Consider the following 55,164-nt stretch of genomic DNA (forward strand, 5'->3'; position numbering starts at 1 on the left):
CGGCACTCTGCAGCGCGTGTCGGTGGTTCCGCGCGTGATGGACCCGATCCCGGCCTTCAGCGTGGACGCGTCGCGACCCGGCGTGGTCGTCCTCCGCGTCGAAGGGTTCGAGTCCGGTCTGGGTCGCTGGCTGGGCCAGCAACTCGCGGACATTTCGCCCGAGACGGACGTCGTCATCGACCTGCGCGGCAACCCGGGCGGCCTGTTGCTGGAGGCGGATGCGACCCTGTCCTGCTTCCTGCCGGAGCGACAGGAATGGGCGACGCGGGTGTCGCGCAACGGTCGGCCCATGACCCTGTCGATCATGCCTGGCTGCGGAAACCTGACCGGCCCCGTGGCCAACGACGTCGCCCTGCTGGTCGATGGATCAAGCCGCAGCGCCGCTGAACTGACCCCCGCCGCGCTCCAGGAATCCGGCCGCGCCCTTGTCGTCGGCGAACACACCGCCGGGGCCGTGCTGATCTCCCAGGACAGCCCCTTGCCGGATGGCGGTCGCCTGACCCTCAGCCGCGCCGACTACATCACTGCCGGCGGCGTGCGGCTGGAGAAGCGCGGCGTTGAGCCCGACATCGTCGTGGTCCGCACGGCCGAGGAACGCCGCGCCGGATTGGACCCCGCACTGGACGCGGCGATCGCCGTCCTCGCCCTTCATCCCGAGGAACAGCGCGCCCGGGCAGCGGGGCGGATGCCTAGCTTCTGACGGGGCGCACGAGACTGGCGGCCAGGGTCGCACGCTCGCGCGCCTGATCCGTGGTCTCGCCCCGCGCCAGGGCCACGCCCATGCGTCGCCGCTCGAACGCCTCGGGCTTGCCGAACAGGCGCAGGTCGGCGGTCGGGACCGACAGGGCCTCGGCCACGCCCTCGTAGGCGATCCCGACCGCATCCATTCCGCCATAGATCACCGCGCTGGCGCCGATGTCGCGCTGGCTGACGTCGACCGGCAGACCGAGGATGGCCCTTGCATGCAGGGCGAACTCGCTCTGTGTCTGGGTCGCCAGTGTCACCAGCCCGGTGTCGTGCGGTCGTGGCGAAACCTCAGAGAACCAGACGTCGTCGCCCTTCACGAACAGCTCGACGCCGAAGACGCCGAGCCCGCCCAGAGCCTCCGTAACCTTGCTCGCGATGTCCTGCGCGGTCGCCAGAGAGGCCGCGCTCATGGCCTGGGGTTGCCAGCTCTCGACATAGTCGCCCTTGACCTGACGATGGCCGATGGGGGCGCAGAAGTCGGTGACCACGGTGCCGTCGCGCATCGAGCGAACGGTCAGCAGGGTGATCTCGAAATCGAACTCGATCCGTCCCTCGACGATGACCCGCGTCGTCTCGACCCGGCCTGACGACTGCGCATAGGCCCAGGCGTTGGCGGCGTCCTCATAGGCGTCGATGAAGGACTGGCCCTTGCCCGACGACGACATCACCGGCTTGACGAACACCGGCAGGCCGATGTCGTGCGCGGCCGCCGCCAGCTCCGCCGCCGAGCCTGCGAAGGCATAGGGGCTGGTCGGCAGGCCCAGTTCCTCGGCGGCCAGCCGACGGATGCCCTCGCGGTTCATGGTCAGCCGGGTCGCGCGCGCCGTCGGGATGACCCGCGCCAGTCCCGCCGCCTCGATGTCGGCCAGGACCTCGGTGGCGATGGCCTCGATCTCCGGCACGATGATGTGCGGGGCCTCGGCCATGATGACGCCGTTCAGCACCTGCGGGTCCGTCATCGGGATGACGTGGCCGCGATGCGCCACCTGCATGGCCGGGGCGTTGGCGTAGCGATCGACGACGATCACCTCGCAGCCCAGCCGCTGCAGCTCGATCGCGACCTCCTTGCCGAGTTCGCCGCCGCCGAGCAGCATGACGCGGACGGCGGTGTCGGAAAGAGGGGTGCCGAGGCGCATGGGAGGTCCAGTCAGTTCGAGGGGCGGGCGTACAGACGTCTGAAGGCGTCGAGCGCCGCTCCATGATAGATGGTCGCGTGGGTCTGGTCGGGACGCGGCGTAAAGTCCCAGGTCATACCCGGCATGGCGTGATCGCGAAGATTGCCGATCAGGACATCCATCGGAGCCTGCATCGCGGGCCCTTCGTCGCCCAGCGTCAGGATCAGCCGGCGCGGTTCGTTGGAGTGATCTCGCAAGTGGGCACCCGCTTGCCGGGCCAGCCGGCCGTCATCCCACCACAGGCTGGGGCTGACCGCGACATAGGCGTCGAAGGCCTGCGGTTCCTTCAGGAATATCTCGACCACGAATAGTCCGGCCAGGGATTCGCCCATCAGCGCGGTCTCGCCGCTGGTTCGAAACCGGTTCTCGACGAATGGCTGGACCTCTTCCATCAGGAACCGCCGGAATCGGTCGGAATGCCCCTGGGTCGGATAGCGGGAGATCAACTCCGGGTTCTCGGTCGGAAGAGCCAGTTCGTTGCGACGATCGACCGAGGCTACGCCGACCACGATCACGTCGCGGGTCGTGCCGACGATGGTCCCTAGCTGGGCCAGACCCGAGATGTGGTGGAAGTCCTGCGCCTGACCGCCGTCCAGCACATAGAGGACAGGGTAGGAGGCCGCGCCCTCCGCATAGCCGGGCGGGAGCCAGACGTTGATCTCGCGCGCGCCACCCATGATCGTCGAGGGCAGGGCGTAGGACTGGCCGATCACGATCGGCGTCGGCTCCTGCGCAAAAGCCGGCGACGACGCGAGCAGACAGGCGATGGTGGCCAGCAGCGGGAGCGACCTCATTGCGTTTGAGCGTCCGGCTCTTCCTTGGGCGCCCAGTTGCCGGCGGTCTTGCCGGCGGCGAGCGCGTCGATCAGCGCCGCAGGCGCGCCTGCCTCCCGCATCTCGTCAACGGTCAGATAGACGGTTCCGCCACAGGCCTGAACCACGTGCGCATAGTCGGCGTCGATGGCCACGCCGCCGTGCTCGGCATCGGCCCAGACGCGGAAGCCCTGACCCAACTCGTCACCCGCCTTGGGCGCCCAGACGTCCCGGCACTGTTCCCGCCATTCGGCGTCCGTCGCCTCTGCGAGCATCTTGCGCTCGTACAGCGTCTCCAGCCGGGGCGACCGGACGCTGTAGACGTAATCCGTCGGCATCCCTTCCTCGGCCTGGTCCTGAACCAGACCCAGGCCCGGCAGCAGGGCGACCCAGTTCACGCGCTCGCCGGTCGACAGGTCCCAGGTGATCGGGGTCTGCGAGGTCGAGGGATAGGGGCCGCCGCAAAAGATTTCGAGATGCTCGCGCAGGGTCAGATAGGCCGGACCCGTCATCGGTCGCGTGACGGTTCGGGTCCAGCCGTCGCCCTCCTGGCTGTCGGCCATCTGCCCGCATTCGCCCGCATCCGCCACGGCTGTGGCGTCCAGCCGGTCCAGTTCGGCATTGATGCGCACGATGGCCGGGCTGTCGCCGGACAGCCGGGGCATGGCCTCGATGTCGGCGGACAGCCTCGGCTTCTCGACCAGCATCAGGTCGCCTGCCGCACCGGCGACGCCCTCCGCCCGGGAGGCCGTACCCTGACCGCATGCGGCCAGCCCCAGCATCAGGGCGACCATCGCCGCGCTCGTGATCGTCTTCATGTCAGCCGCCCCTCATTCTGCCGGTTCGATCAGATCCCAGGCGTTGCCGTAAAGATCCTCGAAGACCACCACCTTGCCATAGGATTCGGACCTTGGGGCCTCACGGAAGATGACCCCGGCGGCCAGCCAGGCGGCGTGGTCGCGCATCAGGTCGTCGGTCTCCAGGAACAGCCAGACCCGGCCGCCCGCCTGATCGCCGATCCGGGCCGACTGAGCCTCCGTCGTCGCGCGGGCCAACAGCAGGGATGTCTCGCCGCCTTTCGGCGTGACCCGCACCCAGCGCTTGCCGCCGCCCATATCGGTATCCTCGCAGAGGTCGAACCCCAGCGTGCCGACATAGAAGGCGATGGCCTCGTCATAGTCGCGGACCAGCAGGCTGACCGCGCCGATGCGACTCATCAGAGGCGGGCCTTCACCGCTGCGACGATGGCGTCCGTCGTGATGCCGAACTCGCGGTACAGGACCTCCGCCGGAGCCGAGGCGCCGAAGCCGGTCATGCCGATGAAGGCGCCGTCCTCCCCGATGAACCGCTCCCAGCCCTGTTTGATCGCGGCCTCACAGGCGACCCGCACCGTACCCCGGCCGATGACAGAGGCCTGATAGGCGGCGTCCTGCTGTTCGAACAGTTCGAAACAGGGGACGGATACGACCCGCGTCGGCGTGCCTTCGCCTTCCAGCGTTTCGGCCGCCTTCAGCGCCAGCGGCATCTCGGTGCCGGTGGCGAACAGGGTAACCCGGGCCTCGCCGTTCGCGGGTCTCAACTCATAGGCCCCCCTGGCCGACAGGTTTTCGTCCGAAGCGGTCACGCGGACCGCCGCCGTCTTCTGGCGCGACAGGGCCATGGCCGATGGCGTGGCCTTGTGTTGCAGGGCCAGCTGCCAGCATTCGAACGCCTCGACCGTGTCGGCGGGGCGGAAGACCAGCAGGTTCGGGATCGCCCGAAGCGCCGCCAGATGCTCGACCGGCTGGTGCGTCGGGCCGTCCTCCCCCAGGCCGATCGAGTCGTGGGTCAGGACGTGGATCACGCGGATCCCCATCAGGGCCGCCATGCGGATGGCCGAACGCGAATAGTCCGAGAACACCATGAAGGTGCCGCCGTAGGGGATGACCCCGCCGTGCAGGGCCATCCCGGTCATGGCCGCCGCCATGCCGAACTCGCGAATGCCCCAGTTGACGTAGCGACCCTCATAGGTCGGCGCGTCCAGGATCGGCGTGCCCTTGACGAAGGTGTTGTTCGATCCCGTCAGGTCGGCCGAACCGCCGATCATCTCCGGCACGGCGCCGAACAGGGTCTCCAGCGCGGCCCCTGAGGCCTGGCGCGTCGCCTGGGCCGGCTTGTCCTCGATCAGGCGGGCGATGCCGGCGTTCAGGGCGTCGAACGCCGCTTCCGGCAGGTCGCCCTTTATGGCGCGGGTGAAGTCGGCGGCCTGGGACGAGGCGGCCAGACGGGCCTCCCAGGACTTGCGGTCCTTCGATCCGCGCTTGCCGACCTTCTTCCAGGCCTTGTCGATGTTTTCCGGAATGACGAACGGCTCGTGGTTCCAGGCCAGACCCAGACGGGTCGCGGCGATCTCGGCCGCGCCCAAGGCCGCGCCGTGGGTCTTGTGGCTGCCTTCCATGGTGGCGGCGCCCTTGCCGATCTTTGTTTTGCAGGCGATCAGAGTCGGCCTGTCCTGCCGCGTCGCCCACTGAAGCGCCGCCTTGATGGCCTTCACATCATGACCGTCGACGGCCTTCACGGCCCAGCCCGAGGCCTTGAAGCGGGCCTTCTGGTCCACGGTGTCCGACAGGCTGACCTTGCCGTCGATGGTGATCTCGTTGTCGTCCCAGAGGACGGTCAGCTTGTTCAGCCTGTAGCGACCGGCCAGGGCGATGGCCTCCTGCGACACGCCCTCCATCAGGCAGCCGTCGCCGGCGATGACCCAGGTGCGGTGGTCCACCAGGTCGTCGCCATACCGGGCGGCCAGATGGCGCTCGGCCATGGCGAAGCCGATGGAGTTGGCAAGGCCCTGACCCAGAGGACCGGTCGTGGTCTCGACGCCCGGCATGTGGCCGTACTCCGGGTGGCCCGCCGTCTTCGATCCCCACTGGCGGAAGTTCGACAGCTGTTCGGCCGTCGCGGCCTTGTAGCCGGTCAGGTGCAGCAGGGCGTAGATCAGCATCGAGCCGTGACCGGCCGACAGGATGAAGCGGTCGCGATCGGCCCAGTCCGGGCGGCTCGCATCGAACTTCAGGAATTTCGAGAACAGCACCGTCGCCACATCGGCCATGCCCATCGGCATGCCTGGGTGGCCGCTTTTGGCCTTCTCCACCGCATCCATGGCCAGGACGCGTATGGCGTCCGCCATCATCTTGGGGGTCGCTTTTTCGGGTGCGTCTGAGGGGCGGGCCACGAGTGGACCTTTCGTCTTGGTGCGGAAAAGGGAGGCGCGCCGCTTTACCCCGGCGTCACGGCGGGTTCTATACGAAATCTGGAGGAAACGATGGCCGACGCCTCGACAGCTGCGCGCGACAGGATCGACCGGGCCCTCGCCTTGCTGGAACGCAAGGTGCTGGAGCTGAAGGCGCGTCCCGCCATCGCGCCGCGCCTGGCCGACGACGATCTGTTCGCCATCCCTTTGCCCGCCGGGCCGGACGAGCATCGCCGCATCGCCGAACTCGAGGCCGCCGGGCGTGACGCCTCAGCCGCGCTCGCCGCCGCCGCCATGGCCGTGCGCGACATCCTTGCCCGGGACGACGCCTGATGGCGACGGTCACGGTCGAGATCAACGGACGCCCCTATGCCGTGGGCTGCGCCGACGGACAGGAGGAGCGGGTCCGCATCCTCGCCAAGCAATTCGACGTCCATGTGCGCCAGGTCGCCGGCGATGTCGGGCATGTCGGCGACATCCGCCTGTTCCTGATGGCCGCCCTGGTCCTGGCCGACGAACTGCACGAGGTGCGGATGGGCGGAGGGACGGGCGCTGCTGTCCCCGCCGGCTCGGCTTCGGCCCCGCTTTCGGACACCGGCGTGGCCGAGGCCCTCAACGCCGTCGCCGCCCGGATCGAGAAGATCGCCTCCCTCCTGTAAGGCGGCCATTGTTCCGCCCCCTGTGAAAGACTATCTTCCTCCACGGCGGGTCATGCTGTGGCTCTCGTCGAAGGCAACATATCCTCGCGGCCTTAATTCACTCGAAGGGATCTGCCCCTGTCTGACCTCGTGGGGTCGGGTACGCGGAGCCCACCTGGCTACCCAGGCTCGAGAGGATTTAAACCGTCCTTCACGGCTCTTACGGCGCCGCCAACTTCCCTGTTCCTGAGTGCGCCATCGCTCGCCCCCCGGTCCGATCTTGGATCGGCCGGAGGACAGGCTTTGCGGTCGCTCACTGCTTGAGCGCGCCGCGCCCCCGGCGTAGATAAGCTGGGGCAAGCGCCAGCTTGAGGAGTAGGCCATGAAACGCGTCTGGTTTGGTCCGAAGCTGGTCGGCTGGGGCGCATCCCCGGCGAGCTGGGAAGGCTGGGCCGTCACCGGCGTCTTCATTCTGGCGATCGTCATCACCGTTCATCTTTTTCGTGAAAGCGCCTGGGTCTGGGCACTGATGCTGGCCGAGATCGCAATCTTCTTTGTCGTGGTCATCCTGACCTGCGACAAGAACGCCCGGACGCACGTCTGACCTACCCGGACAAGCCAGATCTCCGCGCCGAGGCCCGCGCAGCACGACGCCGGCTGGCCGCGCTGGAGCCGTTCGCCGCCGACCGCGCAGCGTCTCACATCGCCGACCTGCCTTCAGCCGCCCTCGTCGCCGTCTATCGCGCCATCGGTTCCGAACTGGATCCCGAGCCGCTGGGCCGTGCCCTGATCGAGACCGGTCATGGTCTGTGCCTGCCCGTCGCGCTGGAGCGGGACGCACCGATGATCTTCCGTCGCTGGTCGCCCGGCGAACCGCTGGAGATGGACGCCGCCGGCTGTCCCGCGCCCCTGCCGTTGGCCGAGGTGGTCGACCCCGACCTGATCATCACACCCCTGCTGGCCTTCGACGACTTCGGCGGACGCCTGGGTCAGGGCGGCGGCTACTACGACCGGACCTTTGCGGCATGGCCCGACGCCATCCGCATTGGCCTTGCCTATGCCGGCCAGAACAGACCCAGGCTGCCAACCGAAGACCACGACGTCCGACTGCATGGCGTGCTGACCGAGGTCGGCTATCGCTCATGTATATCCCGTTGACATATACTTGCCGTCTCCCGATAGTGTCGGCATGAACGCGCCCTTCAAACCTCCGCACGGAAAAGCGACGATCTTCACGTCCAACCGATCCCAGGCCGTGCGCTTGCCGAAGGCGGTCGCCTTCCCTGACGGCGTGAAGGAGTTGCGCGCGATCCCGCAGGGCAAGGGTCTGTTGCTGGTTCCGGTGAACGCCTTGTGGGATGATTTCTTTGACCAGCCGGGCATTGATTTTCGCATCGCCGAGGACGTGATCGACGACACCGTGATCCAGTTCGACTAGGTGTATTTGCTCGATTCCGACATTTTCGTGCGCATTTTGCGCAATAGACCCCGCGAGTTGAACGTTCGACTTAATGAGCAGGCCGCCGACATTTTCACGTCTGTGGTTGTACGACATGAACTCATGCATGGTGCACTCAGGTCGTCCAGGCCGGTAGAGCAAAGAGCCTTGGTCGAGAGCTTGCTCGCACGGGTCACGGTGCTGGAATTCAATTCCGACGACGCTGACCACGCAGCCGATATCAAGGCCGATCTTCAACGCCGCGGTCAGATGATCGGCGCGAACGACCTTCTCATCGCCGGCCACGCCCGGAGTCGATCCCTTATCGCAGTGACCGGCAATCTGCGCGAATTCGGTCGCGTGGATGGTCTGCGCTGTGAAGACTGGCCGGCCGGCCCCCCTGGACCCTACCTGATATGAGACTTGCCTTCTTCGGCGACGTGATCGGCAAGTCCGGTCGCGACGGCCTGTCCGACCATCTGCCCGGCCTGAAGCGGGTGCTCAAGCTCGACTTCGTGGTGGTCAACGCCGAGAACGCCGCCGGCGGTTTCGGCATCACCGAGAATACGGCGAAAGAGCTGTTCATGGCCGGCGCCGACTGCCTGACGCTGGGTAACCATTCCTGGGACCAGCGCGAGGCCCTGACCTATATCGTGCGCGAGCCGCGCCTGATCCGTCCGGCCAACTATCCCCGGCTGATGGACGCGCCCGGTGCCGGCGCCAACCTGTTCGAGACCGACAGCGGCCGCACCGTCCTGGTGATGAACGTCCTGGGCCGCATCCATATGGACCCCAACGACGATCCGTTCAGCGCCGTGGATCGCGAATTGAATGCTGCCCCCCTGGGCCACGTCGCCGACGCCGTCATCGTCGACATGCACGCCGAGGCGACCTCGGAGAAGATGGCCATGGGCCATTTCTGTGACGGCCGCGCCAGCCTTGTCGTCGGCACCCACACCCATGTTCCGACTGCCGACTGCCAGATCCTGCCCGGCGGCACGGCTTACCAGACCGACGCCGGCGGTTGCTGCGACTATGACTCTGTCATCGGCAACGAGAAGGAGGAGCCCCTGCGGCGCTTCACTACCCGCATCTCGGGCGGTCGGTACAATCCGGCCAGCGGCCCGGCCACCATCTGCGGCGTCTATGTCGAGACCGACGACAAGACCGGCCTCGCCACCCGGGTCGAGCCCATCCGGGTCGGCGGCCGCCTCAGCCAGCACATCCCGAGCGCCGCCTGACGCCGCTGTTGACAGGAATGATTACGCGTGTAACCTTCTTGGTCTACAAACGTAGTCCAACGAGACAGCCATGTTTGCTTCGCGTTCGCTGCCGATCCTGTCCGCCGTCGCTCTCGTGACCGTTCCGGGCGTCGCCCTGGCGCAGGGCCTTACGCCGGTCACGATCTTCCTTGAAGCCGCGCCTTCGATGAAGGCGATCATCCTCGCCCTGATCATCGCCGCCATCGCCGCCGTCATCGTGACGGTGAAGAAGGTCACTTCGGGTCCGCATCTGTCGGGCGGCTCGACCTATCTCTCGGCGCTGCGACTTGGCGCGCCCCTGCTTGGTCTGCTTGGCGCCGCGTTCAACGGCCTGATGATGTTCGTCGGCCTCGCGAAGTTCGGATCCCAGCCTATCAACGTCCTGGCCCCCGGCCTGGCCGAGGCGACCTTCCTCGTGGTCATGGGCCTGATCGTCGGCGTGATCGCCGTGATCTGCCATTGGGCCGTTGAGGCCCGCGTCGATCGCGCCGTCCTCAGGGCCTGAGGTGGGGCGCATCGCCGTCACCGAGGCGGAGAGCGCCATCCTCTCCGCCCTGTGGCGTCACGGTCCGCTCTCCTTCGCCTCCCTGATCGAGACGGTGAAGGCCGACAACGCCTGGGGCGACGCCACCATCAAGACTCTGCTGGGCCGTCTGATGCGCAAGGGCGCGGTGCGCTCCGAACGCGACGACGGCCGCCAGCGGTACCACGCCGCGATCGAACGCCGGGACTATCTGAACGGTGAGATTCAGAGCCTGACCGACCGCCTGTTCTCCGGCGACCGCGAGGCCCTGATCCGACATCTGTCGGAAACTTAATTCCGCCCGTTGCATCCATAGGGCGCCGGCGACGCCTCTCAACAGAAACCCTGTCGGAGACACCCGTGCTGAAAATACTTGCTCTCGCCGCAGCCTTGCTGACGCCGACGATTGCCGCGGCACAGGTCCCGTCCGTCGAACCCGCGCCGATTCAGGTGATGATCGTGGGGACCTTCCACTTCGACAATCCGGGACAGGATCTGAACAACGCCACGATCGACCCTGTCACCACTCCGGCTAAACAGGCCGAACTCGCAGCCATCGCCGAGGGTCTGCGCCATTTTCATCCGACCGCAATCGCGGTGGAGCGGGATGCGACCGATACCGCGACCTTGCTGGACCATCTCTATCCGGAGTTCACTCCGGCCATCTTGCTCACGAACGCCGATGAACGTGTCCAGATCGGCTACCGGCTCGCCGCGCTCGAGGGTCTGGACCGGGTCTACGCCATCGACGAGGTCGGCGGTGAGGACGAGCGCGACTACTTCCCGTTCGACAAGGTGATGGCCTGGATCGAGGCGCACGGCCGCCAGGCGGAGTGGGAAGCGATAAACGGCCAGGTGGCGGCCATGACGGACGACCTGACCCGACGCCAGAGAACCGAAACCATCGGCGCGCTGCTGGCAGACATGAACCGGCGCGACCACCCCTTAAACGGCTCCATGGACTTCTACTACGGGCTTCTGGCGTTCGGCGACTCCGTCGATCAGCCGGGCGCGGAGCTCAACGCGGCCTGGTACGAGCGGAACGCCAAAATTTTCGGCAAATTGATGCAGACGGCCCGGCCCGGCGATCGCATCGTGGTCGTCTACGGGGCTGGGCACCTCTATTGGCTACGCCATTTCGTGGAGAGCACGCCGGGCTTCGTGCTGGTCGATCCGACCCCCTACCTCGCCGGGACATAGGTCAGGGCGCGGCGGCCGGTCGCCAGGCGCGCATCTCGGCGATCTCGCGGGTCTGGGCAGCGATGACCGCCTCTGCCATCCGGCGCACTTCGGGATCGCGACTGTCGCGCAAGGCGACCTCCGCCATGGCCACCGCGCCCTGATGGTGGGCGATCATCTTGGCGATATAGGCCTGATCGACCGTCTCACCCGAGGCGGCGGCCATCAGTCGATGCATCTCCGCTTCCGACGCGGCGAAGGCCTGATTTCCCGCCGTCCCATGATCCCCGTCATGAGGCCCTGAGACCTCGCCGGCCGTCACCGTCGCGGCCTGGTTGACGGTCGCGGCCTCGCGCACCGCCTGCTCCACCGGATCGCCGCCGCCGTCACAGGCGACGAGCAAGACGGGGAGGGCGGTCAGGACGATGAGAGAGTGACGGATCATGGAGGGGCCCTGCTGAGTTCGTTCGGAGTCAGCATGCTGCAAAATCCGGCCGCCGTCTCGCTCCACGCTGTCGCGGATGTGACTCGTAGGAGAATAAAATCCTCTTGAAGCCTTGTCGTCTGCTGTGTTCCCTCCATGTCGGGGGCGGGTCTTTGAAACCGTTCAACCTGCCGCCCGGGGAACCACTGGGCGAGCCGGACGATCTGGTCGAACTCACGGCGCCGGAAAATCCATAGCCTCCTGATTTCGTTGCGATCGGGCCGGACTCTCCGGACTCTCCGGACTGTGTTCTGGAGTCCGGAGCGCCGCGCGGATCAGGCGTCGTGAAGCCGGCCGTCGCCCGCTTCGACCACCATCGACTTGCGCGTCGTCAGCACCCCGTCGCGGTCGTGGATCTGGTCCAGCACCTTGAACTCGGTCTGCCAGCGTTCCGGCGTCACGTCGCAGATCACATAGCCGCGCTGGCTGTTGCGGAACTTCAGCTGGGGATTGGCAGACAGGAACTCGGCCTGATCGGCGCGCTGGTCCTGGCCGTCGCCCCCCGAGCTGATCGAGGTGGAGACGAACTCGGTCGCGATCGGAGCGCCTTCGGGATTGCGCCCGTCCAGATAGAGCTCACCGGCATAGTTCTGGTGCTCGTCGCCGGTCAGGACCACGGTGTTGGCGATCCGGCGGTCACGGATATGGCGTAGCAGCCGCTCACGCGGCACGCGGTATCCGGCCCAGCTGTCGGTGTTGACGCCATAGGCCTCGCCGGGATTGCGATCCAGATCCATGACCATGACCTGCTGGGCCAGGACCTTCCAGGTCGCTTCAGAGCGATCGAGGTTGTCCAGCAGCCAGGCCTCCTGGACCTCGCCCAGCATCTGGGCGTTGCGGTCACTGATGGCGTCGCAGGACGAGTTGAACCGGTCGTCGCACGGCTGGTTGGTGCGGAACTGGCGCGTATCCAGCAGGTTCAGGTCCAGCAGGTTTCCATACTGGGCCCGGCGGTACAGTTGCATCGCCGATCCGCGCGGGAAGGACGACCGGCGCAGGGGCATATGTTCGTAATAGACCTGCATGGCCGCCTGCTGGCGCAGGGCGAAGAGCGCCGGATCGGTGCCATCTTGGTCCAGATCGGCGGCCCAGTTGTTGTCGATCTCATGGTCGTCCCAGACGGTGAACCAGGCGGCCGAGGCGTGGCTGGCCTGCAGGTCGGCGTCCATCTTGTACTGGGCGTAACGCTGACGGTAGTCGGTGACGGAATAGATCTCGCCGCCGATGTGCTGGCGCAGGTTCTCCTGCGGTCCGTTCGGCCCGTTGAACAGCCGGTTGCCGCGGCCCTCATAGATGTAGTCGCCGTAGCAATAGATGAAATCCAGATCCTCGGCGGCGATCTTGCGGTGGGCGGTATAGTAGCCCTGCTCATAGGCCTGGCAGCCCAGGATCCCGAACCTGGCCCCCGCCAGGGCGGCCCCTGCGACGGGGGCGGTCTTGGCCCGGCCCGTGGCGCTGCGCTCGCGGCCGGCAGTGAAGCGATAGAAATAGGGGCGACCGGGTTCCAGTCCGCCCACCTCGACATGGACGGCGTGGCCCAGTTCGGGTCTCGCGACCGCCTCGCCGGTGCGCACCACGGTGGCGAAACCGGCGTCGACGGCGACCTCCCAGGTCACGGCCATCGGCTGCGACGGCATGCCGTGGTCAGGCTCCAGCGGTTTGGGGGCCAGCCGGGTCCAGATCACGAACCCGTCGGGCAGGGGATCGCCGGCGGCCACGCCCAGCTGGAACGGATTCTCGTCGAAGATGGCCTGGGCCAGGGCCTGGCGCGGCAGGCTGGCGGCGACTGATCCAGCCCCGAGACCGGTCAGAAGCAGGCGGCGTGAGAGGAACAGGGACATCGCAAACTCCGGCTGGGCGGTCTGGATACGGCGTCCATGTGACATGGATGCGAGGGTGGTCGTCAGAAACAAGAGGGTTGTAAGGTCAAGCTCAACGGAGTCATGTTAGCCCAAGGCGGCGGGGGCTGCTCACCAAGGGAGGGAACCCATGAAAACGCTTCTTAGTATTGCCGCAGCCTGTGTCATGGCCGGCCTGGCCACCGGCGCATCCGCGCAAACCATTTCGCTCTCGGCCGGCTTCCTGCCGGACCCGGTCACATACGAGACCTATTCGGGCGGCCCGAACCAGGCGTCCGCGATTCCCGGCAGCAGCGGCTGTGTGGGCACGGTCGGGGTCTATGCCGACTTCAAGCTGAATTTCAGCTCCAATGGCGGACCGCTGAACATCGGCGTCCGCTCCTCGTCCGACACCAGCCTGATCATCAAGAGCCCGAACGGCTGGGTCTGCGATGACGACACCTACGGCCTCAATCCCTCACTGGAATGGGGCAGTGCTCCCAGCGGCTGGTACGAGATCTGGGTCGGTGCCGTCGGCGACAGCGCGCCCGCGACCATCGTCATCACCGAGGGCAGCCTGAACTAGCCCTTCCTTCTTCCGGACCGAATGATGCCGGGCCCGGTTTGCCAGGTCAGACGTCTCCCCCTGTCCGACCCGGCCTGTCACGCTGCGGACAAATCAAGAAACAACAAAGGAAACCAGCCCATTCGTACCGTACTTCTCGCGTCCGCCGTGGCCGCCGCCCTGATGGCCTGCGCTGCCACCTCAGTCGCTGCCCAGGACCCCAGCGCCCCTGCCAGCTCGGGCGGCATGCGCGCCCGCGCTGGCTTCACGCCGGATCCCATCCGGGTCAGCGTCTATTCCGGCGGCTCGGTCGACGCCTCGCGCCTCGGCGGCTCCTGCGTCGGCATGATCGCCGGCGCACCGGACTATGAGTTCACCTACACCGCCGGCTCGTTCCCGCTGAGCTTCGGAGTCACTTCCAATGGCGACACCAGCCTGGTCATCAACGGCCCGGACGGCCGTTGGTACTGCAACGACGATGCCGAGGGCCTGAACCCGATCCTGACCTGGGGTCGCCCGCCGAGCGGCGCCTACGACATCTGGGTCGGTGCCGTCGGCGAGGGCGCGTCCGCCACCCTCTACATCAGCGAGAGCCAGTAAGGCTGTCCTCGACGTCAGGTCGCTTCATTGCGGCCCGGCTAAAGATATCGCTGCGTAATGAACACCATACATCTTTCGCGGGGCCCTGCCCCCAGCACTGGAATAGACCCATGATCAAACACTGCCTTGCTCTCATCGCCGCCTGTTCTGTGACGGCCGCTGCGCCCGCTTACGCCCAGGAATATCTCGAACTTTCGGGCGGTTTCGGGTCCTATGAGCTCACGATTTACGCCGGTGGTGGCATGGACGCCTCCAGCTTCGCGAACACCTGCGTCGGAATGGTCAGCGACGTGGCGCAGTTGAATTTCGAGTACGACGGCTACGGCGGACCTCTGGTGATTTCCGGCTGGGGCGACGAGGACATCAGCCTCGCTGTCAATGGGCCTGACGGACGATGGTACTGCAATGACGACACAAACGGCCTGAACCCGCGGGTGAACTGGAACTCGGCCCAGAACGGCATGTACAACGTCTATGTCGGCGCGGTCAGCAGCAACGCCCAGGGCCTGCCGGTGACGATCTCGATCTCCGAGTAGAAGTCCCTGCCACCATCTACCGCGCGACGGGGAGGCCCGGCGGCAGCGCCGGGCCAAATGGGCGGGCAAAGAGATGCCGTTCTTTAGTCCGCCCTTCCCGTCCCAAACGACAGAGAACGATTGATGCTGAAACGCTTTCTGGTCCTGGGGGCCGCCTTCGCTGCCATGGCCGCCGCCCCGGCCCCGGCCCAGGACTATGTCGAACTGACCGGCGGCTTCGGGCCGGAGTCGCACAATGTCACGGCCTATGCTGGCGGCGACATCGACGCCTCGACCATTGCCAGCGGCTGCGTCGGCATGGTCGGTGACAGCGATTCGGTCACCCTGTCCTTTACCGCCTATGGCGGGCCGTTGATCATCACTGCCTATTCGGAGGCCGATACCAGCCTGGTCGTCAACGGCCCGGACGGCCGCTGGTATTGCAATGACGACACCGAGGGGCTGAACCCGCAGGTCCGCTGGAATACTGCGCAGAGCGGCGTCTACAACATCCGCGTCGGTGCCGTGAGCTCCAGCGCCCAGGATGTGCCGGTCAACGTCGCCTTTATGGAATAGTGGCGGCAGGCCGCCTCCGACCCGGAGACCTGACCGGTCAGCCCTCGATCCACTGCGGCATCCAGCCTTCGTGGATCTCCCGCAGATGCTTCAGCGGAATGCTGAACAGGTCGGTCGAGGCGAAGGCATCACCCTTGGCCTGACCGACGACCGAGGCGTGCAGCCCTGCCTCGCGCGCCGCCGCCAGCACGTCCTGCGGATTCGGGACGGCGACCAGGTAGCGGGCCTGATCCTCTCCGAACAGGAAGACATGGGCATGGGTCGCGCTGGAGGCGTCGAGAACCACACCGACGTCCGAGGCCAGGGCCAGGTCCGCCGCCGCGCCGATCAGGCCACCGTCAGACAGGTCGTGGACACAGGTCAGCCGCCCGCCCTCGATCATCTCACGCACGAAGTCGCCGGTCTTGCGCTCGAGCTTCAGGTCCACCGGCGGAGGCGCCCCGTCCTCGCGGCCCAGAACCTCGCGCAGATAGATCGAGGCCCCCAGTTCGCCCTGGGTTTCGCCGATCAGGACCAGGGTGTCGCCCGTCTCCATGGTCGAGAAACCGGTCACGACGTCATAGTTGGTCAGCAGGCCCACGGCCCCCACGGTGGGGGTCGGCGGAATGGCGACGCCGTTGGTCTCGTTATAGAGCGATACGTTCCCGCTCACGACCGGGAAGTCCAGGGCACGGCAGGCCTCTGCCATGCCGTCGATGGCGCGAACGATCTGCCCCATGATCTCGGGCCGCTGCGGGTTGCCGAAGTTCAGGTTGTCGGTGATGGCGATGGGCAGGGAGCCGACGGCCGTCAGGTTGCGCCACGCCTCGGCCACGGCCTGTTTCCCGCCCTCATAGGGGTCGTTCTGGACATAGCGAGGGGTGCAGTCCGAGGTGACCGCCAGACCCTTGTCCGTGCCATGCACCCGCACCACGCCCGCGTCGGCGCCGGTGGCCGAGTCCTGCAGGGTGTCGGCCATGACGTGGCGATCGTACTGTTCCCAGATCCAGCGCTTGGACGCCATGTCGGGACAGGTCAGGACCTTCAGCACCGCGTCTTCCCAGACCGTCGGAGCCGGGACCTCGCCAGGCGAAAGACGCGGATGGAGCGCCGGCTGGACCCAGGGGCGATCATACAGGGGCGCGTCGTCGAACAGCGGCGCCAGCGGCACGTCGCAGACGACCTGGCCGTGGTGGTTCAGGATCAGGCGGCCGGTCTCTGTCGTCTTGCCGATGACGGCGGCGTCCAGTCCCCATTTCTCGAAGATGCGGTGGCCGTCGGCCTCGCGGCCCGGCTTCAGAACCGCCAGCATCCGCTCCTGGCTCTCGGACAGCATCATCTCATAGGCCGACATGCCGGTTTCCCGCTGGGGAACGGCATCCATGTTGAGTTCGATCCCCACGCCGCCCTTGCCGGCCATTTCCACCGAGGACGAGGTCAGGCCCGCCGCGCCCATGTCCTGGATCGCCGCCACGGCGCCCGAAGCCATCAGCTCCAGCGTGGCCTCGATCAGCAGCTTCTCGGCGAAGGGGTCGCCGACCTGGACCGTGGGGCGTTTGGATTCGGACTCGTCGTCGAACTCGGTCGAGGACATGGTTGCGCCGTGGATGCCGTCGCGGCCGGTCTTTGATCCGAAATAGACCACCGACATGTTCGGTCCCGGGGCGGCCGAGTAGAAGATGGCGTCCGCCTTCGCCAGGCCCACGCACATGGCGTTGACCAGGATGTTGCCGTTGTAGCCCGAGTGGAAATTGGTCTCGCCCGCCACGGTCGGGACCCCGACGCAGTTGCCATAGCCGCCGATGCCGGACACCACGCCCTTGACCAGACGCTTCGTTTTCTCATGGCCCACGTCGCCGAACCGCAGGGCATTCAGCAGGGCCACCGGGCGCGCCCCCATGGTGAAGACATCGCGCATGATCCCGCCGACGCCTGTCGCCGCGCCCTGATAGGGCTCGATGAAGGAGGGGTGGTTGTGGCTCTCCATCTTGAAGATACAGGCGTCGCCGTCGTCGATGTCGATGACGCCCGCGTTCTCGCCCGGTCCGCAGATGACGCGCGGCCCGGTGGTCGGGAACTTGCCCAGATGGATCTTCGAAGACTTGTAGGAGCAGTGCTCGGACCACATCACCGAGAAGACCCCCAGTTCCAGCTGGTTCGGCTCGCGCCCCAGTCGATCGAGGACGACCTGATATTCAGCCGTGTTCAGCCCGTATTCGGCGGCCAGTTCGGCCATGGTCTTTTCAGGTGCGCTCATGGCCGCGCCTCATAGCGGGACTCGGTCTCGAACCCAAGCACCCGCCTGAACTCGACGGCCGCCTAGCTCCCGGCGCGCCTCGGCACCAGCGCGATCACCAGACCGCCACCGAGCACCACCAGTGAAGCCGCGAGAGCCCCGAAGGCCAGGACGGCATTGCCCTTGGCTTGCTCCGCGACGAACACGCCCAGTAACCCCCAGGCGATCGGCAGGGGATAGGCCAGCAGTCGCGTCCGCCAGGTGACCAGCAGGCCCGCGCCGGCCGCCGCCGCGACGGCCAGCAGCGCCCATCCGGTCGGCGGCAGGATTGAGGGCAGGTCGCCGTTGCCCGTCGCGATCGTCAGCAGGTTCACCGGGGCCGCAATGGTCAGCCAGCCGGCGAGGGCGGCCAGCGGCCAGACCGTCATCCAGCGATCGCGGTCGCCTTTCGACAACGCACGGATGGCGTCAGCCTTCCGCAGCAGCGGGATCAGCAACACCGACAGTGATCCGAAGATCAGCACGATGGTCGCGACCTCCAGGTCCCAGGCCGCCGCCAGTATCCACCAGCCAATGCCCAGCAGAGCCAGGACTGACGGCCAGCCGAAGGTGCGGAGCATTTCACTCTCGCGGGTCTTTGGCAGCAACTGGCGCACGGCATAGACGATCAGGCCGAGATAGATCGGTCCCCAGATCGCAAAGGCCCAGCCGACGACCCGCAGGGTCGCATCGCTGTCAGCGGCGAACTCGGCCGGCGATTGCCCGAGGTTCACCAGTTGTTGCAGTTGGCCGGTAGCCAGCGCGAAGACCATGCAGGCGAAGACAGCCAGCCTTCGGATCTGCCGGGACGGATCGGCAGGAACGAGAGTCGTGGGGGGCGAGGTGCTCATACCCAACACTACGCACATCACGTATCAAAGTTCAGCCGGAACCGGCCGTTCCGGGAAACGCTATCTGTCTCACACCCCCCGAACAGGAGAACCGACCATGGTCGATCCTAAAATTCCCGCCGACATGCCCGACCCGGACACGGCAGAGGTCGAGACAAATCTCGCATTGGAACAGGGTCTTGGCGTGGGTGCCAGAGAACTGGCCTCGATCGGCGAATCCGGCGCAGAGGGCACCCTGGATCGCGACGAGGATACCGAAGAAGCCTAGGCCGCCGCGTAAATCGAGCGGAACAGGGTCGCGCCGTCGGCGGAGCCCAACTCGGCCTCGAAAGCGCGGTCAGGGTGGGGCATCAGGCCCAGGACATTGCCACGCGCGTTCTGGATACCGGCGATGTTTGCGACCGAGCCGTTCGGATTGTCGACGTAGCGGAACACGACCTGGCCCTCGCCCTCGATCCGGGCGAGGGTTTCGGCGTCGGCGAAATAGTTTCCATCGCCATTGCCCTGGGTCATGACGACCTCGCGCTGGCCCTGATAGCCGGCGGTGAAGCGGGTCTGGCCGTTGGTGACTTCCAGCGAGATCGGCTTGCAGACGTATTTCAGCCCGGCGTTCTTCAGTAGTGCCCCGGGAAGCATTCCGGCCTCGCACAGGATCTGGAAGCCGTTGCAGATGCCGACGACGACCACGCCATTGTCGGCAGCCTGTTTGACTGCCCGCATGACCGGCGACTGCACCGCCATGGCCCCGCAACGCAGGTAGTCCCCATAGGAGAAGCCGCCCGGCAGAACGATCAGATCGAGGCCCGAAGGCAGTTCGGTCTCCTGGTGCCAGACCATCTCGACCCGCTCGCTGGTCGACCGTTCGATGGCGACCTTGCAGTCGCGGTCGCAGTTGGACCCGGGGAAGACGATGACGGCTGCGCTCATGGCGCGGGCGTTTAGCAGGATTTGTCCGGCTTGTCAGTGCGCGGGTTCGACGAGTCCGGGACGCACCTCTATGCGATCCACGCGGTCTTCCATATGGCCCAAGCGATTGTAGATTTTGCCCACATCCTGCTGGATCGCGACAAGGTGGCCTCGAACGGCGGTCATCTGCTGCTTCAGATCGGACATATCGAAGCGGACGGCGGATACATCCCTTTGCACAGCCTTGAGCACCTCATGGATCAGGTCGTTTGTCGCATCGGCCATGAGGCGAAACCAATCAGAGTTCGCAGTGGCCTCCAACTCAGCCTCTGTTCTCGTAGGTCGCCGTGATCGAGGCCCTGGCCAGGGTGTGGAAGTGCAGGTTGAAGCCGAACACGGCGCCGGAGTTTTCAGGCGTGACTTCCAGCCGCTCCACATCCACGGCGAAGACGGTGAAGACGTAGCGGTGCGGTCCGTGTCCCGGCGGCGGGGCGGCTCCACCAAAGCCCGGCGTGCCGAAATCGGTGCGGCCCTCGACCGCGCCGGAGGGCAGGGGGCCGCCCGCCGGGATCTCGCTGACGCCCACCGGAACGTTGGCCACGGTCCAGTGCCAGAAGCCGGACCCGGTCGGCGCGTCGGGATCGAATACGGTGATCGCGAACGACTTCGTCCCCTCGGGCACCCCGGCCCATGCCAGGTGCGGAGACGTATCTCCATGGGCCTGCACCTGCGCGTTCGGGAGAACGTCGCCGTCCTTGAAGTCGTCGGAGGTCAGGGTGAAGGCCATCGGTCGCTCCTCCGGGTTTACGGCGCTTGAAACGATCATCCGCCCGAGGGGTTGCGGCCCTTAGGCGACCTCGACCCGGTAGCTCTCGATCACGGTGTTCGCCAGCAGGGTCTCGCACATCTTTTTGGCCTCGGCGGCCGGATCTTCCGCGCCTTCGAGATCGAACTCGATCAGCTTGCCGACCCGGGCGTCGGCGACGCCGGCCCAGCCCAGACCCTTCAACGCGCCTTCGACGGCCTTGCCCTGAACATCCAGCACGCCGGGCTTCAGGAAGACGTGAACCTTGACCCTGGCCATCAGTGCAGTCCCCCCTGAATCACGGTCGGCATGTCCTTCATGATGCCGAGGCGTTTGGCGACCTCGGTATAGCTCTCGATGACATTGCCCAGATCGCGGCGGAACCGGTCCTTGTCCATCTTCTCGCCGGTCGCGGTGTCCCACAGACGGCAGCTGTCCGGGCTGATCTCGTCGGCCAGGATGACGCGGGCGAAGTCGTTCTCCCACACCCGGCCGAACTCGATCTTGAAGTCCACCAGGGTGATGCCGACCGCGCCGAACATGCCGGACAGGTAGTCGTTCACCCGCAGGGTCATGGCCAGGATGTCGTCGATCTCCTGCGTGCTCGCCCAGTTGAACGCCGTGATGTGCTCTTCCGTCACCATCGGGTCGTTGAGCTCGTCCTTCTTGTAGTAGAACTCGATGATCGAGCGGGGCAGGGGCGTGCCCTCCTCCTGGCCCAGTCGCGTCGCCAGTGAGCCGGCCACGATGTTGCGGCACACGACTTCCAGCGGAATGATCTCGACCTCGCGGATCAGCTGCTCGCGCAGGTTCAGGCGCTTGATGAAGTGGTTGGTGACGCCGATGCCATTGAGGCGGGTCATCACGAACTCGCTGATGCGGTTGTTGATGACGCCCTTGCCCTCCAGCGTCGCCTTCTTCTGGGCGTTGAAGGCCGTGGCGTCGTCCTTGAAATACTGGATCAGGGTGCCGGGCTCGGGTCCTTCGTAGAGGATCTTGGCCTTGCCCTCGTAAATCTTCTTGCGCTTCGAATTCATCATCTTGGGTCCCGGACGGGGATGCGCTGTCGCCCTGAAACGAAAATCGCGCGTCCAGAGTGGGTCTGGGCGGCGCGGTCCGGTCTCGAGCTGAGCGGGAAATTGATCGGCCTCTCCTTAGCCGAATGCGCCCTGCGACACAAATGACCGTCGCAAGCCACAGCTGGGAAAAGTCCGTGGACGGGAGGCTGACTGCGAGCCGATATTCGTTGCGTTCGTTGACGCCCGGTCATAGACCACCCCGGCGGAGCCGCATCCTTCTCTGGCCCGCGACGGATGGACTGACGACTGATGACGACCTTCAATGATCGGGAAAAGGGCTTCGAGTCCAAGTTCGCGCTCGATCAGGAGCAAGAGTTCAAGGCCATGGCCCGGCGCAACAAGCTGCTGGGTCTGTGGGCGGCTGAGAAGATGGGCCTGAGCCCCGATTCGGCCGAGGAATACGGCAAGGCCGTCGTCCGCGCCGATTTCGAACAGCCGGGGGACGAAGACGTCTTCCGCAAGATCGCCGGCGACTTCAAGGGCTCGGGCCTGACCGTCTCCGAGGGCGAGATCCGCTCCAAGATGGACGAACTGGCCTCTATGGCCCGCGACCAGGTCCGCGCCGGGGAGTAGTCACCGCCGCTGCCGGTCCTGACGCTACTGACAAAGGAAAAGGGCCGCACCCGGGGGGAGTGCGGCCCTTCCCTTATCGGGGGCCGGGGGGGATAGCCTCACCCGATATCTTGCGTCTTGCGCCTCATTGAAATGCGGCGGGACGCAAAGGGTTCACCGGAATAATTCAGCCCGGCATCACGACGGTGTCGATGACGTGAACCACGCCGTTCGATTGCAGGACATCGGCCTGGGTCACGCGCGAGGATCCGCCCTTGGCGTCGGTCAGGGTGACCGAACCGTCCGGGTTCACATTAACCGTCAGGGTGTCGCCTTCGACCGTGGTCAGCTCGACCTTGCCGCCGTTGGCCTGGGCCTGCGTCGCCAGGTCGGCGGCGGTCAGGCGGCCGGGCACGACGTGGTAGGTCAGGATGCTGGTCAGGCCCGCCTTGCCGGCTGGAGCCATCAGCGCTTCACGCGTCGCGGCCGGAACCTTCTCGAAGGCGGCATTGTCCGGCGCGAAGACAGTGAAGGGGCCCGGTCCCGAGAGGGTCTCGACCAGGTCGGCGGCCTGGACGGCGCTGACCAGGGTGGTCAGGTTGGAGGCCTTGGCGGCGTTGGCGACGATGGTTTCGCTGGGGCTCATCGAGGCACCGCCGACGACGGGGTCGGTCGAAGCGGTGGCCATGGTCGCTGCGGGGGCGGCCTCGGTCGCGGCGGTGTCGGTCTCGGCTCCGTTGTTGCACGCGGCGAGGCCCAGAAGGGCGGCGGAGGCGACGGTGAGGGTGAGCATGCGCGTGTTCATCGGGGTCTTCTCCTGAGTTCGCCGCTTCGCGCGGCTCATGTCGTAAAGACGGGTGAGCGACGTCATCGGATGCGCGCCGATCACGTTTTCCGGCGTGACAGGTTACCGCAGCGCAGCGCCCAGGACGGACCAGGCAACCGCCTTATCGGCCAAGGGGCGAGTGTGGGCGGGGCTTGAGGAGGGCAGGTCGATCAACCTGAGCACCGGCCCGGACGACAGCGTCCGTCGTCCCTGTCGCGACGCCATGGCTCCATTGAACGCCACCGCCTTCAGGTGAGGCAGGGTCGCGATCAACGCGTTCAGGTCGGCAGCCTCTGGATCGCGGATCGCCGCATCCAGGCTGCCGGGCCGCATCGCCCCCGCGATCACGTCCCACAGGCCGATGCCCTCGGCCCGGATCGTGTCCAGCCTCGCCTCATAGGCCAGCCCGACCAGATCGCGTCCGAGGACGCCGCCGATCAGCCGCCAGAAATCATTGCGGGGGTGGGCATAGTATTGCCCGGCCTTCAGCGAGGTGTCGCCCGGCAGACTGCCGAGGATCAGCAGCCGCGTCTCCTGATCGACGGCCGGTGCGAAAGCGCGTTTGAGCGTCACGCCCTATTCGAACACGCGCCTGAACACGGTGTCCACGTGCTTGGTGTGATAGCCGAGGTCGAACAGGGCCTCGAGCTCGGCGTCAGGCACGATGACCTCGGGGTCTTCCTTGAGGAAGTCGAGGAAATTGCCCTCGCCGCGCCACACCTTCATCGCGTTGCGCTGGACCGCGGCGTAGCTGTCCTCGCGCGACTGACCCAGCTGCGTCAGGGCCAGCAGGACGCGCTGCGAGTGGACAAGCCCGCCGAGCTTGTCGAGGTTCTTCTGCATGTTGTCTGGATAGACCAGCAGCCGCTCCATCACCCCGGCCAGACGGTTCAGGGCGAAGTCCAGGTGGATGGTGGCATCCGGGCCGATGCCACGCTCGACCGACGAATGGCTGATGTCCCGCTCGTGCCACAGGGCGACGTTCTCCATCGCGGGGACGACCGACGAGCGCACCAGACGGGCCAGGCCGGTCAGGTTCTCGGTCAGGATCGGGTTGCGCTTGTGCGGCATGGCCGACGAGCCCTTCTGGCCCTTGTCGAAGAACTCCTCGGCTTCGAGGACCTCGGTGCGCTGCAGGTGCCGAATCTCGACCGCCAGCCGCTCGATCGACGAGGCGACGACGCCGAGCGCGGCGAAGAAGGCGGCGTGGCGGTCGCGCGGGATCACCTGGGTCGAGACCGGCTCGACCTGCAGACCCATCTTCGCGGCGACATACTCCTCCACCGCCGGATCGACGTTGGCGAAGGTGCCGACGGCGCCGGAGATGGCGCAGGTGGCGATCTCTTCCTTTGCCGTGATCAGGCGACGCTTCGCCCGCTGGAACTCGGCATGATAGCCGGCCAGCTTGAGGCCGAAGGTCACCGGCTCGGCGTGGATGCCGTGGCTGCGGCCGACGGTCGGGGTGTATTTGTGTTCCTTCGCCCGGGCTTCCAGTGCCGCCAGCACCCGGTCGACGCCGGCGATCAGCAGGTCCGAGGCCCGCGCCAGCTGCACCGCGAAACAGGTGTCCAGCACGTCCGAGGATGTCATGCCCTGATGCAGGAACCGCGCTTCCTCGCCGACCGTTTCCGAGACATGGGTCAGGAAGGCGATGACGTCGTGCTTGGTGGTGCGCTCGATCTCGTCGATCCGGTCGGCGTCCCAGACGGCGTGTTCGCCCTTCGCCCAGATGGCCTCGGCGGCCTCGGTCGGGATCACGCCCAGCTCGGCCATCCTGGTGGCGGCGTGGGCCTCGATCTCGAACCAGATCCTGTATTTGGTCTCGTTCGACCAGATGGCGACGGCTTCGGGGCGGGAATAGCGGCTGATCATGGGCCGTGCGTGTCGGTCGAGTGACCTCGGGAGTCAAGGCGGGTCGGGGGTTCGGAGGCCGTCCGCCCCGGCGTCCTTGATCGAAACGGCGGTTCGCGCCGACCCCATTGTCACGGCGCGGCCTTGCGGCGAATGTGCCGCTTCGACGTGGAGACGATCCGATATGAACCGCCGCAATCTGATCGCCGCCGCCGCTGCTACGGCGGTCGGCGCATCCGTTTTGACCCGGACGGGTCACGCCTCCGCCGGCGCGGCCGTCTCACGACCGAGGATCGGGATCATCGGCGTCGGCATGCGCGGACGGGTGCATCTGGATGAGTTGCTCAAGCGCGACGACGTTGAGGTCACGGCCATTTGCGACGTCGATCCATGGTCCCTGAACGCGGCCCTCGGCCAGGTCGTGGCGGCCGGCAAGCCAGCGCCACGCGTCTTCACCGGACGTGATAGCGACGACGAGGGGGCATGGCGGGAAATGCTGGCCGTCGGCGGACTCGACGGCGTCTTCATCGTCACGCCCTGGGAGCAGCATGCGCCTCAGGCGATCACCGCGATGGAGGCGGGAATCGCTGTCGGCTGCGAGGTTGTGGCGGGGATCACCCTTCAGGATCACTGGGATGTTCTGAACGTCCAGAGCCGGACCGGGACGCCCTATATGTTGCTGGAGAACGTCTGTTACCGGCGCGACGTTCTGGCGGCGCTGAACATGGTCCGCCAGGGCGTGTTCGGCGACATTCTGCATCTGGAAGGCGGCTATCAACACGATCTGCGCGAGGTGAAATTCAACGGCGGCGTTCCGGGCCAGGCCTACGGGGGCGGCGTCGAGTTCGGCCCGAAAGGCTGGTCCGAGGCGCGCTGGCGTACCGACCATTCGGTCACCCGCAACGGCGACCTCTATCCGAGCCACGGGATCGGGCCGTGCGCTATGGCCATCGACATCAATCGCGGCAATCGCTTCGCCCGGCTGACCAGCTACGCCACCCCGGCGAGAGGCCTGCATAACCACATCCTTGCCAAGGGCGGGCCGGACCATCCGAACGCCGCGATGCGGTTCGCGCTCGGCGATGTGGTGACGACCATGATCGGCTGCGCGGGGGGACAGACGGTCATGTTGAGCCACGACACCAGCCTTCCTCGCCCCTATTCGCTCGGCTTCCGCATCCAGGGCGAAAAGGGATTGTGGATGGACGTCAACAAGTCCGTCCATGTCGAGGGCGCCAGCCAGCCGCACCGCTGGGACGAGGCCCAGTCCTGGTTCGACCGCTACGATCATCCGCTTTGGCTCGCCCATGCCGACAGGGCGGCCGGTGCCGGGCATGGCGGAATGGATTTCTTTGTGGTCAACGCCTTCGTGGAGGCGTTGAAGGCCGGGGCACCGATGCCGATCGACATCTATGATGCCGTGACATGGAGCGCGGTCACGCCTCTGACCGAAGCGTCGATCGTCGGCGGCAACGTCACGGTCGATTTCCCCGACTTTACCGGCGGGACCTGGAACGAACGAAGGCCGATCTTCGCCCTCGACGGACATTATTGAGGCGTACAATGGAATTGATCGTCGGCAACATCGCCTTCTCGACCTGGTCGCTGCGCCCCTGGCTGGTGCTCAAGCGGTGCGGGGCAGAGTTCACCGTCCGCGAGGTGCCGCTGTTCGGCCCCGAATCGGCCGCCGCCCTCGCCGAGCACTCGCCCACCGGCAAGGTGCCGGTGCTCAAGGTCGAGGGGGTCACGATCTGGGATTCTATGGCCATCTGCGTCTTCGCCGCCGAGCGCTATCCGCATGCCAAGCTCTGGCCCGCCGACGCCCACGCCCGCTGGCTGGCCCGGTCCGTGGCCTGCGAGATGCATTCCGGCTTCGGGGCTCTGCGCAACGAATGCGCCATGGGGCAGGACGCGGCCGGCATCGTCCACACCATGGTCGGTCCTGACCGGGCGCCGACGCCGACGAGCGAAATCGTCGCCTCCGACGTTCGCCGCTTCGTCGCCATCGTGCGCGAGATGCGTGAGCGGTTCGGCGCCGGCGGCCCCTACCTGTTCGGCGAATGGTCGATTCCGGACGCCTTCTTCACCCCGTTGGCGGCCCGGCTTCGCCACTATCAGATCGATCCGGCGGCCCACGGCGACGTTGATGGCGTGGCGGCCACATATGTTGCCGAGTTGCTACAGCAGCCGGACTTCCTCGAATGGACGGAACTGGCTGTCACGGTTCGGCCTTAGGCTGTCATCAGTACCGATTAACGAGACCTGCGAACGAGCCCTTAAGGGAACGGCGTTACGGTCCCGTTCGAACCTGAGACCCTTTCGCCATGTCCGCGCACCCGACGACCGCCCGAAACATCGCCCCGCCGGAGGCCCAGCGCCGTCCGACGCTGATGAGCTATGGCGTTTTCATCCTGGTCGGCTGCTGCCTGTGCGCCTCGCTGGTCGGTAGCATTCTCTAGGCGGTTGGCCGCGGCGAGGTGCGGTGTCGCCACAATTTCTTATACAATCAATAATTTGTGAGAACGTTTGAGCGTTTGAGTTCATGCGTGCCGTCACGACGTTGCACTCTGAAAAAACAGAGTCCAAAGGGTGCAAGTCTATGAAATCACACGATTTCATTTGCACTTTTTTGGACTCATGGAGTCCAACGCATAAAGGGGCGGATCAGCGCGTTCCGACGGGTGACATCGACGCCACCTGCACCGGCTCGGTCGGCGCAGGCGTCTGGCCGGGAGGCGGCGCCACATAGTCCAGGCTGATCGGAACCACGGTCTGGCCCGCCACCACGGCGTCGAGCGTGTTCAGCGGTCCGCCGGTCATGCGCTGATAGATCCAGTAGGCCGCCACGACCTTCTCGACGTATTCGCGGGCCTGGGGCACGTCGATCGTCTCGATCAGCAGCAAGGGGTCGGCGTCCGGGCCGAGCCGACGCAGGGCCCCCAGCATCGGGCCCGGCCCGGCATTGTATGACGCCACGGCACGCAGCAGGTCGCCCTGAAATTCGGGACGCGCCAGCATCCGGTTCACATAGGTCTGGCCCAGGCGGACATTGGTCGCGGGTTGGTACAGCTGCTGCGGGCTGGAAACGAAGCTGCGGTCGCCGGTCATCTCGGCCGCCGTGGACGGCATCACCTGCATCAGACCATAGGCGCCGACGGGCGAACGGGCGGAGGCGTTGAACGCGCTTTCCTTGCGGGCGATCGCGTAGACCAGTGACCGTTCAAGGGTCCAGCCGCCCTCGGGGACGATCTCCGGCATCGGATAGTCGGATGCGTCGATCCGTGTCGTATCTCCGCCGTTGCCGCTGCCGAGACGTGGTCCCAGAACGCGGGCCAGACCGGTCCAGAGGCGACGGGTCCGCTCGCCGGCGGTGCGCAGACCGTTCCTGAGCTCGTCACGGGCGTCGCCCTGGCGACCGATCTCGTAAAAGGCGACCGTGCGCCGGGCGCGTGGGTCGCTGTTCAGGAACTCGTCCATTTCCCGCTGGTTGACGCCGATGGGGCCGTCGCTGACGGAGGTGCGGGCCACCGCTTCATAAGGAGTCGGGCCGCCGTTCACGATCGTCGGCTCCTGGCCGAGCTGACGCAGGGCGATCTGACCGTAGAAGGTGGCGGGCCAGCGGGCGGACAGGGTCAGGAACTCCTGGACCCGGTCCTGACGGCCGATCTGGCCGGCGGCGCGGGCGGCCCAGACGCCGGCCCCCGCACGGGCCCAGCTGTCTTCCGTCGGATCGACGGCGACGCGCTCGAAAGCTGTGAAGGACCGGGGGAAGTCACCCATCCGCCAGGCGGCCAGGCCCACGACCCACCAGTCGCCGATCTGTTCGCCCTGTCTGACAGCCTCCTGGAGGTCGTCGCGGTTCAAGGCGACGCGGGCGGCCTTGGCGGGGTCGGCCTCGGAGTTACCGCCGGCCGCAGCCACCTGGTCCCAGGCGCGGCTGAAATAGGCCCCGGTCGGGCGTCGTGGCGCCTCGGCACCGTCCGGGCGTCGTCGTTCGGCCAGGGCATAGACCCTCTGCGCGCTCGGCAGGTCGGCATAGTCCTGAAGCCAGGCCGCCAGTTCGTCGTAGGAGGCGGTGTAGTCGGGGTGGAACAGGCGTTCGAACTCGACCTGGCCCAGCAGCACGTGGTCATTGGCCTGACGCGCCGAATTGCGGGCCGTCTCCAGATCACCCCGACGCAGGGCGTCGAAGGCGGTGGTGTAGCTCAGCCGGTCCGCGTTCGAGAGGGCGTTGGTGCTGATGCGGATGCCCTGTTCGCCCTCTTCGCCGGTCTCCGCGGCGACCACGGAAAGCCAGGGTTCGGGCGCGGCCAGGACGGGCAGGGCGACAGCAGATGCGGCAGCGACCACAAAGGCGAGCGTCGGCGCTCGAAGGGCGCGGCGGCGGAAACTGAACAAGGCGGCGGCCCCCTCGTGCTGCGCGTTTCCCGTCTCGATTCGGGATGACACGCGCGGTCTGCGATCGGTCGTCAATCAAGAAGTATGCCGGAATGCTGCGACTTCCTCAATCACATCAGCGGCATGGGCTCTATACCTCAGGTCTGCGGCTTTTGCGCGGCGTCGATCGTCACAGCCAGTTCCAGCATGTCCGCCCAGGCCTGACGCTTGGCTTGAGGCTGCCTCAGCAGGAAGGCGGGATGCAGGGTCGCGATCACCGGGGCTGACACATCGCCCTCCGCGAGTCGCCACTCCCGCCACTGGCCGCGCATCCGCATGATGCCTTCGTCGGTCTTCAGCACCGCCTTCGTCGCCGCCGCGCCCAGCAGCAGCACCGCTTTCGGCTTCATCAGGAAGAAGGCCCGCTCCACGAACGGGGCGCAAACGGCCTGCTCCTGCGGCGTCGGCGTCCGGTTGCCCGGCGGGCGCCAGAAGACGGTGTTGGTGATGTAGACCTTGTCGGTCAGTCCCGCCGCCGCGATCATCCTGTCCAGGAGCTTTCCGGCCGGGCCGACGAAAGGCTGGCCTGCCGCGTCTTCTTCGGCACCGGGCGCCTCGCCGATGATCAGGATCGGCGCGTGCGGGTCGCCGCGACCGAAGACGCATCCCCTGGCCCCCATCCCGACCAGTTCGCAGCCCTTGAAGCCGTCGGCGGCCTCGGCCAGCGCCTCCATCGTGTCGGCGCTGTTGGCCAGTCTCCGCGCGTTCGCCGTGGCATCGACCAGGTCGACGACCGGCGTGACCGACGCCGTCGCCCTGGTGACGGCCTTGAGGGCCGGGGCGATGACGATCGTGCGATCGACCGCGGCCTCTTCGAAACAGGCGTCCACCCCCGCGTCAGCCCAGAAGGCGAGCAGGCTTTCGATGGCGGCGATGTCTCGGGGTTCGGCGTTCATGGCTGGACTCGATCAGGGATAAGCCTTGACCGCCCTCGCGTCACCTTCCGATAAGTGGATAACGACAAGACGCACGAGGAACGAGAAACGACATGGCCGAGGAAGCGATCGAAGGCGGCGTCGAAACCGCGGCCCAGGAAGCCATCCTCGACAACCTGCCGCCGCTGGAGGCGCTTCAGGGCGTCGAGCGCGAGGTCATGGAATACGATGTCCTGATCGTCGGCGGCGGCCCCGCCGGTCTCGCCGCCGCCATCCGCCTGAAACAGCGCGCGGAAAAGGACGGCAAGGACATCTCCGTGGCGGTGCTGGAGAAGTCGGCCGAGGTCGGCGGCCACATCCTGTCCGGTGCCGTGATCGATCCCAAGGCGTTGAATGAGCTGTTCCCCGACTGGAAGGCCATGGGCGCGCCGCTGGAGACCCCGGTGACGAAGGACCGGTTCATGGTCCTCGGTCCGATGGGCCAGATCAGCCTGCCGATGGCGATGCTTCCGCCCATGATGCACAACGACGGCTGCTACATTGCCTCGCTCGGCAATGTGACGCGTTGGCTGGGCGAGCAGGCCGAGGGTCTGGGCGTCGAGATCTATCCCGGCATGGCCGCCAGCCATGTCGTCTGGGATGAACCTTCCGGCCGGGTGAAGGGCGTGGTCGCCGGCGTCTTCGGCATCGACAAGCACGGTGCCCCGACCGGCGACTTCCAGCCGGGCATCGAACTGCACGGCAAATACGTCTTCATCGCCGAGGGCGTGCGCGGCTCGCTCGCCAAGACCATCACCGCCCGACACAGGCTGCAGGACGGCAAGTCGCCGCAGAAATACGGCATCGGCCTGAAGGAGCTGTGGCAGGTGCCGCCGGAGAAGCACCAGCCCGGCCTGGCCCAGCACACGACCGGCTGGCCGCTGGATGAGTTCACCGGCGGCGGCTCCTTCATGTACCACTTCGGGGACAACTACGTGGCCATCGGCTACGTCGTGCACCTGAACTACAAGAACCCGTTCCTGTCGCCGTTCGACGAGTTCCAGCGCTTCAAGCACCACCCCGCCATCGCCGAACATCTGGAGGGCGGGACCCGCATCTCCTACGGCGCGCGCGCCATCACCGAGGGCGGCTTCCAGTCGGTGCCGAAGTTGTCCTTCCCCGGCGGCGTCCTGATCGGCTGCTCGGCCGGCTTCGTGAACGTCCCACGCATCAAGGGCAGCCATAACGCCATGAAGACCGGCATGCTGGCCGCCGACGCCGCCTATGAGGCTGTCATGGCGGGCCGTTCTGGCGATGAACTGGTCGAGTATCAGACGGCTTATGAGTCGAGCTGGGTCGCCAGGGAGTTGAAGGCGGTCCGCAACGCCAAGCCGTTCCTGACGAAGTTCGGCACGACGCTCGGCGGCGCGCTCGGCGTCTTCGACATGTGGTTCGGCACGCTGTTCGGTGGCCTGTCGATCTTCGGCACCCTGAAGCACGCCAAGACGGACGCCGCCTCGACCGAGCCGGCCTCGAAGCACAAGCCGATCACCTATCCGAAACCGGACGGCAAACTCAGCTTCGACAAGCTCTCGTCGGTGTTCATCTCGAACACCAACCACGCCGAGGAACAGCCGGCCCACCTGAAGCTGATCGACCCCACGGTGCCGATCCGCGTCAACCTGCCGAAATACGGAGAGCCCGCCCGGCTCTACTGCCCGGCCGGGGTCTATGAGGTCGTCTATGCCGACGAGGCGGCGAAGACCGATCCGAAATTCGTCATCAACGCCCAGAACTGCGTCCACTGCAAAACCTGCGACATCAAGGATCCGTCGCAGAACATCGTCTGGACCACGCCGGAAGGCGGCGGCGGCCCGAACTATCCGAACATGTAGGTCCTCCCTCGACCGGGGGAGGATTGGGCCTTGTCGCCGCCGCATAAGGCGGTGAATGTCGGGGAATGCGTCACGCCTCCCTCCGTTCGATCCTCGTCGCCTTCACCGCCCTGACGGCGGCCCCCGCCCTGGCCCAGGAGGCGCCGCCGGTGGCTGATCCCGCGCCGCGCATCCAGGACATCGTGCCCGAGCCGCCGTCCCGGGTGCCGCTGATCGTGGTCGGCGAGGGCGCCGAGACCGCCGCCCCCACCATCGAAGCCATTCCCCGGGTCTGGTCTCCCTCGCCGCGTGATGACGAGGGCCGCACGGCCTATGGCCTCTATCTCTCCGGCCGATCCGCCCTCAGCCGCGGGGAGGCCGAGGCGGGTGCCGGCTATCTCAGCGTCGTCGAGAGCCTGACGCCGGAACAGCCGACGGTCCGCGATCAGGCCTTCATCGCCGCCCTGCTGGCCGGCGATCTCGACCTCGTGGCCCGGATCGCGCCCGATTCCGGGACCGCCTCCCCCGTCATCGCCGAGGCGGGCGCGCTGGTGTCGGTGGTGCAGGCCTTCGTCCGGGGTGACGCGCGCGCAGCCAACGAGGCGCTGAAGGCCCGCCCGATCCTGGCCCCCCACGCCCGCGCCGCCGCCCTGGTCGGCCCGTGGATCGCCGCCGCCGCCGCGGACTGGGACACGGCCCTGGCCGAACCCAACCCGACCGGGGACCCGATCACCGTCCTGTACGGCCGCTATCACCACGCCCAGTTGCTGGAGCATCGTCGTCGTTTCGATGAGGCCGAGGCCGAACTCCGTGCCCTGGCCTTCGACGCCCGCGCCGCCCCCCTGTTCCGCGCCGCCTATGGCGAATTCCTCGAGCGACGCGGCCAGCGCGCCGAGGCCCTGGCCTTTTATGACACGACCCTGGCCGCCGGATCGCAGGACCCGGCCATCGTCTCCGCCAGGACGCGTGTCGAGGCCCGGGTCCGGCCGCCGGCGCTGGCCGACTATCGTGACGGCGCCGCCCGCGCCCTGGTCATCGCCGCCCGTCAGGCGTCCAGTGAGAACGCCAACGAGTTCGCGGTCGTCTATCTGCGCCTGTCGCTGAATCTACAGTCCGAACCGGAGAACTACTATCTGCTGGGTCAGACCCTGGCCAAGGCGAACCTTGACACGGCCTCCCGGGCCGCCCTGGCCCGCGTGCCACGTAACAACGCGCCTCTGTATGCCGGCGCCCAGGTCGCCATCGGCCTGAGCCTCGCCGGGGAACAGCGACCGGACGAGGCTCTCGCCGCCTTCCAGACGGCGCGCGAGGCCAGCCCGAACGACCCGTCAATCGCCTTTGTCGCCGCCGGACAATTACTGCAGCTGGAGCGCTACGACGAGGCGCTGGCCTTGCTGAACAGCCCGCTTCTCGATGTCGAGAACCAGGGCGCCCAGGTCCGCTTCATGCGGGGCGCCGCCTATGAGTCCCTCGGCCGGATCCCCGAGGCGGAGGCCCAGCTGTGGGCCGCCTTGCAGGCGCAACCCGACGAACCCTCCTACCTGAACTACCTCGGCTACCTGTGGGTCGACTCGGGCACGCGGGTCGAGGAGGGCGCCGCGATGATCGCCCGCGCCCATGCCGCCGACCCGGACGACGGGAACATCCAGGACAGCCTCGGCTGGGCCCAGTATCGTCAGGGCCAGTATGACACCGCCGTCGACACCCTGGAGCAGGCCGTCGCCAAGGAACCGGCCAACGCCGAGATCAACGATCATCTCGGCGACGCCTACTGGCAGGTCGGGCGTCGGCGCGAGGCGGGCTTCCAGTGGACCCGCGTCCTGACCCTGGACCCCGACGACGAACGTCGCGCCGAGGTGGAGCGCAAGCTGACCGGGGGGCTGGAGCTCTGACCACACCCTGGCCCGACACGCTCTCGGCGCTCGCTCCGGCAAAGGTCAATCTGTTCCTGCATGTCGCCGCACCCGGCTCCGACGGCTACCATCCCCTGTCCAGCCTTGTGGCCTTCGCCGACGTCGGCGACCGGGTCTGGGTGACTCACGCGGATCGCCTGTCCCTGACGGTCACCGGTCCGTTAGCCGCCGCCCTGGCGGCCGACGACGACAACCTGATCCTGCGGGTCATGCGCGAGCTGGGGCATGTAGCGGGCATCGGCGAGCCGTCTCTGGCGATCACCCTTGAGAAGACGCTTCCGATCGCGGCGGGACTGGGCGGCGGGTCGTCGGACGCGGGGATCGCCCTGAGGCTGGCTGCAAAGGCCCTGGGCCTCGACCTGACCGAGGTCGAGCTGACGCGGATCTCGCGTATCGTCGGGGCCGACGGTCCCATGTGCCTGGCCGCCCGGTCCGCCTGGGCCGAGGGCGTCGGCGACCGGCTGACCTTCGAGCCCGCGCTTGCGCCGTTGCACGCGGTTCTCGCCAATCCGGGCCGTCCGTCGCCGACCGGGGCCGTCTACCGTGCCTATGACGCCGGACCGACGCGGTCCGCTGATCGTCCCGACCCGCCGGAAGACTGGTCGCCCGCGACCGTGATCGACTGGCTGGCCCGTCAGCGGAACGATCTTCAGTCGCCTGCCGTGTCCCTCGAGCCCGAGATCGGCGCGGCCCTGTCGGCCATGGCGGCGACCGGCGCGCGGCTGACCCGCATGTCAGGATCGGGGGCGACCGTCTTCGGCCTGTTCGAGGACGCTGAGGTCGCCGCCCATGCCGCCGCCAGCCTGCGCGACAACCACGGCAGCTGGTGGATCGAGGCGACGGTGTTGGGCGACGATGCGGCGAAAGCCTAGCGCCAGGTCCCGGCTTTTGGCGTGAATCAGGGTCTCAATTGTCGCCGCGGCGTGATCCGACCGGAAAACCGGGTTCCACTTTTCCGGATCGCGCCCTAGGGTCCGCCGCCTTTACTCCTTGCCCAAAAAGACTCCCCTGTGGCCGCACCGACTGAACCGCTCGCCTTCCAGGACCTGATCCTGACCCTGCAGAAATACTGGGGCGATCGCGGCTGCGCGATCCTGCAGCCCTATGACGAGCAGGTCGGCGCCGGGACCCTGCATCCCGCCACGGTCCTGCGCGCCCTCGGCCCGCGCCCGTGGAAGGCCGCCTATGTCCAGCCCAGCCGCCGCCCCGGCGACGGCCGCTATGGCGAGAACCCCAACCGGCTCCAGCACTACTACCAGTTCCAGGTCATCCTGAAGCCGAACCCGGCGGACCTGCAGGAGCTGTATCTCGGCTCGCTGCACGCCATCGGCATTGATCCGAAACTGCACGACATCCGCTTCGTCGAGGACGACTGGGAGAACCCCACGGTGGGCGCCTGGGGACTGGGCTGGGAGGTCTGGTGCGACGGTATGGAGGTGACCCAGTTCACCTATTTCCAGGGCGTCGGCGGCATCGAGGTCGACATCGTCTCCGGCGAGCTGACCTACGGATTGGAGCGTCTGGCCATGTACGTCCAGGGCGTCGACAACGTTTATGATCTGAAGTTCAACAGGGACGGCCTGACCTATGGCGAGGTCTTCCTCGAGAACGAACGCCAGCAGTCGGAAGCCAATTTCCACGGCTATGACGTCGAGGGGCTGAAGCGCCGGTTCGAGGACATGGAGGCGGAATCGACCCGGCTCCTCGCCATGACCGGACCCCAGGGCCAGCAACTGGTCCTGCCCGCCTACGACCAGGTCCTGAAGGCGAGCCACCTGTTCAACCTGATGGACGCCCGCGGCGCCATCGCTGTCGCCGAGCGCCAGAGCTACATCGGGCGGATCCGGGACCTCTGCAAAGCCTGCGCGCTGGCCTACGTCGAACAGGAAAGGGCGGGGGCGTGACCTCGTCTTCTCCCTTCCCCCTCGAGGGGGGAAGGGCCGGGGTTGGGGGTGGAGGTGCGGCCGCGCCAGTGGGTGGCGAAGACGCGGTGGTTTCTTCGGTTGCTAACGGGGTCTCATCCGCCCAACGGAAAGGCCGTGCCTCCACCCCCACCCAACCCTCCCCCCTTGAGGGGGAGGGCTTCGATCGGTTCGCCCGTACGGCCAGGATCAAGGCTGGCGGTGTGGCCCGAGCCCGCAGCCTCCGTGCTGAGCCAACCCGCACTGAAGCGAAGCTCTGGAAACATCTGCGTCAGTTCGCCATCCGTTTCCGTCGACAGGCACCGATCGGTCCCTACGTTGTCGATTTCGCCTGTCATTCCGCCAGGCTCGTGATTGAGGTCGACGGCGGGGTTCACGACCTGACCGACGTCGCCCTGCGTGATCTGCAGCGCGATGAATGGCTGACGACACAGGGCTACCGCGTCCTCCGCATTCCGACGAAGCGCGTCGAAACCGACATCGAAAATGTCGTCACCGAGATCAGCAAGGCCGCTGGAGTCTTCCTGCCACCCGGTGCCGCTCGTGCCTCTACCCCATCCCAAACCTTCCCCCTTGAGGGGAAGGGCTCTAGCGAAATCTGATGCCCCAACTCCTCCTCGAACTGTTCTCGGAAGAGATCCCCGCCCGTATGCAGGGGGGCGCCGCGCGCGACCTCGAACGCATGGCCTCCGAACGGCTGAAGGCCGCCGGCCTGACCTGGGCCGCCCTGACGACCTACGCAGGTCCGCGCCGCCTGACGCTGGTCATCGACGGCCTGCCGACCGCGACGCCGGACCGCTCGGAAGAGCTGAAGGGCCCGCGCGCCAATGCGCCGGAACAGGCGCTGGAAGGCTTCCTGCGCAAGACCGGCCTGACCCGTGACCAGCTGACCGAGCGCGACGGCGTCCTGTTCGCCGTCATCGACCAGAAGGGCGTCGAGACCACCGCCGTCGTCGCCGAGACGGTCGAGCACGTCATCCGCAACTTCCCATGGCCCAAGTCGATGCGCTGGGCCGATGCGACCCTGCGCTGGGTGCGGCCGCTAAAGCGGATCGTCTGCCTGTTCGACGGCGCGGTCGTGCCCTTCGCCATCGCCGACGGTGCCCCGAACGGATGCGCCATCGCCAGCGGCGACACGACCGAGGGCCACCGTTTCCTCGGCTCTGGCGAGCCGTTCGCGGTAGCGGACTTCGCCGACTACCGTGCGAAACTTGAACAGAATTTCGTCCTGCTCGACGTCGCCGACCGCAGGCTGAAAATTCTTGAAGCCGCCCGCGCCGCCTGCCATGCGCGGGGTCTGGAGATGGTGGACGACGATGGCCTGCTGGAGGAGGTCGCCGGCCTCGCCGAATGGCCGACGCCGATCCTCGGCGACATGGACCCTCAGTTCCTCGACCTGCCGCCCGAGGTGGTGCGTCTGTCGATGAAGGTGCACCAGAAATATTTCGCCGTTTCTCTCCCCCCTTCTGGGGGGAGTACCGCCGAAGGCGGGGAGGGGGGCAGGTCCGCACGGAAGCTGGCCCCGAACTTCATCGTTGTCGCCAATGTCGAGGCCTCCGACGGCGGCGTGGCCCTGGCCGCCGGCAACAGCCGCGTCCTGTCCGCCCGCCTGAACGACGCCCGCTTCTTCTGGGACGAGGATCGCAAGATCGGCTTCGACGCCTGGCTGTCGAAACTGTCCGGCGTCACCTTCCACGCCAAACTGGGCACGATGGCCGAGCGCGTCGACCGCATCGCCGCCCTGGCCCGCGAGATCGCTCCGCTGGTCGGCGCGAACCCCGACGAGGCGTTCGAGGCGGCGCGTTTGTCGAAGGCCGATCTGGCCAGCGGCATGGTCGGAGAGTTCCCGGAATTGCAGGGGATCATGGGCGGGTACTACGCCCGCGCCTTGTCTTCTCCCTTCCCCCTCGAGGGGGGAAGGGCCGGGGTTGGGGGTGGAGGCACGGCGTCTGCCGGTTCCCCCCGAGACTCCGCCCTCGCTGCCACAGGCGACCGGGTGAACGCATCCGACCGGACGCAGGGTGGCTCCACCCCCACCCAACCCTCCCCCCTCCAGGGGGAGGGCTATTCGAACACCATCGCCGACGCCATCCGCGACCACTACAAGCCGCAGGGTCCGGCCGACTCGGTGCCGACCGCGCCCCTGACCGTGGTTGTCGCCCTGGCCGACAAGCTCGACACCCTCGTCGGCTTCTTCGCCATCGACGAGAAGCCGACCGGCTCTAAGGACCCGTTCGCGCTGCGGCGTGCTGCGTTGGGCGTGATCCGGCTGGTGCTGGAGAACGGGGCACGCCTGCCGCTTCGTGAGATTGCGTTCTTCCAGGCAGGCCTAGTTTTCGAGCAAGTTGGACAGCGCTTCGCGGCAGCGGAGATGGCTAAATCGCCTAAGACGATAATCGTGGATGGCATTGCGGCCGATCTCACTGGCTTCACCATTACTCCCGACGACGAAGTCCAGACTGTCGCCAGCTTCCGTCCACAGGAGGTAGAAGCCTTCTTCGCCGACCGCCTGAAGGTCCTCCTGCGCGATCAGGGCAAACGCCACGACCTCGTGGACGCCGTCTTCGCCCTAGGCGACGACGACCTCGTGCGCATCGTCCGCCGGGTGGAGGCGCTGGACGCCTTCCTGTCGACCGACGACGGCGCCAACCTGCTGGCCGGCTACAAGCGCGCCTCAAACATCCTCAAGGCCGAGGAGAAGAAGGGGGTCGTCCCGACCGGCATGGTCCAGACCGGCCTGCCGAACCAGCCCGGGGCCGAGACGGCGCTGGCCATGGCCACGGCCGCCGCCGCGACCGCCGTGGAGACGGCCCTCGACGCCGAGGACTTCGCCGCCGCCATGACCGCGCTTGCGGCCCTGCGCGCCCCGGTGGACGCCTTCTTCACCGACGTTATGGTCAACTCCGACGTGGCCGCCGAACGCGACAACCGCCTGAAACTGCTGGGTCAGGTCCGCGCCGTCATGGGCAAGGTCGCCGACTTCGGGCAGGTGGCGGGGTAGGGGGACGCGTCCCTTCTCCCCTTGCGGGAGAAGGTGGCAGCCCTCCGACTTGATCGGGGGGCTGACGGATGAGGGGTCACGCCGACGGTTGGATGGGGTGGATCGGGCGCTGACCTTCGACGTCAGCGTGACCCCTCATCCGCCCCTCCAGGGCACCTTCTCCCGCAGGGGGAGAAGGAAATTGGCCCCACACCCATCAACGGACGCCCCGATTTCCTCAATCGGATCAATGCCCGGCTCTGACGAAACCCTTTTTGTCCATCACCCGCTGGAACGGGCGCATAATACGAGGTCGGCCCATGCCTTCCTGGACCATCCGGACTCCCCGGACTCGGCGGACTGTGTTTTCGAGTCCGGATAACCTTCGCCTCCCAACCGCACGGAACCGAAACAACCCATCACCCTTTGTTACAGCCCGGCCTCGCCTTCGCGTTCGCAGCATTGTAATCAGGGCCGCACGCGAGCGGGGGCAACCCGCCGGTCACGACACGACTTCAAAGGACTATTGATGACTCAGTGGGTTTACGGCTTCGGCGGCGGGTCCGCCGACGGCGATGCGTCGATGAAGAACCTGCTGGGCGGCAAGGGCGCGAACCTGGCCGAGATGGCGAAGCTGGGCCTGCCGGTGCCCCCCGGTTTCACCATCACGACCGAGGCCTGTGTCCACTATTTCTCGAACGGGAACACCTATCCCGCCGATCTGGTCGGACAGGTCGCCGCTGGGCTGAAGACCGTCGAAGCGGTCGTCGGCAAGACCTTCGGCGATGCCGCCAACCCCCTGCTGGTCTCGGTCCGCTCCGGTGCCCGCGCCTCCATGCCGGGGATGATGGACACGGTCCTGAACCTCGGCCTCAACGACGAGACGGTCGAGGGTCTGGCGAAACTGTCAGGCGACCGCCGCTTCGCTTTCGACAGCTACCGCCGCTTCATCACCATGTATTCCAACGTGGTGCTGGGCCTGTCGCACGACGATTTCGAGGAGGTGCTGGACGATCACAAGGATCGTCTGGGCGTCACCGTGGACACCGACCTGTCGGCCGCCGACTGGGAAAAGGTCGTCGTCGAATACAAGACCGTGGTCGAGCGTGAGCTGGGCCGGCCCTTCCCTCAGGACCCGCACGAACAGCTGTGGGGCGCCGTTTCGGCCGTCTTCGCCAGCTGGATGAACGACCGCGCCAAATTCTATCGCCGCATGCACGACATCCCCGAAAGCTGGGGCACGGCCGTCAACATCCAGTCGATGGTGTTCGGCAATATGGGTGAGACCTCGGCCACGGGCGTCGCCTTCACCCGCAACCCTTCGACCGGCGAATCGCGCCTGTACGGCGAGTTCCTGATCAATGCCCAGGGCGAGGACGTCGTCGCCGGCATCCGCACGCCCCAGTCCCTGACCACCGCCGGCCGCGAGGAGATGGGCGAGACCGCCCCCGCGATGGAAGAGGCCATGCCCGTCGTCTTCGCCCAGTTCGTCGACGTCGTCGGCACGTTGGAACGCCACTACCGCGACATGCAGGACATCGAGTTCACGGTCGAACAGGGCCGGCTCTGGATGCTCCAGACCCGCAACGGCAAGCGCACCGCCAAGTCGGCGCTGAAGATCGCCGTCGACCTGGCCGCCGAGGGCGTCATCACCCAGGAGGAGGCGATCAGCCGGGTCGAGCCGTCTGCGCTCGACCAGCTGTTGCACCCGACGCTCGACCCGAATGCGACCCGCCACGTCGTGGCCGCCGGCCTGCCCGCGTCGCCCGGTGCCGCGACGGGCAAGATCTGTTTCGACGCCGACGAGGCCGAGCGGCTGAACCAGCTCGGCGACGCGGTGATCCTGGTCCGCGAGGAGACCTCTCCCGAAGACATTCATGGCATGCACGCAGCGCGCGGTATCGTCACGGCGCGCGGCGGCATGACCAGCCACGCGGCCGTCGTCGCGCGCGGCATGGGCCGTCCCTGCGTCTCCGGCGCCGGTGAGATCCACATCGACGAACGTGCCCAGACCTTCAGCGCCCGGGGCCGGACATTCAAGGCCGGCGAGATCATCACCATCGACGGGTCCAAGGGTGAGGTGCTGGACGGCGCCGTAGCCATGATCGAGCCGGAGCTGACCGGTGACTTCCAGACCCTGATGGCCTGGGCCGACAAGGTCCGCCGCCTCAAGGTCCGCGCCAATGCGGAGACCCCGCTGGACGCCCGCACCGCGCGCGGCTTCGGGGCCGAGGGCATCGGCCTGTGCCGCACCGAGCATATGTTCTTCGACGAGGCCCGCATCGCCGCCGTGCGCGAGATGATCCTAGCCGACGACGAGGCCGGCCGCCGCACGGCCCTGGACAAGATCGAACCGTTCCAGAAGTCGGACTTCGTCGAGCTGTTCACCATCATGGCCGGCCTGCCGGTCACGGTGCGCCTGCTCGACCCGCCGCTGCACGAGTTCATCCCGCACACGGATGAGGACATCGACGCCCTGGCGGCTGTGTCCGGCATCGACGCCGCCAAGCTGAAGCGCCGCGCCCGTGACCTGCATGAGACCAACCCGATGCTCGGCCACCGGGGCTGCCGCCTCGGCGTCGCCTATCCCGAGATCTACGAGATGCAGGTCCGCGCGATCCTGGAGGCCGCGCTGGAGGTCAAGAAAACCGCCGCCGAGGCCCCGATCCCCGAGATCATGCACCCGCTGGTCGCCATGGGTCTGGAGATGAAATACCTGCGCGAGCTGACCGACCGCACCGCGCGCGACGTCTTCGCCAAGGCCGGCGACAGCGTCGAATACCTGGTCGGCACCATGATCGAACTGCCGCGCGCGGCCCTGCGTTCGGGCGACCTGGCCGAACACGCGGAGTTCTTCTCCTTCGGCACCAACGACCTGACCCAGACCACCTTCGGCATCAGTCGCGACGACTCGGGCCGCTTCCTCCAGGCCTATATGGACAAGGGCATCTTCGAGACCGACCCCTTCGTCCGCCTGGACCAGGAAGGCGTCGGCGACCTGATCCGCATCGCCGCCGAGCGGGGAGGGGCCGTGCGTCCCGACATCAAGATGGGCATCTGCGGCGAGCACGGCGGCGATCCCGCATCGATCGCCTTCTGCGAGACCGTCGGCCTCGACTACGTCAGCTGCAGCCCCTACCGCGTCCCGATCGCGCGCCTCGCGGCGGCCCAGGCCGCCCTGGTCTCACGCGGCGGCGAGGCCCGCGAAAAGGATCGGTGATCCCAAATCCTCCCCCGTCGGGGGAGGAATAAGGATCGCCGCCGCCGTGGCGCTGCTTCGCGCCATCGAGGCCCGAGACGGTGCCGTTGAGTGTCAGGCCGGCGCACCCGGCTGCAGGGCCCAACGCATCGAGCCCTCGCCGAAGGGACGGGAGAACCACTGCGAATACCGATCGAAGGCCTCGACGATGGCCTGTCGCAGATCCTGGGTGACCGGTTCGCCCCGCGTGCGTTTCAGCGCGGCGACGCAGTCGATGACCGTGTCCTGATGGGCCGAACCGCCGAGCGATTTCAGCACCATCGCGACATCCCGTGCGAGGGCTTCGAGGAAGTTGGGTTTGGCGGGCGCTTGGCTCATCGGGGGACTCCGTGCCGCTCGGCGTCTGATTGCGAATACCTCCCAGACTCCCGCAGCAGGCGCAAGCTATGCCGATGTTCGCCGGGTCATCACTTCGTGATCAGCGCTTCCTGACGAACACCGTCCCGGCGGAATAGCCTGCGCCGAAGCTGCAGATCAGCCCCGTCTCGCCCACCTCGAAGCCGTCCTGATGCAGGTGGAAGGCGATGATCGAACCGGCCGAGGAGGTGTTGGCGTATTCGTCGAGGATGATGACGTTCTCGGCCTCGGTCGGGTCGCGGCCCAGCACCTTTCGGCCGATCATTGAGTTCATGTTGATATTGGCCTGGTGCAGCCACATCCGCTTCAGGCCGGAGGGCTCGACGCCCAGGTCTCCCGCGTGATCGATGATCATCTCCGAGACCATCGGGACCACGTCCTTGAAGACCTTGCGGCCCTGCTGGATGAACAGTTTGTCGTCCTGCTGGCCGGCGGCGCGGCGGCCGTTGGGATTCTCGTCCGTCTCCAGCGCCCAGCGGTTCAGGAAGCCGAAATTATTGCGGATGTTGTTGGAGAAGACGGTCTTCAGCCGCGTTCCCAGCACGTCCCAGCCGTCGGGCCCGGCTGTGTCCGAGCTCTCCACGATCACGGCCGTGCAGACGTCGCCGAAGATGAAGTGGCTGTCGCGGTCGGTGAAGTTCAGGTGGGCCGAACAGACCTCGGGGTTCACCATCAGCACGGCCTTGACCGAACCCGAGGCGATGAAGTCCGCTGCCGTCTTGATGCCGAAGGTGGCCGAGGAACAGGCCACGTTCATGTCGAAGCCGAAGCCCTCAATGCCCAGCGCCTGCTGGATCTCGACGGCCAGGGCCGGATAGGGGCGGGGCATGTTGGACGCGGCGCACAGGACCGCGCCGATCTCCGAGACCGGCTTGCCCCAGGCCTCGATCGCCTGGCGCGCCGCCTTCACGGCCATCTCGGCCATGATCGACAGTTCGTCGTCGCCCCGTTCCGGGATGCGCGGGGCCATCCTTCGGGGGTCGAGCACGCCCGCCTTGTCGAGCACGAACCGGCTCTTGATGCCCGACGCCTTCTCGATGAACTCGACGGACGAGGGCGTCAGGGCGGCGACATCGCCCTCGGCGATCTGCAGCGCGTGGTCCCTGTTCCAGTTCTCGGCCCAGGCGTTGTAGGCCTCCACCAGTTCGGAGTTCGAGATCGACTGTTCGGGGGTGAACAGGCCGGTGGCGGCGATGACGGCGTGGGTCACGAGTGGTGCGTTTCCTGTTTCATCCCCCCGTGCACCCCGGCGAAGGCCGAGGTCCAGATCACAGGCTCGAACGGTTGGAACAGCATCGAAAACACTGACCCTGGAACCGGGAACGCCATCTGGACCCCGGCCTTCGCCAGGGTGCACGGTGAGAAGGGGCCAATGTTGATTGGGCCTCTGCTTGAACCTTCAATAGGCCGGTGGCGGGCGGCGGTCGAGACTGGCGAGGATGCCCTTCCACCAACGCGCGACCTGATGCGGCGGTGCCTCGGGCGGAGGGTCGTTTCGGGCGGCAATCAGGGCGGTCACCAGATCCTCGGCTTCGCAGGGCCAGCCGGTCGGGGTCACGTAGATCGGATATTCGATCAGGGCCGCGGCCACGAGCGCGTCCAGACTGGCCCGGCGCGTCCGGCGCTCATAGGTCATCCGGTCCTGCGTCAGACCCCAGCCGCCGTAGAAGGGCCGACCGTAGGTCGCGACCGTCTTGCCCCGCATCAGGGCCTCGAACCCAGACAGGGACGTCAGGGTCGCCAGCACGTCGCAGGCCTCCAGACAGTCGATGATGTCGAATTCGTCCGCCGTCGCATCCACGGCATGGATCGCCGAGGCGTCGAGCATCCCCGGCCGGTTGCCGCTCATGACGTCCGGGTGGTTGCGGTAGATCAGGAAGGCAGAGGGGTAGTCTGCGCGCGCCGCCTCGACCAGGCCGGAGTTGGTGCGGATGTCGCCGCAGCCCTTCAGGATTGACTTGTCGTTCTCGACCTGGCCCACGACCAGCACCTTGCGGGCGCTACCGGGCCAGTTGGGTCGGCGTCCGTCGCCCGCAAGATTGTATTTCGACAGGCCGGCGTCGACGACGCGTTCGCGCAGAGCCTCAGCCCGCGCCAGCATTTGCGGCGACTGCCTGCCGCCCTCGATCAGGCTCTCCAGCCGGGAGGGCCGCGTCGGGTCATAGTAAACGCCCTGGTCGTCCAGAGCGACGCTGAGCGCCCCGAAGAAGTCGGAGCCCAGGCCGCGAGAGCGGATGAAACCGTCCTCCATCCGCACTACGGGCGCGGTGGTCGTCGCGGCGACGCCGGCGATCTCGGCGGTCTCCTTGCCGGCCCAGTAGATCAGCCGCCCGCCGGTCTCTTCCGCCCGGGCCGAGGCGCGGCTGGCGGAGGCGAAATACTTCATGGTCGTGCGCGGGCCGTTCAGCAGCCGCCGAATCGGCGGGCGTTTCGCGGGCGAGAAGCCGACTCCGGCCCAGTATCCGGCCAGCCGGTCGGCGCGGTCCCGCAACGAAATCAGCCGATCGACCGCGGTCTCGGCCTCGCAACGCCGGCCGGTCACTGGATCGACATAGCGAGGATAGGCGATCAGGGCGGCGGCGGCGACGGTTTCCAGATCGCGCGCGACCTCGCGTCGTCCGGTTTGAACCTCGTCGGTTGTCAGCCCCCATCCCGAATAGAAGGGCGCGCCGAAACAGCGGACGGGCAGGCGGCGCAACAGGGCCTCGAACCCCAGGGCCGAGGTCACGCACCAGACCTCGTCCACCTCGGCCAGGAGCTCGGCCGGGCGCACGTCGACGTCCAGCAGGGTGACGCCCTGCAGGTCCGTGTCGGCGATACAGCCCTTTTTTCTGCCCGCGGCCACGGCGGGGTGGCGTTTGACGATCAGCTGGGCATCCGGACGCTCCGCCCGGGCCGTCCGCACCATGGACGCGAAACTTTCGGGTCCCGCCAGACCGTTGCCGATCGAGGCGTCGCCTGCCGTCTGGTCGACCAGCAGGATTCGCTTGCCAGGCCTCAGGATCGACCGATCCAGCGGCCCGCCCATGTTGGTTTTGGACAGGCCGGAGGTCACCACCTTGTCAATCAACGCCGCCGACCGCGCGCGCATCGCGGCGTCGCACCAGTCGGGTGCCGCCTCGATCAGTCGTTCCAGCCGGGAGGGACGGGTCGCATCGTAATAGACCCCGATATCGTCGATGATCAGGCTCAGCGACGCCGCCCCGGTCTCGCCCAGGCCGATGGAGCGCAGGAATCCGTCCTCGAGCGCCAGATAGGGCAGGTTCCGGCTCTCGGCCCGCTTGCGGCCGACGTTCGACGTCGGCTTCAGGCCCCAGCCCACGATGGCGTCTACGGCCGCGAACGGGCTGGCCCTGAGGTCGAGCTCAGGCAGGAAGGTCTGCAGGAATGGAACGTCGAGGATGCCCGGAGAACACACCCAGGCCCGCCGGGGCGGGTCGCCGCGCGCGTCAGTGCTGAGAGGGACAGGGTGTTGCAACCGTTACGCTTTCGCCGGGACCGTTTGCTGGTCTATCGGCTCGCGGCGGCGCGCGCCAGCAGCGCCTGTGCGCGTGCGAGATGAAGTCGCTCGACCATGGCTCCGGCGACGCGGATCGCGCCCGATCCCTCCGCCTCCGGAGCGGTGAAGGCGTCGACGATGGCTTGCGCCTGGGCGATCTCGTCCGGACCCGGAGCAAAGGCAGCGTTGGCCGCCTCGATCTGGTTCGGGTGGATCAGACTCTTGCCGTCGAAGCCATACAGCCGGCCCTGCGCGCATTCGGCGGCGAGCCCTTCCGGATCGCTCAGCCCGTTGAACACCCCGTCTATGGCCGCCAGACCGTTCGCTCGCGCCGCCGCCACCGTCGCTGCCAGCCATGGCTTCAACGGTTCGCGATCTGCCGAAGGCCCGGTCCCCAGCGTGGCCGCAAGGTCGTTGACCCCCAGCATCAGCGCCCTGAGCGGCCCTCCGGCACCTGCGATATGATGGAAATCGAGCAGGGCCCTGGGCGTTTCGATCATGGCGCACAGCCGCACACCCTCATCCATGCGCGCGTCATAGGCGTCGATCAGGCCGGGCTCCTCGACCTTGGGCGCGACGATCCAGTCCAGCGCCCCTCCTTCGCCGGAGAGGCCGGCCAGCGCCTCCAGATCCGCCTCACCCCATTCGGTCCCCAGCGCATTGACCCGTACCCCGACCGCGCCCTTGAACCCGCCGGCCTTCACGGCCGCGACCGCCGCCGCCCGCGCCTCGGCCTTCATCTCCGGTGCCACCGCATCCTCAAGATCCAGTATGGCGAGATCGCAGGGCAGGCCGCGCGCCTTCTCGACGGCGCGCGGGTTGGAGGCGGGCAGGAACAGCAGGCTGCGGGGGATGTCCACGTTCAGACCTTGCCCGTGACGGGGATCAGGGCACCGGTAATCGCGCGCGATGCAGGAGAGGCGAGGAACAGCATCACCTCGGCCAGATCGGACGGCTGGACCCATTTCGCGGGATCCGCGTCGGGCATGTCCTTTCTGTTTTGTGGCGTGTCGAGGATTGAGGGCAGCACGGCGTTGACGGTCACCGAGGTCGACTTCAGCTCTTCAGCCAGGGCCTCGGTCAGCCGGTGCACCGCCGATTTGGACGCCCCATAGGCCCCCATCCCCGCCGCTGCCTTCAGGGCGCCGTTGGCCCCGACATTGACGATCCGCCCCTCGGTCGAGACCTTCAGGTGGGGCAGGGCGGCGCGGCTGGCGTTCAGCGCGGTCGTCAGGTTCAGCGCGAACATCCTGTCCCATGCGGGCCTGGCGTCATCCGTCGTCTGCCACACGAACCCGCCCGCGATATTCAGCACCGCATCGATGCCGCCGAACCGCTCGACGACCTGGGCCATGGCCGCCTCGGCCGCGCCCGCGTCGGTCAGGTTGACTCCGCCGAGCTCCAGCACCCCGTCGGGCGTCTCATCGCCCGTCGCATGGTCGATGAGGGCGACGTTCAATCCGTCGGCCAGCGCCGCCTCGACGACCGCCTTGCCGAGACTGCCGTGGCCGCCGGTGACGACGAGGGTGCGAGGGGTCATGAGAGGTCTCCTTGATGTTCGTCCAAAGGCCATAGCCGCGCGGCGCCGCGGACGCCGGAGGCATCGCCCCACGCCGCCGGCGCGATCCGCCCGGCCCAGTGGTCGGAGAAGGCGTAACGCTCCACCACGGCCGGCAGTCGCTCGTATAGCGCCGTCACGTTCGACAGTCCTCCGCCGAGCACGAACACATCCGGATCGACGAGATTGGCGGTCATCGCGATCGCCCGCCCCAGCCGGTCGACATACCTGTCCAGGGTCTCCACCGACGCTGTCTCGCCCGCTCGCGCCGCGGCCACGATCCCGGGCGCGTCGAGGGCCTGACCCGTCCGCTGCAGATGATCGCGTTGCAGGCCAGATCCGGACACCCAGGTCTCAAGGCACCCTTGCAACCCGCACCAGCACTCCGGCCCCGGCGCTTCCCCGGCACCCGGCCAGGGCAGGCTGACGTGACCGATCTCGGCGGCGATGCCGCCGACACCCTCGATCAGCGCCCCGTCCACGACCAGCCCGCCGCCGCAGCCGGTACCGATGATGATGGCGAAGGCGACTTTCGCTCCGGCCGCAACGCCGTCGGTCGCCTCGGACAAGGCCAGACAGTTGGCGTCGTTGGCGAGCCTGACCGGTCGCCCCAGACGGGCCGCCAGATCGTCGCCGAACCGCCGTCCGTTCAGATAGACGGAGTTGGAGTTCCGCATCAGTCCGGTGCGCGGCGACTGCGACCCCGGCGTGCCCATGCCGACTGTGCCGGTCCGCCCGCTTTCGCTCTCAATGAAGGCCACCAGATCCGCGACTGTCTCGACCGCGGCGTCATAGGCTCCGGGATTGGGCACGCGCCTGCGCGCCAGAACGGTGCCGTCGGCGTCCAACCCGACGGCCTCGATCTTGGTTCCGCCGAAGTCGATCCCGATGCGCATGGGAGACGGCTTAGCGGGCGAATACCCTGGCCAGCAACCGTTCCAGCGCCTCGGCGTCCACTGCGTCGAACGCGGCCTTGCACGTCGCGTCCACGTCGAACACGGCGATCAGGTCGCCCGATGCGTCGAGAACCGGAACCACGATCTCGCTCTCGGTTCGGCCGTCGCAGGCGATATGGCCGGGGAAGGCGTGGACGTCCTCGATCAGCTGGGTCCTCTTCGTCTCCGCCGCCGTCCCGCAGACCCCGCGTCCGAAGGCGATTCGCAGACAGCCCAGCGTGCCCTGATAGGGTCCGACCACCAGCTCCCGCGCCTTCGTCGGGTCGACGACATAGAAACCGGTCCAGAAATAGTCCTCGAAGGCATCGGCCAGCATCGACGACACCGTCGCCATCCGGGCGGTCACGTTCGGCTCGCCGTCCAGGACCGCCAGGATCTCGGCCTCGACCTCGGCATAGCGGGCGGACTTGTCGGCGGGGCGATCGTCGCGGGCGACGTAGGACATGGGAGCTCCAGTGCATCGATGGGCGGGTGCGGCATATAGGCTGCAGGGTCCGCGAGCGCGAGGGAGAGTCAGCCCGTCAGTCGTAAGTCGCTGTTGTATTTAAACTAACCACGACTGCACGGGATTCTGTCCCTGTTGCGGCAACGCTTTGTCCCAAACCAGCGTTAACCGTGATCGGAAGTTCACTGGACCAAACGACCGGTTTGGGAAATGGTTAACGCCAAGCCTCTTCCAGGCTTCCAGTGTGTGGGTTTGGGGAACGGGATGAAGGGAATGCGCGACCGCGACGCCAGAGATGACGACCGCTCGCGTGGCTCCCGCCTGCGGGGGCCGATTATGGCCATCGCCGTCATCGCCGCCCTGGCCGTGACCGCCGGCTCTGTCGCCAGTTGCAGCGATTCGGGCCCGGCCTTCTGGCGGCGAGCGGACAACGCCGCCGCCAACGCTTGCCCCCGGCCACAGTCGGTCACCGGCCCGGAATTCAATGCCCAGGAAACGGGCCTGCGCCAGTTGCGCCGCTCGGCCTTCCGCGGCGACTTCTTCGCCCAGCTCGAACTCGCCACCCGCTATGCGGCGCTGCGGGCCACCGACAAGAATGTCGAGGACCCGATCGAGAGCGCGGTCTGGACAGGCATGGCCCTGGCCAATGACGAGGGCTACGCCCCGATCAACCGGGCGGATCGCAGCGGCATGTTCGGCGGCTTCCGCAACGTCTCGCGCTACGACGACTGTCGGGCCTGGGAACGCCACGTCGCCTACCAGCGGCTGGACGACCAGCTGTCGCGCATGACGATGGATGAGCAGTCCGAGGTCCGCAACCGCATCATCTATGTCCTGTCGACCCAGGATGCGGACGGCTTCCGCGCCCTGGCCCGGCTTCACGACGCCCTCTACGGCCCGTTCGGAGAGCCGCAGGACAACGCCCAGGCGCGCGAGGCCTGGGGACGCAACGCCGGCGGCCAGCCGGACCGGAGTCGCGCCGGCTACTACGCCGCCGTCAGCCTGTTCCCGAGGAACGACGTCGACGCCTACCTGTACAACTACCTTGCGGTTCAGACGGGCGACGTCGGCGCCTATGTCCTGCTGAAGGATTTCGAACGGTCCTCGCCGGGCCGGTCGCGTTACGGCGCCTTCGTCGAGGCCAAGGCGCGCCAATGGGTGCCGCCCTACGAGTTCTATCCGAACGAGGCCCCGGCTTCAGGCGTGCCCTTCTCCGACGAAAGCCGCCCGCGTGGCGACGCCTATGAGTATGCGCTGGGCCGGATGACTGAACTGCCCTTCGTTCACGTCGGTCGCGCCCTGCGCTACCTCGGCGTGACCGAGGAGGTGTTGAACGCTCCGAACGACCTGTCGGCCCGCCAGATCCAGTCGCTTGAGGCCATGCTCGGCCACAACATGGAATCGCGCCTGTCCTATCTGGAGATGGTCCGCGCCATCCAGCTGGCGGCGGTGAACGGCTCGTCGGAGGCTCAACTCGTGCTGGCGGTCATGTATTCCGAGGGTATCGGCGTCCCGCCCGACTACGCCCGCGCCTTCCACTGGTACCAGCAGGCCGACAAACAGGGCTCGCCCGAGGCCAAGTTCGCCATGTCGACCTATTTCGCGCTCGGCGTCGCCGGGGTCGCGGATCAGGACAAGGCGGAGGCCGTCGCCTTCCGTATCGATTCGGCCCTGGCCGGCTTCGGTCCGTCCGCCTCTCGCCTGCAGGCCGTCCTGGCCCAGGTTTCCCGTTCGCAGCGCCGCTAAGGAGGGGCTGATCCGATGAAGACGCTCACCGTCGCCCTTTCCGCCCTGGCCATCGCCGCCGGCGTGACGGTTGCGGCCCCTGACGCCCAGGCCCAGACCGCCGCCCGGGTCGAGAGCCAGACGCGCCCGAACTTCGGACTGCTGCTGGATCCGTCCGCGAGCCAGACCCGCCGCCAGACTCAGCCGCGCCGCTGGAACTACGGCACGCAACGCCCGGACGGGCGGCCGGGCTATCAGCCCCCCTATGGCGGCCCGATCATCCCCGGTGGTGAGGAGATCGTCCTGGTCGATTGCGGCGGTAGCCCCGGTACGGGCGGCGTCGAGGCGGCGGTCCAGCGCGTGCGCCCCGGGGGCACCCTCGTCATCCGCGCGCGGGGCGGTGCCTGCGTCGGCTGGCTGAACATCGACAAGCCCATGACCATCATCGGCGAGGGCGGCTTCGATCCGCGCCGCTGGAACGAAGGCTCGGCCATCACCCTTCAGGCCCCGGACGGTCTGCCCTGCATCACCGTGGCGTCCGGCGTGCGACTGGAACTGCGCGATGTCGTCCTGGCCTCGCCGCGCGGCGGGGACGCGGCCTGTATCGTCAGCTACGGCGGCCAGATCGTCGCCAACCGTCTCGGCATCCGTTATGCGGGCGACGAGGCGGCCATCTATGCCGACGGCGGCGCGGTCGACCTGCGCGATACCATCATCGACGCCCTGACCATCGCTCCTGCCATCGTCGCTGACGGAGCGACCCTGAACCTGTGGGAGACGGTGATCTCCGGTTCCCAGTCCGGCATCGAGATCGTGCCTGGCAACGCCGATCCGTCGCGTATCGATTCGGTGACCCTCAGCGGGACAGAGACGCCGAACAATTTCGGCCCGCGCGCCATCGGCCTGGCGGTGCGGTCGCGCCGGGACTACGGCCGGGTCGAGGTCGTCAACACCAGGATCTGCGGCTTCTCCGAGGGCGTGGCGGTCGAGGGTGCCTCGGTCACGGTCTCGGGATCGAAGATCTGCCGGGCCGACAAGGGCGCGGTTCTCTACAACGGCGAATTGACCCTGACCGACAGCCGCGTCCGCGCCGGTTCGGTCGGCGTGGCGGTCCAGTCCGGCCGGGCGATCGTTACCAACAACACCTTCGTCGGTATGCGCGAGGTCTTTGACCGCGAGTATCGAGCCACGCTCGACGCCTCGGGCAACCGCGTCTGGTCCGACGAACTGTGCCGGCCGCGCTGGGAGCCGCGCTACCGCGACCGCTATGCCCCCCAGTGGTACCAGAGTCCGGATCAGGGCTACGACTGCCAGTTCACCGCCTATCCCCGCGACTGGTGGGACGAGATGGACGGTGCCTACGGCGACCCATACGACGACTATTCGTACATGCCGGACAACTACGGCCGCTTCCAGCAGGGCGACGGCTGGTACGACTCCAGCGGCCGCTACATCGACGGCGGCCAGATCCGGGGCGAGGATCGCTGGCGCAGATAGGCGAGGGTGGTAGGCGCGGAGGGACTCGAACCCCCAACCAGACCGTTATGAGCGGTCGGCTCTAACCATTGAGCTACGCGCCCCCAAACCGCAGGACCCAGGGCGGATGCCCGGCCTAGCAGGGGAGGCCGCGCCGGGAAAGAGCCCGGACCCTGTCGGCGATTTCATCTTGATGAACGGTTCCTGCCGATGCGACCGCTCCGTGCGTTCAGGCGTCAAAGGCCAAGGTTCCGCCACGGCCCTCGCAGAGAACGGGGGCCGTCCCAGGTTTCGTTCTCGATGAGGATTCTTCCATGACCCGCACCTTCAAGGCCCTGATGGCCGCCACGGCTCTGACCGTGTTCGCTGCGCCCGCCTTCGCCCAATCCGCCCCGTCCACCCCGATGCAGGTGCACGCCATGGCCGCCCGGCCCGCCCTCAACCTGTCCGCCTATGGCGAGGTCCGGGTCGCGCCCGACATGGCCACCATCACCTTCGGGGTGCAGACAGAGGCTCCGACGGCCCAGGCCGCCCTGGCCGACAACGCCCGCCACATGCAGGAGGTCTTCGCCGCCCTCAGCCGCGCCGGTATCCCCGACCGTGACATCCAGACCTCGGGTCTGAACCTGTCGGCGCAATACGACTACGTTGAAAACCAGCCGCCCCGCCTGCGCGGCTACCAAGCGTCCAACCAGGTCACGGTGATCATCAACGATCTGTCGAAAGTCGGCACCACGGCGGACGCCGTGGTCGGTGCCGGCGTCAACCAGATCAACGGCATCTCCTTCGGCCTGAGGGATCCCAAAGCCGCCGAGGACCAGGCCCGCGTCCTCGCCGTTCGCGCCCTGCAGGACAAGGCCCGTCTCTACGCCCAGGCCCTGGGAGTCGAACTGGGCGGCATCCGCTCGCTGAACGAAGGCGGCGGCTACACGCCCCAGCCGCAGATGCCGATGTATGCCATGGCCCGCATGGAGTCCGCTGACGCCTCGACCCCGGTCGCGGCCGGCGCGATGACGGTGCGGATCGACATCACCGGGATCTACGATCTGGGGCGGTGATCCTGAACCCTCTCCCGTCGGGAGAGGGCTTGAGGCTCGCAGAGCGCAGCGATGCGCGAAGCCGAAAGGGTGAGGGTCATGGGTACCCGGCGACTCACGCCCCTCACCCGACCGCGCCAGGACGGCGGCTATGGCCGCCGTGCGCGCTCTCCCTCTCCCAACGGGAGAGGGAGACGTCATTCTGATACAATAACTGTTGCAGTTCGCTCCCGACTGCCTATGTTACCGTCCGAGCAACAGCGCTGCGGGACGTCCCGCGGCCGGAGAGACTTCTATGATCGAGCGCAGACCGTTCGAAAGCCTGGGCGGGGCCAACCATGGCTGGCTGAACGCCAAACACCATTTCTCTTTCGCCAACTACCATGATCCGGCGCGCATGAGCTGGGGCAATCTGCGCGTCTGGAATGACGACGAGATCGCCGCCGGCACGGGCTTCCCGCCCCATCCGCACTCGGACATGGAGATCATCACCTACGTCCGCGAAGGCGCGATCACCCACGAGGACAGCCTGGGCAACAAGGGCCGGACCGAGGCCGGCGACGTCCAGGTGATGAGCGCCGGCACGGGGATCCGCCACGCGGAGTACAACGCCGAGCCGACCCTGACCCGCATCTTCCAGATCTGGATCGAGCCGACCAAACGCGGTGAGGCCCCGGCCTGGGGTGCCAAACCCTTCCCCAAGGGTGACCGCGCCGGACAGTTCGTGGTCCTGGCCTCCGGCTTCGACGGCGACGTCAGCGAGGAGGGTGGGGGTGCCCTGCCGATCCGCACCGATGCCCGCATCGTCGGCGCGACCCTGAAGGCGGGCGAGAGCGCGACCTATCCGCTGGGCGCCTCGCGTCGCGGCTATCTGGTTCCGGCCATCGGCGAGGTCGAGGTCAATGGCGTTCGCCTGAAGGCCCGCGATGGTGCGGCCATCTCGGACGAGGCGACGATCACCGTCACGGCCGTCAACGACGCCGAGATCGTCCTGGTCGACGCCGCCTGACACCAGGGGCTGACTTGCCCGACGGCCCGTCTGGCGTAGCGTCGCCAGGCAGGCTGCACTCATTAACGCGTTCCACAAACAGGGGTGAATCTCATGAATATGTTCAATGGCGCTTCCAGATACCAACCGCAGGCCCTGGCGATCCTTCGCATCGTCGCCGGCCTGCTCTTCCTCGGCCACGGTCTGGTCAAGCTGATCGGCTTTCCAGAAGGTGCCGAGCCGGGCCAACAGGCGCTCGCCACCCTTCTCGGCGTCGGCGGCGTGCTGGAAACGATCGGCGGGGCACTCATCATCCTGGGCCTGTTCACCCGTCCGACCGCCTTCATCCTGTCGGGCATGATGGCCGTGGCCTACTGGATGTTCCACGCCCCCTCCAGCCCGTTCCCGGTGGTCAACGGCGGCGACGGGGCGATCCTGTTCTGCCTTGTCTTCCTGTACCTCGTCACCTCGGGCCCCGGTGCCTGGAGCCTGGACGGCGCCAGGAAGCGCTGAACGCCTCGCTGAAATGAAGAAGGCCGGCGGATCCTGCGATCCGCCGGCCTTTTCCGTGTCCGGTCAAGAGGGTCAGAGAACCCCGATCATGCTCGCGACCAGCGGGTGGCGGACGATGTCGCCCTCGGCCAGCCGCACCACCGCAATCTCCGGCACGGCTTCCAGTCGTTGGGCGATGTCTGCCAGCCCCGACAGCGACGGCAGAAGGTCCGTCTGGCCGGGGTCGCCCGTCACCACCATGGTCGAATGCCAGCCCAGGCGCGTCAGCAGCATCTTCAGCTGCACATAGGTGCAGTTCTGGGCCTCATCGATGACGATGAAGGCGTTGTTCAGCGTGCGGCCGCGCATGTATCCGACCGGCGCGATCTCGATCAACCCTTCGGCCATCAGCGCCCCGACCCGCTTCATGGTCAGGCGATCGGACAGGGCGTCGTAGAGGGGGCGCAGATAGGGGGCCAGCTTGTCCTCCATGGCCCCGGGCAGGAAGCCGATCGATTCGCCGGCCTCGACGGCGGGGCGCGACAGGACGATGCGGCCGATCTTGCCGGCCTCCAGGGCCTCGACCGCCTTGGCCACCGCCAGATAGGTCTTGCCTGTGCCTGCCGGCCCGAGGGCCACGGTCAGGTTGTGGGTGTCGATGGCGTTCAGCAGTTCGGCCTGGCCCTC

59 protein-coding genes, 1 tRNA gene and 1 other RNA gene (2 of these 61 only partly in view) are annotated in these 55,164 nt (G+C 67.1%); 33 read left to right on the forward strand and 28 right to left on the reverse strand.

The window, feature by feature from the left end:
* On the forward strand, positions 1-700 hold the 3' portion of the coding sequence (locus ACW18A_RS02770) for a S41 family peptidase (RefSeq protein ID WP_492023294.1). 584 nt of this gene lie to the left of the window's left edge; the window shows 700 of its 1,284 coding nt (coding positions 585-1,284); its start codon lies off the left edge, out of view; its stop codon occupies positions 698-700.
* Here ACW18A_RS02770 and purT read toward each other — a convergent pair.
* The 5 genes from purT to tkt are packed head-to-tail and all read right to left on the reverse strand — an operon-like array spanning position 690 to position 5,900.
* A complete protein-coding gene (gene purT / locus ACW18A_RS02775) occupies positions 690-1,883 on the reverse strand; it encodes a formate-dependent phosphoribosylglycinamide formyltransferase (RefSeq protein WP_492023295.1) in 1,194 nt (397 codons plus the stop codon). The two genes, ACW18A_RS02770 and purT, sit on opposite strands and share 11 nt — an antisense overlap.
* 11 nt (positions 1,884-1,894) lie before the next feature.
* Positions 1,895-2,716 (reverse strand): alpha/beta hydrolase, encoded by an 822-nt coding sequence (locus ACW18A_RS02780; protein WP_492023296.1) that lies wholly within the window; start codon positions 2,714-2,716, stop codon positions 1,895-1,897.
* Positions 2,713-3,552, reverse strand: coding sequence for a hypothetical protein (locus tag ACW18A_RS02785; protein WP_492023297.1), 840 nt, complete (start codon positions 3,550-3,552; stop codon positions 2,713-2,715). Before ACW18A_RS02785 ends, ACW18A_RS02780 begins: the two co-directional genes overlap by 4 nt.
* A gap of 12 nt (positions 3,553-3,564) precedes the next feature.
* Positions 3,565-3,951: a VOC family protein gene (locus ACW18A_RS02790; protein WP_492023298.1), complete on the reverse strand. Its 387-nt coding sequence runs from the start codon at positions 3,949-3,951 to the stop codon at positions 3,565-3,567.
* Positions 3,951-5,900, reverse strand: a complete 1,950-nt coding sequence (gene tkt, locus ACW18A_RS02795; RefSeq protein WP_492024321.1) for a transketolase — start codon at positions 5,898-5,900, stop codon at positions 3,951-3,953. Before tkt ends, ACW18A_RS02790 begins: the two co-directional genes overlap by 1 nt.
* Before the next feature lie 135 nt (positions 5,901-6,035).
* Between tkt and ACW18A_RS02800 the strand changes: the two genes are divergently transcribed.
* The 11 genes from ACW18A_RS02800 (at position 6,036) to ACW18A_RS02850 (ending at position 11,024) form a co-directional block, all read left to right on the forward strand.
* Positions 6,036-6,296, forward strand: a complete 261-nt coding sequence (locus ACW18A_RS02800) for a hypothetical protein (protein WP_303695280.1) — start codon at positions 6,036-6,038, stop codon at positions 6,294-6,296.
* The gene (locus tag ACW18A_RS02805; RefSeq protein WP_492023299.1) at positions 6,296-6,622 is read left to right on the forward strand and encodes a cell division protein ZapA; all 327 of its coding nucleotides are present in this window, start codon (positions 6,296-6,298) and stop codon (positions 6,620-6,622) included. The genes ACW18A_RS02800 and ACW18A_RS02805 overlap by 1 nt, the downstream gene beginning before the upstream one ends.
* Before the next feature lie 49 nt (positions 6,623-6,671).
* Positions 6,672-6,834: non-coding RNA, 6S RNA (gene ssrS / locus ACW18A_RS02810), on the forward strand.
* A 149-nt stretch (positions 6,835-6,983) separates the two neighbouring features.
* The gene (locus ACW18A_RS02815) at positions 6,984-7,205 is read left to right on the forward strand and encodes a hypothetical protein (RefSeq protein ID WP_492023300.1); all 222 of its coding nucleotides are present in this window, start codon (positions 6,984-6,986) and stop codon (positions 7,203-7,205) included.
* A 62-nt stretch (positions 7,206-7,267) separates the two neighbouring features.
* Positions 7,268-7,759 (forward strand): 5-formyltetrahydrofolate cyclo-ligase, encoded by a 492-nt coding sequence (locus ACW18A_RS02820; RefSeq protein WP_492024322.1) that lies wholly within the window; start codon positions 7,268-7,270, stop codon positions 7,757-7,759.
* 31 nt (positions 7,760-7,790) lie between these two features.
* Entirely contained in the window at positions 7,791-8,039 is a 249-nt protein-coding gene (vapB, locus tag ACW18A_RS02825; RefSeq protein ID WP_492023301.1) for a type II toxin-antitoxin system VapB family antitoxin, read from the forward strand.
* Positions 8,040-8,066: 27 nt separating this feature from the next.
* Positions 8,067-8,459 (forward strand): PIN domain-containing protein, encoded by a 393-nt coding sequence (locus tag ACW18A_RS02830; protein ID WP_492024323.1) that lies wholly within the window; start codon positions 8,067-8,069, stop codon positions 8,457-8,459.
* Entirely contained in the window at positions 8,456-9,280 is an 825-nt protein-coding gene (locus ACW18A_RS02835; protein ID WP_492023302.1) for a TIGR00282 family metallophosphoesterase, read from the forward strand. The genes ACW18A_RS02830 and ACW18A_RS02835 overlap by 4 nt, the downstream gene beginning before the upstream one ends.
* Positions 9,281-9,350: 70 nt before the next feature.
* On the forward strand, positions 9,351-9,806 hold the full coding sequence (locus ACW18A_RS02840; RefSeq protein WP_492023303.1) for a MotA/TolQ/ExbB proton channel family protein: 456 nt from the start codon (positions 9,351-9,353) through the stop codon (positions 9,804-9,806).
* 1 nt (position 9,807) lies between these two features.
* Positions 9,808-10,119, forward strand: coding sequence for a BlaI/MecI/CopY family transcriptional regulator (locus ACW18A_RS02845; protein WP_492023304.1), 312 nt, complete (start codon positions 9,808-9,810; stop codon positions 10,117-10,119).
* A gap of 95 nt (positions 10,120-10,214) precedes the next feature.
* Entirely contained in the window at positions 10,215-11,024 is an 810-nt protein-coding gene (locus ACW18A_RS02850; protein ID WP_492023305.1) for a DUF5694 domain-containing protein, read from the forward strand.
* A gap of 1 nt (position 11,025) precedes the next feature.
* Here ACW18A_RS02850 and ACW18A_RS02855 read toward each other — a convergent pair whose 3' ends face one another.
* On the reverse strand, positions 11,026-11,448 hold the full coding sequence (locus tag ACW18A_RS02855) for a DUF305 domain-containing protein (protein ID WP_492023306.1): 423 nt from the start codon (positions 11,446-11,448) through the stop codon (positions 11,026-11,028).
* A 314-nt stretch (positions 11,449-11,762) separates the two neighbouring features.
* Positions 11,763-13,328, reverse strand: a complete 1,566-nt coding sequence (locus tag ACW18A_RS02860; protein ID WP_492023307.1) for an alkaline phosphatase D family protein — start codon at positions 13,326-13,328, stop codon at positions 11,763-11,765.
* A 148-nt stretch (positions 13,329-13,476) separates the two neighbouring features.
* On the opposite strand from ACW18A_RS02860, the gene ACW18A_RS02865 reads away from it, so the two are divergent.
* The 4 genes from ACW18A_RS02865 to ACW18A_RS02880 all read left to right on the forward strand — a co-directional run bounded on the left by ACW18A_RS02865 (position 13,477) and on the right by ACW18A_RS02880 (position 15,581).
* Positions 13,477-13,911: a peptidase S1 gene (locus ACW18A_RS02865; RefSeq protein WP_492023308.1), complete on the forward strand. Its 435-nt coding sequence runs from the start codon at positions 13,477-13,479 to the stop codon at positions 13,909-13,911.
* A 147-nt stretch (positions 13,912-14,058) separates the two neighbouring features.
* Positions 14,059-14,490: a peptidase S1 gene (locus ACW18A_RS02870; RefSeq protein WP_492023309.1), complete on the forward strand. Its 432-nt coding sequence runs from the start codon at positions 14,059-14,061 to the stop codon at positions 14,488-14,490.
* A gap of 110 nt (positions 14,491-14,600) precedes the next feature.
* Positions 14,601-15,026, forward strand: a complete 426-nt coding sequence (locus ACW18A_RS02875) for a hypothetical protein (RefSeq protein WP_492023310.1) — start codon at positions 14,601-14,603, stop codon at positions 15,024-15,026.
* Between the two features lie 123 nt (positions 15,027-15,149).
* Positions 15,150-15,581, forward strand: a complete 432-nt coding sequence (locus ACW18A_RS02880; protein WP_492023311.1) for a peptidase S1 — start codon at positions 15,150-15,152, stop codon at positions 15,579-15,581.
* 37 nt (positions 15,582-15,618) lie between these two features.
* Here the strand turns inward: ACW18A_RS02880 and purL are convergent, their stop codons facing one another.
* On the reverse strand, positions 15,619-17,817 hold the full coding sequence (purL, locus tag ACW18A_RS02885) for a phosphoribosylformylglycinamidine synthase subunit PurL (RefSeq protein WP_492023312.1): 2,199 nt from the start codon (positions 17,815-17,817) through the stop codon (positions 15,619-15,621).
* A gap of 62 nt (positions 17,818-17,879) precedes the next feature.
* Complete coding sequence (locus ACW18A_RS02890) at positions 17,880-18,686, reverse strand: TspO-related membrane protein (protein WP_492023313.1); 807 nt, start codon at positions 18,684-18,686, stop codon at positions 17,880-17,882.
* Positions 18,687-18,783: 97 nt separating this feature from the next.
* Between ACW18A_RS02890 and ACW18A_RS02895 the strand changes: the two genes are divergently transcribed.
* Complete coding sequence (locus tag ACW18A_RS02895) at positions 18,784-18,954, forward strand: hypothetical protein (RefSeq protein ID WP_298160506.1); 171 nt, start codon at positions 18,784-18,786, stop codon at positions 18,952-18,954.
* Here the strand turns inward: ACW18A_RS02895 and purQ are convergent.
* The 5 genes from purQ to purC are packed head-to-tail and all read right to left on the reverse strand — an operon-like array spanning position 18,951 to position 21,434.
* Positions 18,951-19,613 (reverse strand): phosphoribosylformylglycinamidine synthase subunit PurQ, encoded by a 663-nt coding sequence (purQ, locus tag ACW18A_RS02900; RefSeq protein ID WP_492023314.1) that lies wholly within the window; start codon positions 19,611-19,613, stop codon positions 18,951-18,953. The genes ACW18A_RS02895 and purQ overlap by 4 nt on opposite strands.
* 33 nt (positions 19,614-19,646) lie before the next feature.
* Positions 19,647-19,877, reverse strand: coding sequence for a hypothetical protein (locus ACW18A_RS02905; protein ID WP_492023315.1), 231 nt, complete (start codon positions 19,875-19,877; stop codon positions 19,647-19,649).
* 37 nt (positions 19,878-19,914) lie between these two features.
* The gene (locus tag ACW18A_RS02910; RefSeq protein WP_492023316.1) at positions 19,915-20,379 is read right to left on the reverse strand and encodes a YbhB/YbcL family Raf kinase inhibitor-like protein; all 465 of its coding nucleotides are present in this window, start codon (positions 20,377-20,379) and stop codon (positions 19,915-19,917) included.
* 60 nt (positions 20,380-20,439) lie between these two features.
* Complete coding sequence (gene purS, locus ACW18A_RS02915) at positions 20,440-20,676, reverse strand: phosphoribosylformylglycinamidine synthase subunit PurS (protein WP_309629974.1); 237 nt, start codon at positions 20,674-20,676, stop codon at positions 20,440-20,442.
* The gene (gene purC / locus ACW18A_RS02920) at positions 20,676-21,434 is read right to left on the reverse strand and encodes a phosphoribosylaminoimidazolesuccinocarboxamide synthase (RefSeq protein WP_298160490.1); all 759 of its coding nucleotides are present in this window, start codon (positions 21,432-21,434) and stop codon (positions 20,676-20,678) included. Before purC ends, purS begins: the two co-directional genes overlap by 1 nt.
* A gap of 291 nt (positions 21,435-21,725) precedes the next feature.
* On the opposite strand from purC, the gene ACW18A_RS02925 reads away from it, so the two are divergent.
* A complete protein-coding gene (locus ACW18A_RS02925; RefSeq protein ID WP_492023317.1) occupies positions 21,726-22,049 on the forward strand; it encodes a DUF1476 domain-containing protein in 324 nt (107 codons plus the stop codon).
* A 166-nt stretch (positions 22,050-22,215) separates the two neighbouring features.
* Here the strand turns inward: ACW18A_RS02925 and ACW18A_RS02930 are convergent, their stop codons facing one another.
* The 3 genes from ACW18A_RS02930 to purB form a co-directional block, all read right to left on the reverse strand.
* Entirely contained in the window at positions 22,216-22,833 is a 618-nt protein-coding gene (locus ACW18A_RS02930; protein ID WP_492023318.1) for a fasciclin domain-containing protein, read from the reverse strand.
* 102 nt (positions 22,834-22,935) lie between these two features.
* Entirely contained in the window at positions 22,936-23,427 is a 492-nt protein-coding gene (locus ACW18A_RS02935; protein ID WP_492023319.1) for a DNA-deoxyinosine glycosylase, read from the reverse strand.
* Between the two features lie 3 nt (positions 23,428-23,430).
* A complete protein-coding gene (gene purB, locus ACW18A_RS02940; protein ID WP_492023320.1) occupies positions 23,431-24,726 on the reverse strand; it encodes an adenylosuccinate lyase in 1,296 nt (431 codons plus the stop codon).
* Positions 24,727-24,889: 163 nt separating this feature from the next.
* On the opposite strand from purB, the gene ACW18A_RS02945 reads away from it, so the two are divergent.
* From ACW18A_RS02945 to ACW18A_RS02955, 3 genes are all read left to right on the forward strand, one after another.
* Positions 24,890-26,260 carry a Gfo/Idh/MocA family protein gene (locus ACW18A_RS02945; protein ID WP_492023321.1) on the forward strand — a complete coding sequence of 457 codons (1,371 nt, stop codon included), beginning with the start codon at positions 24,890-24,892 and terminating at the stop codon, positions 26,258-26,260.
* An 8-nt stretch (positions 26,261-26,268) separates the two neighbouring features.
* On the forward strand, positions 26,269-26,940 hold the full coding sequence (locus ACW18A_RS02950; RefSeq protein WP_492023322.1) for a glutathione S-transferase family protein: 672 nt from the start codon (positions 26,269-26,271) through the stop codon (positions 26,938-26,940).
* Between the two features lie 89 nt (positions 26,941-27,029).
* The gene (locus tag ACW18A_RS02955) at positions 27,030-27,164 is read left to right on the forward strand and encodes a hypothetical protein (RefSeq protein ID WP_492023323.1); all 135 of its coding nucleotides are present in this window, start codon (positions 27,030-27,032) and stop codon (positions 27,162-27,164) included.
* 205 nt (positions 27,165-27,369) lie between these two features.
* On the opposite strand, the gene ACW18A_RS02960 is transcribed toward ACW18A_RS02955, so the two are convergent.
* Both ACW18A_RS02960 and ACW18A_RS02965 read right to left on the reverse strand, forming a co-directional pair.
* Positions 27,370-29,154 carry a lytic transglycosylase domain-containing protein gene (locus ACW18A_RS02960; protein ID WP_492023324.1) on the reverse strand — a complete coding sequence of 595 codons (1,785 nt, stop codon included), beginning with the start codon at positions 29,152-29,154 and terminating at the stop codon, positions 27,370-27,372.
* Positions 29,155-29,240: 86 nt separating this feature from the next.
* A complete protein-coding gene (locus tag ACW18A_RS02965) occupies positions 29,241-30,038 on the reverse strand; it encodes a uracil-DNA glycosylase (protein ID WP_492023325.1) in 798 nt (265 codons plus the stop codon).
* A gap of 197 nt (positions 30,039-30,235) precedes the next feature.
* On the opposite strand from ACW18A_RS02965, the gene ACW18A_RS02970 reads away from it, so the two are divergent.
* The 7 genes from ACW18A_RS02970 (at position 30,236) to ppdK (ending at position 41,905) form a co-directional block, all read left to right on the forward strand.
* Positions 30,236-31,891: an electron transfer flavoprotein-ubiquinone oxidoreductase gene (locus ACW18A_RS02970; protein WP_492024324.1), complete on the forward strand. Its 1,656-nt coding sequence runs from the start codon at positions 30,236-30,238 to the stop codon at positions 31,889-31,891.
* Between the two features lie 65 nt (positions 31,892-31,956).
* Positions 31,957-33,762, forward strand: a complete 1,806-nt coding sequence (locus ACW18A_RS02975) for a tetratricopeptide repeat protein (protein ID WP_492023326.1) — start codon at positions 31,957-31,959, stop codon at positions 33,760-33,762.
* Entirely contained in the window at positions 33,759-34,655 is an 897-nt protein-coding gene (locus tag ACW18A_RS02980; RefSeq protein WP_492024325.1) for a 4-(cytidine 5'-diphospho)-2-C-methyl-D-erythritol kinase, read from the forward strand. The genes ACW18A_RS02975 and ACW18A_RS02980 overlap by 4 nt, the downstream gene beginning before the upstream one ends.
* A gap of 138 nt (positions 34,656-34,793) precedes the next feature.
* Positions 34,794-35,687, forward strand: a complete 894-nt coding sequence (locus tag ACW18A_RS02985; protein WP_492023327.1) for a glycine--tRNA ligase subunit alpha — start codon at positions 34,794-34,796, stop codon at positions 35,685-35,687.
* A 68-nt stretch (positions 35,688-35,755) separates the two neighbouring features.
* Complete coding sequence (locus tag ACW18A_RS02990; RefSeq protein ID WP_492023328.1) at positions 35,756-36,307, forward strand: endonuclease domain-containing protein; 552 nt, start codon at positions 35,756-35,758, stop codon at positions 36,305-36,307.
* Positions 36,307-38,706: a glycine--tRNA ligase subunit beta gene (gene glyS, locus ACW18A_RS02995; RefSeq protein ID WP_492023329.1), complete on the forward strand. Its 2,400-nt coding sequence runs from the start codon at positions 36,307-36,309 to the stop codon at positions 38,704-38,706. The genes ACW18A_RS02990 and glyS overlap by 1 nt, the downstream gene beginning before the upstream one ends.
* Positions 38,707-39,214: 508 nt before the next feature.
* Positions 39,215-41,905 carry a pyruvate, phosphate dikinase gene (gene ppdK / locus ACW18A_RS03000; RefSeq protein ID WP_492023330.1) on the forward strand — a complete coding sequence of 897 codons (2,691 nt, stop codon included), beginning with the start codon at positions 39,215-39,217 and terminating at the stop codon, positions 41,903-41,905.
* Between the two features lie 93 nt (positions 41,906-41,998).
* On the opposite strand, the gene ACW18A_RS03005 is transcribed toward ppdK, so the two are convergent.
* The 7 genes from ACW18A_RS03005 to ACW18A_RS03035 all read right to left on the reverse strand — a co-directional run bounded on the left by ACW18A_RS03005 (position 41,999) and on the right by ACW18A_RS03035 (position 48,759).
* Entirely contained in the window at positions 41,999-42,262 is a 264-nt protein-coding gene (locus ACW18A_RS03005; RefSeq protein ID WP_492023331.1) for a hypothetical protein, read from the reverse strand.
* A 100-nt stretch (positions 42,263-42,362) separates the two neighbouring features.
* Positions 42,363-43,511, reverse strand: a complete 1,149-nt coding sequence (locus ACW18A_RS03010; protein ID WP_492023332.1) for a beta-ketoacyl-ACP synthase III — start codon at positions 43,509-43,511, stop codon at positions 42,363-42,365.
* A gap of 189 nt (positions 43,512-43,700) precedes the next feature.
* A complete protein-coding gene (locus tag ACW18A_RS03015) occupies positions 43,701-45,779 on the reverse strand; it encodes a capsule polysaccharide biogenesis protein (protein ID WP_492023333.1) in 2,079 nt (692 codons plus the stop codon).
* A 32-nt stretch (positions 45,780-45,811) separates the two neighbouring features.
* On the reverse strand, positions 45,812-46,660 hold the full coding sequence (locus tag ACW18A_RS03020) for an HpcH/HpaI aldolase/citrate lyase family protein (RefSeq protein ID WP_492023334.1): 849 nt from the start codon (positions 46,658-46,660) through the stop codon (positions 45,812-45,814).
* 2 nt (positions 46,661-46,662) lie between these two features.
* The gene (locus tag ACW18A_RS03025) at positions 46,663-47,340 is read right to left on the reverse strand and encodes an SDR family NAD(P)-dependent oxidoreductase (RefSeq protein WP_492023335.1); all 678 of its coding nucleotides are present in this window, start codon (positions 47,338-47,340) and stop codon (positions 46,663-46,665) included.
* A complete protein-coding gene (locus tag ACW18A_RS03030) occupies positions 47,337-48,254 on the reverse strand; it encodes an ROK family protein (protein WP_492023336.1) in 918 nt (305 codons plus the stop codon). The genes ACW18A_RS03025 and ACW18A_RS03030 overlap by 4 nt, the downstream gene beginning before the upstream one ends.
* A gap of 10 nt (positions 48,255-48,264) precedes the next feature.
* Positions 48,265-48,759: a GAF domain-containing protein gene (locus ACW18A_RS03035; RefSeq protein WP_492023337.1), complete on the reverse strand. Its 495-nt coding sequence runs from the start codon at positions 48,757-48,759 to the stop codon at positions 48,265-48,267.
* 264 nt (positions 48,760-49,023) lie between these two features.
* Between ACW18A_RS03035 and ACW18A_RS03040 the strand changes: the two genes are divergently transcribed.
* Both ACW18A_RS03040 and ACW18A_RS03045 read left to right on the forward strand, forming a co-directional pair.
* Complete coding sequence (locus tag ACW18A_RS03040; protein WP_492023338.1) at positions 49,024-50,505, forward strand: tetratricopeptide repeat protein; 1,482 nt, start codon at positions 49,024-49,026, stop codon at positions 50,503-50,505.
* A gap of 15 nt (positions 50,506-50,520) precedes the next feature.
* Positions 50,521-51,981 (forward strand): right-handed parallel beta-helix repeat-containing protein, encoded by a 1,461-nt coding sequence (locus ACW18A_RS03045; RefSeq protein WP_492023339.1) that lies wholly within the window; start codon positions 50,521-50,523, stop codon positions 51,979-51,981.
* A gap of 7 nt (positions 51,982-51,988) precedes the next feature.
* On the opposite strand, the gene ACW18A_RS03050 is transcribed toward ACW18A_RS03045, so the two are convergent.
* Positions 51,989-52,064: transfer RNA gene (locus tag ACW18A_RS03050), tRNA-Ile, on the reverse strand.
* A gap of 210 nt (positions 52,065-52,274) precedes the next feature.
* Between ACW18A_RS03050 and ACW18A_RS03055 the strand changes: the two genes are divergently transcribed.
* The 3 genes from ACW18A_RS03055 to ACW18A_RS03065 all read left to right on the forward strand — a co-directional run bounded on the left by ACW18A_RS03055 (position 52,275) and on the right by ACW18A_RS03065 (position 54,498).
* The gene (locus tag ACW18A_RS03055) at positions 52,275-53,018 is read left to right on the forward strand and encodes an SIMPL domain-containing protein (protein WP_492023340.1); all 744 of its coding nucleotides are present in this window, start codon (positions 52,275-52,277) and stop codon (positions 53,016-53,018) included.
* Positions 53,019-53,292: 274 nt separating this feature from the next.
* Complete coding sequence (locus ACW18A_RS03060) at positions 53,293-54,006, forward strand: pirin family protein (RefSeq protein WP_492023341.1); 714 nt, start codon at positions 53,293-53,295, stop codon at positions 54,004-54,006.
* A 93-nt stretch (positions 54,007-54,099) separates the two neighbouring features.
* Positions 54,100-54,498, forward strand: a complete 399-nt coding sequence (locus ACW18A_RS03065) for a DoxX family protein (RefSeq protein WP_492023342.1) — start codon at positions 54,100-54,102, stop codon at positions 54,496-54,498.
* Between the two features lie 72 nt (positions 54,499-54,570).
* Here ACW18A_RS03065 and ACW18A_RS03070 read toward each other — a convergent pair whose 3' ends face one another.
* Positions 54,571-55,164 carry the 3' portion of a PhoH family protein gene (locus ACW18A_RS03070; protein WP_492024326.1) on the reverse strand. The gene runs 195 nt beyond the window's last position, so 594 of the gene's 789 nt are visible here — the last part of the coding sequence; the start codon falls outside the window, past its right edge; it ends in the stop codon at positions 54,571-54,573.

Source organism: Brevundimonas sp. AVps5, assembly GCF_058681515.1.

Bases quoted from the DNA above. Each gene is read 5' to 3' on its own strand.
- ACW18A_RS02965 (WP_492023325.1), bottom strand. From the start codon at position 30,038: ATGAACGCCGAACCCCGAGACATCGCCGCCATCGAAAGCCTGCTCGCC.
- ACW18A_RS03055 (WP_492023340.1), top strand. From the start codon at position 52,275: ATGACCCGCACCTTCAAGGCCCTGATGGCCGCCACGGCTCTGACCGTG.
- ACW18A_RS02945 (WP_492023321.1), top strand. From the start codon at position 24,890: ATGAACCGCCGCAATCTGATCGCCGCCGCCGCTGCTACGGCGGTCGGC.
- ACW18A_RS02975 (WP_492023326.1), top strand. From the start codon at position 31,957: ATGCGTCACGCCTCCCTCCGTTCGATCCTCGTCGCCTTCACCGCCCTG.
- ACW18A_RS02785 (WP_492023297.1), bottom strand. From the start codon at position 3,552: ATGAAGACGATCACGAGCGCGGCGATGGTCGCCCTGATGCTGGGGCTG.
- glyS (WP_492023329.1), top strand. From the start codon at position 36,307: ATGCCCCAACTCCTCCTCGAACTGTTCTCGGAAGAGATCCCCGCCCGT.
- ppdK (WP_492023330.1), top strand. From the start codon at position 39,215: ATGACTCAGTGGGTTTACGGCTTCGGCGGCGGGTCCGCCGACGGCGAT.
- purC (WP_298160490.1), bottom strand. From the start codon at position 21,434: ATGAATTCGAAGCGCAAGAAGATTTACGAGGGCAAGGCCAAGATCCTC.
- ACW18A_RS02790 (WP_492023298.1), bottom strand. From the start codon at position 3,951: ATGAGTCGCATCGGCGCGGTCAGCCTGCTGGTCCGCGACTATGACGAG.
- ACW18A_RS02925 (WP_492023317.1), top strand. From the start codon at position 21,726: ATGACGACCTTCAATGATCGGGAAAAGGGCTTCGAGTCCAAGTTCGCG.
- ACW18A_RS02780 (WP_492023296.1), bottom strand. From the start codon at position 2,716: ATGAGGTCGCTCCCGCTGCTGGCCACCATCGCCTGTCTGCTCGCGTCG.
- ACW18A_RS02835 (WP_492023302.1), top strand. From the start codon at position 8,456: ATGAGACTTGCCTTCTTCGGCGACGTGATCGGCAAGTCCGGTCGCGAC.
- ACW18A_RS02880 (WP_492023311.1), top strand. From the start codon at position 15,150: ATGCTGAAACGCTTTCTGGTCCTGGGGGCCGCCTTCGCTGCCATGGCC.
- ACW18A_RS02840 (WP_492023303.1), top strand. From the start codon at position 9,351: ATGTTTGCTTCGCGTTCGCTGCCGATCCTGTCCGCCGTCGCTCTCGTG.
- ACW18A_RS02875 (WP_492023310.1), top strand. From the start codon at position 14,601: ATGATCAAACACTGCCTTGCTCTCATCGCCGCCTGTTCTGTGACGGCC.
- purB (WP_492023320.1), bottom strand. From the start codon at position 24,726: ATGATCAGCCGCTATTCCCGCCCCGAAGCCGTCGCCATCTGGTCGAAC.
- tkt (WP_492024321.1), bottom strand. From the start codon at position 5,900: ATGGCGGACGCCATACGCGTCCTGGCCATGGATGCGGTGGAGAAGGCC.
- ACW18A_RS02950 (WP_492023322.1), top strand. From the start codon at position 26,269: ATGGAATTGATCGTCGGCAACATCGCCTTCTCGACCTGGTCGCTGCGC.
- ACW18A_RS03005 (WP_492023331.1), bottom strand. From the start codon at position 42,262: ATGAGCCAAGCGCCCGCCAAACCCAACTTCCTCGAAGCCCTCGCACGG.
- ACW18A_RS02855 (WP_492023306.1), bottom strand. From the start codon at position 11,448: ATGATCCGTCACTCTCTCATCGTCCTGACCGCCCTCCCCGTCTTGCTC.
- ACW18A_RS02805 (WP_492023299.1), top strand. From the start codon at position 6,296: ATGGCGACGGTCACGGTCGAGATCAACGGACGCCCCTATGCCGTGGGC.
- ACW18A_RS02800 (WP_303695280.1), top strand. From the start codon at position 6,036: ATGGCCGACGCCTCGACAGCTGCGCGCGACAGGATCGACCGGGCCCTC.
- ACW18A_RS02970 (WP_492024324.1), top strand. From the start codon at position 30,236: ATGGAATACGATGTCCTGATCGTCGGCGGCGGCCCCGCCGGTCTCGCC.
- ACW18A_RS02910 (WP_492023316.1), bottom strand. From the start codon at position 20,379: ATGGCCTTCACCCTGACCTCCGACGACTTCAAGGACGGCGACGTTCTC.
- purT (WP_492023295.1), bottom strand. From the start codon at position 1,883: ATGCGCCTCGGCACCCCTCTTTCCGACACCGCCGTCCGCGTCATGCTG.
- purS (WP_309629974.1), bottom strand. From the start codon at position 20,676: ATGGCCAGGGTCAAGGTTCACGTCTTCCTGAAGCCCGGCGTGCTGGAT.
- ACW18A_RS03030 (WP_492023336.1), bottom strand. From the start codon at position 48,254: ATGCGCATCGGGATCGACTTCGGCGGAACCAAGATCGAGGCCGTCGGG.
- ACW18A_RS02815 (WP_492023300.1), top strand. From the start codon at position 6,984: ATGAAACGCGTCTGGTTTGGTCCGAAGCTGGTCGGCTGGGGCGCATCC.
- ACW18A_RS03045 (WP_492023339.1), top strand. From the start codon at position 50,521: ATGAAGACGCTCACCGTCGCCCTTTCCGCCCTGGCCATCGCCGCCGGC.
- ACW18A_RS02905 (WP_492023315.1), bottom strand. From the start codon at position 19,877: ATGGCCGATGCGACAAACGACCTGATCCATGAGGTGCTCAAGGCTGTG.
- ACW18A_RS03025 (WP_492023335.1), bottom strand. From the start codon at position 47,340: ATGACCCCTCGCACCCTCGTCGTCACCGGCGGCCACGGCAGTCTCGGC.
- ACW18A_RS02860 (WP_492023307.1), bottom strand. From the start codon at position 13,328: ATGTCCCTGTTCCTCTCACGCCGCCTGCTTCTGACCGGTCTCGGGGCT.
- ACW18A_RS02930 (WP_492023318.1), bottom strand. From the start codon at position 22,833: ATGAACACGCGCATGCTCACCCTCACCGTCGCCTCCGCCGCCCTTCTG.
- purQ (WP_492023314.1), bottom strand. From the start codon at position 19,613: ATGAGCGCAGCCGTCATCGTCTTCCCCGGGTCCAACTGCGACCGCGAC.
- ACW18A_RS02890 (WP_492023313.1), bottom strand. From the start codon at position 18,686: ATGAGCACCTCGCCCCCCACGACTCTCGTTCCTGCCGATCCGTCCCGG.
- ACW18A_RS03065 (WP_492023342.1), top strand. From the start codon at position 54,100: ATGAATATGTTCAATGGCGCTTCCAGATACCAACCGCAGGCCCTGGCG.
- ACW18A_RS02865 (WP_492023308.1), top strand. From the start codon at position 13,477: ATGAAAACGCTTCTTAGTATTGCCGCAGCCTGTGTCATGGCCGGCCTG.
- ACW18A_RS03035 (WP_492023337.1), bottom strand. From the start codon at position 48,759: ATGTCCTACGTCGCCCGCGACGATCGCCCCGCCGACAAGTCCGCCCGC.
- ACW18A_RS02895 (WP_298160506.1), top strand. From the start codon at position 18,784: ATGGTCGATCCTAAAATTCCCGCCGACATGCCCGACCCGGACACGGCA.
- ACW18A_RS03060 (WP_492023341.1), top strand. From the start codon at position 53,293: ATGATCGAGCGCAGACCGTTCGAAAGCCTGGGCGGGGCCAACCATGGC.
- vapB (WP_492023301.1), top strand. From the start codon at position 7,791: ATGAACGCGCCCTTCAAACCTCCGCACGGAAAAGCGACGATCTTCACG.
- ACW18A_RS02955 (WP_492023323.1), top strand. From the start codon at position 27,030: ATGTCCGCGCACCCGACGACCGCCCGAAACATCGCCCCGCCGGAGGCC.
- purL (WP_492023312.1), bottom strand. From the start codon at position 17,817: ATGAGCGCACCTGAAAAGACCATGGCCGAACTGGCCGCCGAATACGGG.
- ACW18A_RS03040 (WP_492023338.1), top strand. From the start codon at position 49,024: ATGAAGGGAATGCGCGACCGCGACGCCAGAGATGACGACCGCTCGCGT.